43 protein-coding genes, 1 tRNA gene and 1 pseudogene (1 of these 45 running past the window's edge) are annotated in these 57,671 nt (G+C 61.7%); 37 read left to right on the top strand and 8 right to left on the bottom strand.

Features of this window, described 5'->3' with window-relative positions; all coding sequences use genetic code 11:
- The 3 genes in view from RX395_RS01890 to RX395_RS01880 are tightly spaced (at most 4 nt apart) and all read left to right on the top strand, a layout consistent with a single transcriptional unit that may run on beyond the window.
- A protein-coding gene (locus RX395_RS01890; protein ID WP_316365054.1) for an energy-coupling factor transporter transmembrane component T crosses the window boundary here: on the top strand, nt 1–307 show its 3' portion. Its footprint begins 581 nt before the window's first position; only the last 307 of its 888 coding nucleotides appear in the window; the start codon falls outside the window, past its left edge; its stop codon occupies nt 305–307.
- Nucleotides 307–1,950, top strand: coding sequence for an ABC transporter ATP-binding protein (locus RX395_RS01885; protein ID WP_316365052.1), 1,644 nt, complete (start codon nt 307–309; stop codon nt 1,948–1,950). Before RX395_RS01890 ends, RX395_RS01885 begins: the two co-directional genes overlap by 1 nt.
- 4 nt (nt 1,951–1,954) lie before the next feature.
- Nucleotides 1,955–2,668: a DUF6580 family putative transport protein gene (locus tag RX395_RS01880; RefSeq protein ID WP_316365051.1), complete on the top strand. Its 714-nt coding sequence runs from the start codon at nt 1,955–1,957 to the stop codon at nt 2,666–2,668.
- Between the two features lie 150 nt (nt 2,669–2,818).
- On the opposite strand, the gene RX395_RS01875 is transcribed toward RX395_RS01880, so the two are convergent.
- On the bottom strand, nt 2,819–3,637 hold the full coding sequence (locus tag RX395_RS01875) for an exodeoxyribonuclease III (RefSeq protein WP_316365050.1): 819 nt from the start codon (nt 3,635–3,637) through the stop codon (nt 2,819–2,821).
- A gap of 113 nt (nt 3,638–3,750) precedes the next feature.
- Between RX395_RS01875 and RX395_RS01870 the strand changes: the two genes are divergently transcribed.
- The 3 genes from RX395_RS01870 (at nt 3,751) to RX395_RS01860 (ending at nt 7,033) form a co-directional block, all read left to right on the top strand.
- The gene (locus tag RX395_RS01870) at nt 3,751–4,503 is read left to right on the top strand and encodes an NAD-dependent protein deacylase (RefSeq protein ID WP_316365048.1); all 753 of its coding nucleotides are present in this window, start codon (nt 3,751–3,753) and stop codon (nt 4,501–4,503) included.
- A gap of 94 nt (nt 4,504–4,597) precedes the next feature.
- Nucleotides 4,598–6,331 carry a dihydropteroate synthase gene (gene folP, locus RX395_RS01865; protein ID WP_316365046.1) on the top strand — a complete coding sequence of 578 codons (1,734 nt, stop codon included), beginning with the start codon at nt 4,598–4,600 and terminating at the stop codon, nt 6,329–6,331.
- A complete protein-coding gene (locus tag RX395_RS01860; RefSeq protein WP_260699067.1) occupies nt 6,332–7,033 on the top strand; it encodes a hypothetical protein in 702 nt (233 codons plus the stop codon). It begins immediately after the preceding gene.
- Nucleotides 7,034–7,178: 145 nt separating this feature from the next.
- Here RX395_RS01860 and RX395_RS01855 read toward each other — a convergent pair whose 3' ends face one another.
- Nucleotides 7,179–7,952: a type III pantothenate kinase gene (locus RX395_RS01855; RefSeq protein ID WP_316365044.1), complete on the bottom strand. Its 774-nt coding sequence runs from the start codon at nt 7,950–7,952 to the stop codon at nt 7,179–7,181.
- A gap of 197 nt (nt 7,953–8,149) precedes the next feature.
- On the opposite strand from RX395_RS01855, the gene RX395_RS01850 reads away from it, so the two are divergent.
- The 9 genes from RX395_RS01850 (at nt 8,150) to RX395_RS01810 (ending at nt 24,091) form a co-directional block, all read left to right on the top strand.
- Nucleotides 8,150–8,226: transfer RNA gene (locus RX395_RS01850), tRNA-Met, on the top strand.
- 284 nt (nt 8,227–8,510) lie between these two features.
- The gene (gene bilR, locus RX395_RS01845; RefSeq protein ID WP_233540044.1) at nt 8,511–10,541 is read left to right on the top strand and encodes a bilirubin reductase, long form; all 2,031 of its coding nucleotides are present in this window, start codon (nt 8,511–8,513) and stop codon (nt 10,539–10,541) included.
- Between the two features lie 449 nt (nt 10,542–10,990).
- Nucleotides 10,991–11,386, top strand: a complete 396-nt coding sequence (locus RX395_RS01840) for a helix-turn-helix domain-containing protein (protein ID WP_089573462.1) — start codon at nt 10,991–10,993, stop codon at nt 11,384–11,386.
- Between the two features lie 287 nt (nt 11,387–11,673).
- Nucleotides 11,674–14,556 (top strand): proton-conducting transporter transmembrane domain-containing protein, encoded by a 2,883-nt coding sequence (locus tag RX395_RS01835; RefSeq protein WP_316365041.1) that lies wholly within the window; start codon nt 11,674–11,676, stop codon nt 14,554–14,556.
- Nucleotides 14,557–14,568: 12 nt separating this feature from the next.
- Nucleotides 14,569–15,186: an NADH-quinone oxidoreductase subunit B family protein gene (locus tag RX395_RS01830; RefSeq protein ID WP_316365040.1), complete on the top strand. Its 618-nt coding sequence runs from the start codon at nt 14,569–14,571 to the stop codon at nt 15,184–15,186.
- Nucleotides 15,186–15,905 (top strand): NADH-quinone oxidoreductase subunit C, encoded by a 720-nt coding sequence (locus tag RX395_RS01825; protein ID WP_316365038.1) that lies wholly within the window; start codon nt 15,186–15,188, stop codon nt 15,903–15,905. Before RX395_RS01830 ends, RX395_RS01825 begins: the two co-directional genes overlap by 1 nt.
- A 5-nt stretch (nt 15,906–15,910) precedes the next feature.
- Nucleotides 15,911–16,999, top strand: coding sequence for a hydrogenase large subunit (locus RX395_RS01820; protein ID WP_316365036.1), 1,089 nt, complete (start codon nt 15,911–15,913; stop codon nt 16,997–16,999).
- 7 nt (nt 17,000–17,006) lie between these two features.
- Nucleotides 17,007–17,348, top strand: coding sequence for a 4Fe-4S dicluster domain-containing protein (locus RX395_RS01815; RefSeq protein ID WP_138113720.1), 342 nt, complete (start codon nt 17,007–17,009; stop codon nt 17,346–17,348).
- A 467-nt stretch (nt 17,349–17,815) separates the two neighbouring features.
- Entirely contained in the window at nt 17,816–24,091 is a 6,276-nt protein-coding gene (locus RX395_RS01810; RefSeq protein WP_316365033.1) for a Spy0128 family protein, read from the top strand.
- Between the two features lie 608 nt (nt 24,092–24,699).
- On the opposite strand, the gene RX395_RS01805 is transcribed toward RX395_RS01810, so the two are convergent.
- Both RX395_RS01805 and RX395_RS01800 read right to left on the bottom strand, forming a co-directional pair.
- A complete protein-coding gene (locus RX395_RS01805; RefSeq protein WP_117766276.1) occupies nt 24,700–25,329 on the bottom strand; it encodes a response regulator in 630 nt (209 codons plus the stop codon).
- On the bottom strand, nt 25,326–26,471 hold the full coding sequence (locus RX395_RS01800) for a sensor histidine kinase (protein ID WP_316365030.1): 1,146 nt from the start codon (nt 26,469–26,471) through the stop codon (nt 25,326–25,328). The genes RX395_RS01805 and RX395_RS01800 overlap by 4 nt, the downstream gene beginning before the upstream one ends.
- Before the next feature lie 210 nt (nt 26,472–26,681).
- Here RX395_RS01800 and RX395_RS01795 point away from each other — a divergent pair, with 210 nt between their 5' ends.
- The 7 genes from RX395_RS01795 to RX395_RS01765 all read left to right on the top strand — a co-directional run bounded on the left by RX395_RS01795 (nt 26,682) and on the right by RX395_RS01765 (nt 35,897).
- Nucleotides 26,682–27,620 carry an ABC transporter ATP-binding protein gene (locus tag RX395_RS01795; RefSeq protein WP_117773693.1) on the top strand — a complete coding sequence of 313 codons (939 nt, stop codon included), beginning with the start codon at nt 26,682–26,684 and terminating at the stop codon, nt 27,618–27,620.
- A 9-nt stretch (nt 27,621–27,629) separates the two neighbouring features.
- On the top strand, nt 27,630–28,817 hold the full coding sequence (locus tag RX395_RS01790) for an ABC transporter permease (RefSeq protein WP_316365028.1): 1,188 nt from the start codon (nt 27,630–27,632) through the stop codon (nt 28,815–28,817).
- Nucleotides 28,804–30,009, top strand: coding sequence for an ABC transporter permease (locus RX395_RS01785; protein WP_316365026.1), 1,206 nt, complete (start codon nt 28,804–28,806; stop codon nt 30,007–30,009). The genes RX395_RS01790 and RX395_RS01785 overlap by 14 nt, the downstream gene beginning before the upstream one ends.
- Before the next feature lie 240 nt (nt 30,010–30,249).
- Entirely contained in the window at nt 30,250–30,963 is a 714-nt protein-coding gene (locus RX395_RS01780) for an ABC transporter ATP-binding protein (RefSeq protein WP_117817772.1), read from the top strand.
- Nucleotides 30,964–30,971: 8 nt separating this feature from the next.
- Complete coding sequence (locus RX395_RS01775; protein ID WP_316365024.1) at nt 30,972–33,638, top strand: ABC transporter permease; 2,667 nt, start codon at nt 30,972–30,974, stop codon at nt 33,636–33,638.
- A gap of 8 nt (nt 33,639–33,646) precedes the next feature.
- Complete coding sequence (locus RX395_RS01770; RefSeq protein ID WP_316365023.1) at nt 33,647–34,291, top strand: class I SAM-dependent methyltransferase; 645 nt, start codon at nt 33,647–33,649, stop codon at nt 34,289–34,291.
- Nucleotides 34,292–34,691: 400 nt separating this feature from the next.
- The gene (locus RX395_RS01765; RefSeq protein WP_316365021.1) at nt 34,692–35,897 is read left to right on the top strand and encodes a DUF362 domain-containing protein; all 1,206 of its coding nucleotides are present in this window, start codon (nt 34,692–34,694) and stop codon (nt 35,895–35,897) included.
- Between the two features lie 132 nt (nt 35,898–36,029).
- Here RX395_RS01765 and RX395_RS01760 read toward each other — a convergent pair whose 3' ends face one another.
- The gene (locus RX395_RS01760) at nt 36,030–36,995 is read right to left on the bottom strand and encodes an alpha/beta hydrolase (protein WP_316365020.1); all 966 of its coding nucleotides are present in this window, start codon (nt 36,993–36,995) and stop codon (nt 36,030–36,032) included.
- Nucleotides 36,996–37,181: 186 nt separating this feature from the next.
- On the opposite strand from RX395_RS01760, the gene trhA reads away from it, so the two are divergent.
- From trhA to RX395_RS01720, 8 genes are all read left to right on the top strand, one after another.
- Entirely contained in the window at nt 37,182–37,865 is a 684-nt protein-coding gene (trhA, locus tag RX395_RS01755; RefSeq protein ID WP_316365018.1) for a PAQR family membrane homeostasis protein TrhA, read from the top strand.
- A 110-nt stretch (nt 37,866–37,975) separates the two neighbouring features.
- Nucleotides 37,976–39,349 (top strand): hemolysin family protein, encoded by a 1,374-nt coding sequence (locus RX395_RS01750; protein WP_006235739.1) that lies wholly within the window; start codon nt 37,976–37,978, stop codon nt 39,347–39,349.
- A 24-nt stretch (nt 39,350–39,373) separates the two neighbouring features.
- Nucleotides 39,374–40,213, top strand: coding sequence for a cyanophycin synthetase family protein (locus tag RX395_RS01745; RefSeq protein WP_316365014.1), 840 nt, complete (start codon nt 39,374–39,376; stop codon nt 40,211–40,213).
- Nucleotides 40,214–40,349: 136 nt separating this feature from the next.
- Nucleotides 40,350–40,739: a YtxH domain-containing protein gene (locus RX395_RS01740; RefSeq protein WP_035136593.1), complete on the top strand. Its 390-nt coding sequence runs from the start codon at nt 40,350–40,352 to the stop codon at nt 40,737–40,739.
- Nucleotides 40,739–41,494, top strand: a complete 756-nt coding sequence (locus RX395_RS01735) for a PRC-barrel domain-containing protein (protein ID WP_316365011.1) — start codon at nt 40,739–40,741, stop codon at nt 41,492–41,494. The genes RX395_RS01740 and RX395_RS01735 overlap by 1 nt, the downstream gene beginning before the upstream one ends.
- 72 nt (nt 41,495–41,566) lie before the next feature.
- Complete coding sequence (locus RX395_RS01730; RefSeq protein WP_316365010.1) at nt 41,567–42,973, top strand: polysaccharide deacetylase family protein; 1,407 nt, start codon at nt 41,567–41,569, stop codon at nt 42,971–42,973.
- Nucleotides 42,974–43,319: 346 nt separating this feature from the next.
- On the top strand, nt 43,320–45,146 hold the full coding sequence (locus RX395_RS01725; protein ID WP_457921681.1) for a magnesium transporter: 1,827 nt from the start codon (nt 43,320–43,322) through the stop codon (nt 45,144–45,146).
- Between the two features lie 74 nt (nt 45,147–45,220).
- The gene (locus RX395_RS01720; protein ID WP_138114439.1) at nt 45,221–46,417 is read left to right on the top strand and encodes an Nramp family divalent metal transporter; all 1,197 of its coding nucleotides are present in this window, start codon (nt 45,221–45,223) and stop codon (nt 46,415–46,417) included.
- A gap of 110 nt (nt 46,418–46,527) precedes the next feature.
- Here RX395_RS01720 and RX395_RS01715 read toward each other — a convergent pair whose 3' ends face one another.
- Complete coding sequence (locus RX395_RS01715) at nt 46,528–48,744, bottom strand: acyltransferase family protein (protein ID WP_316365005.1); 2,217 nt, start codon at nt 48,742–48,744, stop codon at nt 46,528–46,530.
- 186 nt (nt 48,745–48,930) lie between these two features.
- Here RX395_RS01715 and RX395_RS01710 point away from each other — a divergent pair, with 186 nt between their 5' ends.
- The 7 genes from RX395_RS01710 to RX395_RS01680 all read left to right on the top strand — a co-directional run bounded on the left by RX395_RS01710 (nt 48,931) and on the right by RX395_RS01680 (nt 56,445).
- Nucleotides 48,931–49,893, top strand: a complete 963-nt coding sequence (locus tag RX395_RS01710) for a ribokinase (RefSeq protein WP_316365004.1) — start codon at nt 48,931–48,933, stop codon at nt 49,891–49,893.
- Between the two features lie 30 nt (nt 49,894–49,923).
- Nucleotides 49,924–50,898, top strand: a complete 975-nt coding sequence (locus tag RX395_RS01705) for a nucleoside hydrolase (protein ID WP_082437856.1) — start codon at nt 49,924–49,926, stop codon at nt 50,896–50,898.
- Nucleotides 50,899–51,000: 102 nt separating this feature from the next.
- Nucleotides 51,001–51,489: an S-ribosylhomocysteine lyase gene (locus tag RX395_RS01700; protein ID WP_195521906.1), complete on the top strand. Its 489-nt coding sequence runs from the start codon at nt 51,001–51,003 to the stop codon at nt 51,487–51,489.
- Between the two features lie 144 nt (nt 51,490–51,633).
- Nucleotides 51,634–52,278 (top strand): DUF4867 family protein, encoded by a 645-nt coding sequence (locus tag RX395_RS01695; RefSeq protein WP_316365001.1) that lies wholly within the window; start codon nt 51,634–51,636, stop codon nt 52,276–52,278.
- 254 nt (nt 52,279–52,532) lie between these two features.
- On the top strand, nt 52,533–54,332 hold the full coding sequence (locus RX395_RS01690) for a histidine kinase N-terminal 7TM domain-containing protein (protein WP_316365000.1): 1,800 nt from the start codon (nt 52,533–52,535) through the stop codon (nt 54,330–54,332).
- A complete protein-coding gene (locus RX395_RS01685) occupies nt 54,329–55,828 on the top strand; it encodes a sensor histidine kinase (RefSeq protein WP_316364998.1) in 1,500 nt (499 codons plus the stop codon). The genes RX395_RS01690 and RX395_RS01685 overlap by 4 nt, the downstream gene beginning before the upstream one ends.
- Nucleotides 55,825–56,445, top strand: coding sequence for a response regulator transcription factor (locus RX395_RS01680; RefSeq protein ID WP_161115214.1), 621 nt, complete (start codon nt 55,825–55,827; stop codon nt 56,443–56,445). Before RX395_RS01685 ends, RX395_RS01680 begins: the two co-directional genes overlap by 4 nt.
- A 111-nt stretch (nt 56,446–56,556) precedes the next feature.
- On the opposite strand, the gene RX395_RS01675 is transcribed toward RX395_RS01680, so the two are convergent.
- Both RX395_RS01675 and RX395_RS01670 read right to left on the bottom strand, forming a co-directional pair.
- Nucleotides 56,557–57,399 carry a hypothetical protein gene (locus tag RX395_RS01675; RefSeq protein ID WP_316364995.1) on the bottom strand — a complete coding sequence of 281 codons (843 nt, stop codon included), beginning with the start codon at nt 57,397–57,399 and terminating at the stop codon, nt 56,557–56,559.
- 80 nt (nt 57,400–57,479) lie between these two features.
- Nucleotides 57,480–57,671: pseudogene (locus RX395_RS01670) on the bottom strand (SPFH domain-containing protein); the annotation flags it as partial.

The following is a 57,671-nucleotide window of genomic DNA, read 5'->3' as shown; positions in this document are numbered from 1 at the left end:
GTTGATGGGCTGGGACATGGAAGATTCGCTGGAGCGCGCGGACGCGATGCGCTCGCGCGGGTGGGGTGCCGCGACGCGTCGTACGACGTATGCGCGGTATCGGCTGGGGCGCAGTGACGTTGCCGCGCTGGCCGGGCTCGTACTGTTTGGCGCTGCCGCGGTGGCGGTGGCGTGGACCGCGACGACGCAGTATTCGTTTTATCCGCAGCTCTCGGTGCCGGCGCCGTGGCCAGGCTATGTCGTGTACGCCGCCTGGATGGTGTTGCCTTGCGCGTTGCACGCGATTGATGAGAAGAGGTTTGGCTGATGGCTCGGTTTGATAGGAGCTCGGCGGCGGGTGTGGCATATGGCTCGGCCGCGCCGGCGATTGAGGTGCGAGGCCTTAGTTTTGCCTATCCCGGGGTCAAGGCACCGGTGCTCGAGGGGCTTGATTGGCATGTTTCCCAAGGTGCGTTTGCACTGCTTGTTGGCGGTACCGGTTCGGGCAAGTCGACGCTGCTGTCGCTGCTCAAGCCCGAGATCGCTCCAGCGGGCGAGCGCACTGGCGAACTGCGCGTGCTGGGCGAGAACGTTGCCGACATGGACGTGCGGGCATCGGCAGAGCGCGTGGGTTATGTGTTTCAGGATCCCGAGAACCAGATTGTGTGCGAGACCGTGTGGCACGAGATGGCGTTTGGCCTAGAGAATCTGGGTGTGTCGCGCGACGAGATGCGCCGCCGTGTTGCCGAGACCAGCTATTTCTTTGGTCTGGAGGACTGGCTTCATCGTGATACCGATACGCTTTCGGGTGGCCGCAAGCAGCTGCTGTCGTTGGCGGCCGTTCTGGCGCTGCGCCCGCACGTGCTGCTGCTCGACGAGCCCACGTCTCAGCTCGATCCCGTTGCCGAGAAGAATTTCCTGCACGCGCTGTTTCGTGTAAATCGCGAGCTGGGCTGCACGGTTGTTGTGGCGACGCATCAGCCGCGCCCAATGCTCGAATACGCGACGTGTGCGTACCGGATTGAGGATGGCCGCGTGCACGAGGCGGCGGATATGGCTTCTTTGGTACGCCGAGAATCGCTGTTTTCCGATGACACGTTGGGGTGGGGTGCCATCCGATGTGCAAAAAACGGAGTATTCAGCAGGCGTGAGGACAATTTGGGCTCTCTGGAGCCGCCCGGGGGCGTATCGAGCGCGAAAAAAAGTTTGGAATTGGACAAATCGTCCGAATTTGTGGCGCAAACGTCGCTCGAGAACGGCTTGGAAGCCTTCTCGCGCACGGATGGAAGCAGAATACTCCAAAAAATGCACGCTGGGTCGGCTACCACCCTGTCGGAAGGTTGGTTTCGCTACGATCGAGCGTCCGGCTGGGTGTTGCGTGGGCTCGATGCGTCGTTTTCGGCCGGTGCGGTGCATGCGATCGTGGGCGGAAACGGATGCGGTAAGTCGACGATGCTCTCGGTGCTGGCGAAGACCGCCAAGCTGCAGCGCGGCCGCATGGTGCGCGGAGCGGCCTCGGCGGCGCTGCTGCCTCAGAATCCCAAAGCATTGCTGGTTGCCGAGACGGTGTGCGACGAGCTGATGGAATGGGCTTCAGCCTGCGGATATGACGAGACCGTGGCGCGGGAGCGCGCGGCGAGCTTGGGGCTGGACGGCCTGGAGACGCGCCACCCCTACGACCTCTCGGGCGGACAGCGCCAGCTGCTCGCACTGGCAAAGCTGCTGCTGATCGGCCCCGAGCTGCTGCTGCTTGACGAGCCCACGAAGGGCTTGGACCTGGAGAGCCGCCGCATCATCGCCCGCGCCCTGCGTGACCATGCGAAGGTTGGCGGCACCGTCATCATGGCCACGCACGATCTGGATTTTGCCGAGCAGGTTGCCGATGACGTTGCCATGATGTTTGACGGTGAGATTGCCTGCATGGAGTCCCCGGCCGACTTCTTTGCCGACAACGTGTTCTATAGGGCGTGATGGGATGGCGGATTTTCGCGCCTCGCGCCTACTCACAAAACTTGAGATTCCGCTGTTGTTGGCGGTGCCGGCGGTAATGACCGCAGCATTGCTGGCAGGCATTGAGCAGGCAGCGCTTGCCATGCTGGTTGTGGTGGCGCTCGTGCTCGCGCTGTTCTTTGCGGGTTACGAGGCATCTCGTCCGGGTTTGCGCCAGATTATGCCCACGTTGGTGCTGGCGGCGCTGGCGGCGGCGGGGCGCATCCTGTTTGGGCCCATTCCCGATTTTAAGCCGGTGAGCGCCATCGCCATTATCGCGGGGGCGACGCTTGGTCGCCGCAATGGTTTTATGGTTGGCGCGCTGGCGGCGCTGACCAGCAATTTCTTTTTTGGACAGGGCATGTGGACGCCATGGCAGATGTATGCCTGGGGCCTGGTTGGTTATGTTGGCGGCGCGCTGGCGCATGCGGGTGCGTTCGACCGTGCGGATGGAACCGTGCGTATGCCGGCGCTGCTGACCTACGGCTTTGCGTCGGGCCTGCTCTATGGCGTCGTGATCAACGCGTATGACATCATTGGATTTGTACAGCCGCTTACTTGGGCGGGTGCCGTGGCGCGTCTTGCCACGGCAGTGCCGTTCGATATCACACACGGCCTCGCGACCTGCGTGTTCTTGGCCGCCTTGTACAAGCCTTGGTGCCGTCGCATTAACCGTGTCGTCGTGAAATACGGGCTGTAAGGCATTTCGCGTTCCCACACGAACTTGCGGTGGAATAGTTCTCGTTTTTGGCTATTTGCTGCCCAAACAGGAACTATTCCACCGCAACTTATAGGGGGAGAGGGGTCACATGATCTGTTTTCCTCTGTCCCCTAGAGGAATTACTTGGGGCTAGAGCTCTAGCGTGAGGGTAACGGGGCAGTGGTCGCTGCCAAAGATGTCGCCGCGGATGCCGGTGTCGCGAACGTTGGCGGCGATCGAATCGCTTACCAGAAAGTAATCGATGCGCCAGCCTGCGTTGTTCTTACGGGCATTAAAGCGGTAGCTCCACCAGCTGTAGACGCCCTCGACGTCGGGATTTGCCGCGCGCCAGGTATCGGTAAAGCCGGCGTCGAGCAGTTCGGTAAACTTGCCGCGCTCCTCGTCCGAAAAGCCGGCGTTGCCGCGGTTGGACTTGGGGTTCTTAAGGTCGATCTCCTCGTGCGCCACGTTAAAGTCGCCGCAGGTTACGACGGGCTTGCCGGTTTCGCGCTCAAGCGCGCTCAAAAAGCCGCGATAGGCATCGTCCCAGGCCATGCGCACGTCGATGCGGGCGAGTTCGTTTTGGGCGTTGGGCGTGTAGACGTCGACAAACCAAAACTTGTCGAACTCGAGCGCACAGACGCGGCCCTCGGTTGCGGCTTGGGCGACGAGCTCGGCCGCCTCGCCCTCGCCGGCGTGGGGCAGCAGCGCATCGGCGCGCAGCACGCGCAGCGGTTCCTGGCGGCTAAAGACCGCGGTGCCCGAGTAGCCCTTGCGCTCGGCGTAGCTCCAGGTTTGGTGGTAGCCGGGCAGATCGATATCGACCTGGCCTTCTTGCAGCTTGGTCTCCTGCAGCGCCAGGATATCGACGTCGAGTTCTTGCGCGATCTGGATAAAGCTCGGGTCCTTTTTGAGCACGGCGCGCAGGCCGTTGACGTTCCACGAGGCGAAAGTGTAAGTCTGAGGCATGGTGTCCTTTCGACGGGGTTGGCAGGCTTAAGATTAACGCAACAAGAGCGGGGCGGAGTCCGCGAGTGATAGTGCGAACGCCGCCGTCCCTAAGACACGGACGGAGGACATATATGACGCAGGCGATATCGGACCCCAAACAGGCCTCCGCCGCGCTGGCGGAGCTGTTCGAAACTCATAGCAACGTGGTCTTCTTTGGCGGCGCGGGCGTTTCCACGGCGAGTGGCATCCCCGATTTCCGCAGCGTGGATGGTCTGTATCACCAGCGGTTTTCCTATCCGCCCGAGACTATGCTCTCGCACAGCTTCTACGAGGCGCATCCGGCGGAGTTTTTCGACTTCTACCGGACCAAGATGATCGCCCTTAACGCCAAGCCCAACCACTGCCACGCCAAGCTGGCGGAGCTGGAGCGCGCCGGCAAGCTCGACGCCGTGGTGACGCAAAATATCGACGGCCTGCACCAGATGGCCGGCTCGCAGCGCGTGTTCGAGCTGCACGGATCAGTCCATCGCAATATCTGCCAGACGTGCGGCGCGGTCTACAGCGCCGAATGGATTTGCGCGCGCGAGCACGAGGATGCCGCGGGCGTGCCCATGTGTCCTGCGTGCGGCGGTCGCATCAAGCCCGATGTGGTCCTCTACGAAGAACCGCTCGATGAGCGTGTGCTTACCGGCGCCGTTGCTGCCATCGCCGCAGCCGACGCCCTCATTGTGGGCGGAACCTCGCTCGTGGTGTATCCGGCGGCGGGCCTTACGCGATACTTTACCGGCGATACGCTGGCCATTTGCAATTTGGCGCCCACCGATCAGGATGCAAATGCCGACCTGCTGATTTCTTGCGACATCGCGGCCGCGTTTGCGTTCTAGCCCGCGCGCGCGGATACAATAGAAAGACTGATTGCAAAGCGACCCCGCCGCCAGCGCCCGAGCGCGGCGGCGTGGGCATTTTAGGAGGATGTTCATGGCGAACGACAGCAAGACATGGCGGTGCGGAAAGTACGAGCTCAGCTTTGACCGTCCGCGCATCATGGGCGTCCTCAACGTGACGCCCGATTCGTTTAGCGACGGCGGTGAGCACTTTGACCAAGATGCCGCTATCGAGTACGGCCTGGCGATGCTCGATGCCGGCGCCGACATCATCGACGTGGGCGGCGAGTCCACGCGCCCCGGCTTTACCCCGGTCAACCCCGACGAGGAGGCGCGTCGCGTGCTGCCCGTCGTGCGCGCGCTTGCCAAAGAGGGCGCCATCGTCTCGATCGATACGCGTCATGTGGCGGTTGCCAAGGCGGCTGTGCGCTGCGGTGCTTCGATTGTCAACGACGTGACGGGCTTCACCGATCCCAAGATGGTTGAGTTCGTTAAGACGAGCACCTGCGGCGTCATCGTAATGCACGCCGGCGAGGTCGCCGCACCCGCCCGCACGCACGCGACGGTGCAGCTCGATACCTCGGCTGCGGCGTTTGTTGCCGAGAAGGCGCGCGAAGCGGCTGCCGAGGCCGCGCGTGAGGCCGAGAAGCCGGCCCGTCGCCGTCGCGGCAAGTTGCTGGGCGAGCCCAAGGCTGAGGCCAAGCTTCCGGGCGGTGTGGTACAGCCCTCGCTGCCGTTTGGCGAACCGGAGCCCGCGCCCGAGTCCGAGCCAGAGACGCCGGCTGCCGAGCAGACCGCTCCTGCCGCCGAGACTGCAGAGCCCGAGACCGTGCCCGCAGCTACCGAAGCCGCACCAGAGCCCAGCGACCACCTGGCCGCCATGATGCGCCGCAGCGCCCGCCGCGAGGAAGCCTACGTGCCCACCTCGCAGCTCCGCCGCTTCACCCTGCCCGATTCGGCGCCCATCATGCGCCGCGTCATGGGCTTTCTGTCCGACCAGGCCCGCACGCTCATCCATGCCGGCGTGTCGCGCGACCGCATCTGCATCGATCCTGGCCCGGGCTTTGGTAAGTCGGCTAACGAGGACATCGTCATCCAGCGCGAGACTGCCAAGATGGCGTCACTGGGCTATCCGCTCATGTGCGCCGTGTCGCGCAAGCGCTTTGTGGGCGCCGTCTCGGGCGTGACCGAGGCCGCCGAGCGCGATGCCGCTACGTTTGGCGTGTGCCTGGGCGCCATCCAGGCCGGTGCCAACATCGTGCGCGTGCACGACGCCGCGGGTTTTGCGCAGTTCCTAAACGGCTACTGGGCGGTTGCCAAGCCGCAGCCGCGCCGCGCGTTTGTGGCCGTGGGCTCCAACCTGGGGCATCGCTGCGACAACATCCGCGCTGCACGCGAGATGATCGCCGAGATTCCACTCACCTGCGTGTCCAACTCCTCCAAGATTTACGAGAGCGAGCCGGCCTACGAGACGCGCCAGGACGCGTTTGCCAACGCCGTCATCGAGATCAAGACCGAGCTGGCGCCGCTGGTGCTGCTCGATGAGCTTATGAAGATCGAGGCCGAGCTGGGGCGTGACCGCTCCAAGAAAGCCAAGGTCAACGGCCCGCGCACCATCGACCTGGATCTGCTGTGGATGGACGGCGAGACCCACGGCGGCAAAAAGCTGCGCCTGCCGCATCCGCTGATCGGCGAGCGCGATTTTGTGCTGGTGCCGCTCGAGGACCTGATGCACGACCCGGCGCGGTTCTTCCGCTACAACGGCGTCGAGGTCAAGGAACCCGAGGATCGCGTGGGCCATATCGTGGGTGAATTGGGGCGTATGTAGATGATCGAGATGAATGCTGTTGCCGCCGGCACCGAGCTCGACGCGGCGCGTGACGCAGGCCGCGAGGGCGTGTCCGCGGGCTGGTGCGCGTGGAGCGCGGGCGATGCTTCGCTGGCGTTTTCGCTGGTTGTGCGTCCGGACGTGAACATGCATGCCTTCCACGGCCTGCCGTTTGTGGCGGCGATGGGCATGATGGATGCGCTTGTGGGCACGGCTTCGACGCCGGGGTTGGGCCTTGCCGGTAAGGTGGGTATCCAGTGGCCGAGCGATATCGTGTGCGGTGCGCCTGCGTTTGAGGCGCCGCTCGCGCGTGTTGCCGTGAACGGCGGTGCCGGTGCTGCGGGCATGTTCGGTGTCGTGACGGTGGATATTGAGCGTTCGGCGTTGAGCGAGCTCGGTGTGGATGTGGCTGACGAAGCACTGGTCGAGGCGCTGGCCGCCGCCGTGCTGGCCCGCGTGGACGCCTGGGCGGTTGTTGCCAACACGTCGCAGGGCGCCGCAGGCCCGCTGGCCCCCGTGCTGGGCGAGTACTTCGACATGGTGCCGCTGCTGGGCCGCCAAGTTGCGGCGGTGTCGCCCAACGGCTTGCCGCTTGCGGTCGGTGTGTTTGCGGGCCTGGACATCTGGGGCCGCGCGACCATCAAGACCGATGCCGGCGAGCAAGAGTTTCCGCCCGAGGCCGTGCGCATTCGCGGACTGTAACGCGAGGCACTTGCGCTCAAAGATGACGATGACAACAAGACCCTCCTCGGCCTGTGCCGGGGAGGGTTTCGCCTGTCTGGGGAATGGGCTTGGCGAACGTTTGCGGGGACTGTGGCATCGGGCGTGCTTGACTTAAGCCCCTGCTCTATCCCAGCTCCTGCATGCGGCGGTAGATTTCGCAGATGCCTTTGATGGTGAGTTGTCCGTCGACCACGTCGAAGGCATCGGTCGAATCGGCGACGATGCCGGCGAGACCGCCCGTGGCGATAACGGTGGCGTCCTCACGACCCAGCTCGCGCTTCATGCGTGTGACCAGGCCCTCGGCCATGGCGGCAGCGCCCACCACGGCGCCGACCTTGATGCATTCCTCGGTGTCACGGCCGATGGCGTGCTCGGGCGCCTCGAGCGGCACGCTGGCGAGCTTGGCGGCACGGGCGGCAAGCGCGTCCATGGAGATGCGAATGCCCGGCGCGATCGCTCCGCCAATGTAATAACCGTCCTCATCGATGACGTCGATATTGGTCGCGGTGCCAAAGTCCACCACGATTGCCGGCGCGCCGTAGAAAGTCTCGGCCGCAACGGCGTTGGCGACGCGATCGGCACCTACGGCCTGGGGGCGCGCCGCGCGCAGCTTGGTCACCGCGGCCGTCTGCGGCCCGATGACGATGGCGTCCGCGGCAATGCGGTCGGCCACGGCGTGCCACTCGCGCGAGAGCTGCGGCACCACGCCCGCAAAGGCGATTGCGTCGACCGCATCGAGCGAAAGGCCGTACATCTTAAAGAAACCCATCAGGCGCACGTGGATCTCGTCGGCGGTATAGGAGCGGTCGGTGGGCATACGCCACGACTGCACCAGCTCGTCTCCGTCAAACAGGCCCATGGCCGTCTGCGTGTTTCCCATATCGATAGCGAGCAGCATGTCTACTCCCAGTGTTGGCATAAAAGGACGCGCACCATTGTATACGCGCCGCCGACGGCGCTCGGCTGCGATTCGTTTACGGTGATAGGGGCTGAGGGGTTTTAAATATGAAGGAATTATGCTCTACGAGATTTTCCTTGCCGCTTACCGAACTCCCGCGTAATATTCTTTCTTGCGCACATGAAGCGCCCAGACATTGCGGGGTGGAGCAGTCTGGTAGCTCGCCGGGCTCATAACCCGGAGGTCGTAGGTTCAAATCCTGCCCCCGCGACCAAGAACTTGCAGCTCGTCGGCCTAGCCGGCGAGCTTTTTTTGTTCTGGGACCGTGTTTTCGGTCCAATTCTCGGCCTCTCAAACAAAATCTCGACCTGTAACATCTAGACCCGATTTGGGTGGCTAGGTGTTACAGATTGAGACAAACCGACGCCCCGCCCCGCCCCATCCACCTGCCGCTACCTGCTGTCTGCCGATTTCCGTTGCGCCACTGTGCTCCCATGCCATATCCTCTAGACAACTACGCGGCACCATCGCCGCCGCGCCTACAAGAGAGGAATGTCCATGACCGCACCCGCATCCAAACTGCTCCAGCCCATTACGGTTGGCCCCCTTGAGCTTAAAAACCGCATTATGTTCCCGCCGCTGACCACCGGCTACGAGGAGCGCGACGGTTCCATTGGCGAGCGCAGCCTGGCTTTTTACGAGCGCCTGGCCCGTGGCGGCGTGAGCTACATCGTCATCGGCGACGTTGCTCCTGTTATGACCGCAAGCCCCACGCCCAAGTTAGCGACCGACGCCCAGATCCCCACGTTTAAGGCGCTGGCCGACGCCGTTCACAAGCACGGCGCCAAGGTCGCGCTGCAGCTGTTCCACCCCGAGTACGACGTGCCCGGCGTCGGCCGCATGGTCATGGGTTCCATGGCCGCCGCCAAGGCTGCGCAGGAGGCCAAGGCCGCCGGCGACGAGGAGACCTTTGCCGCCAAGATGGCCGAGTCCAACGAGATCCGCAAGCAGGCCTACGCCAAGCTGCACCACGACATGCAGCACTTTGTGAACGAGGCGAGCGTAGAGCAGCTCACCCAGATCAAGGAGGCCATCGCTGCCTCGGCCGCCCGCGCGCAGCAGGCCGGCATCGACGCCATCGAGGTTCACGGCGACCGTCTGGTGGGTTCGCTGTGCTCGGCCATCCTCAACCAGCGCACCGACGAGTACGGTGGCTCGTTCGAGAACCGCGTTCGCTATGCGCTCGAGGTTGTCGCCGCCATTAAGGAAGCCGCGCCGCAGCTGATGGTGGAGTACAAGCTCCCCGTGATCATGGAGAACCCCGACGGCACGCCGCGCGGCAAGGGCGGCCTGCAGCCCGATGAGGCCTGCGAGTTTGCCAAGCTGCTCGAGGGCGCCGGCATCGACATGATCCAGGTTGCACAGGCCAACCATACCGGCAACATGGGCGACACCATTCCGCCCATGGGCGCCATGCCCTACAACTGGACGCTGCCCGTGGCCGAGCGCGTCAAGGCCCTGGTCTCCGTGCCGGTGGCCACTGTCGGCCGTGTTGTTTCGGTCGAGGCCGGCGAGAAGATTCTGGAAGACGGTTCGGCCGATATCATCGCGTACGGCCGCTCGCTCATGTGCGACCCCGACATTGCGCTGAAGGCCGCCACGGGTGAGCCCATTCGCGAGTGCCTCAATTGCAACAAGGGCTGCGTCGACGCGATTCAAAACCGCAAGTACATCTCGTGCGTGCTCAATGCCGAGAACGGCGACGAGGCGACCATCGCCATCAAGCCGGGCGAGGGCGACAAGAAGGTCGCCGTGGTGGGCGGCGGTATTGCCGGCTTGGAGGCCGCGCGCGTGGCGGCCAAGCGCGGCTACGACGTGACCGTCTATGAGGCGAGCGATCACTTGGGCGGCCAGATTGTGCTGGCAGCCGCGCCTCCGCGCAAGGACGAGATCATGCGCTCGGTCGAGTACTACGAGAAGATTCTGCCCGGCCTGGGCGTGAAGGTCGAGCTCAACCATGCCGCTACGGCCGAGGATCTCAACGCCGCCGACGCCGCGATTGTGGCCGTGGGCGCACACGACGTGGTCATCCCCGTTCCGGGTGCCGACTCGGACAAGGTCGTCTCGAGCTGGGACGTGCTGGCCGGCAAGGTGGAGCTCAGCGGGCGCGTCGCCGTCATTGGCGGTGGCCTGGTGGGCACCGAGACTGCCGAGTACCTGCTGCAGCACGGCTGCGAGGTGGCGATCGTCGAGATGCTCGACAAGATTGCCGCGGGCGAGTCCGAGACCATTCTGCCGCTGATCATGAGCGACTTCGCCGCCCACAACGTGGAACAGCACGTTAAGACCCGCCTGACCGCCGTTACCGACGAGGGCGTGGAGGCCGTGCACACCACCGAGGACGGCCCCGAGGAGCCGGTGAAGATCGCCTGCGATTACGTGGTGATGGCCGTGGGCTCCAAGGCCAACGCGTTTGACCTGGATGGCGTGACGGTGCCCGTGACCTGCGTGGGCGACTGCTCGGGCGAGCGCACCGCCGACATTGCGAGCGCCATTCGCACGGCGTATCACGCGGCCAACGAGCTGTAGTTGAACATCGCGGCCAGGCGGGGCGGTAGCACGGATCCGCCTCGCCCGGCTGTGTCCCGTCGGGTGTCAACCGGTGCGGGGCCTGCAAGCGCAGCAGGCCCCGCCCTTTTTGTTTTGCTTCGGTGGATGGCAATGCGCGGTAATCATGAGGAGTAAGGACGTCTACTGCCTTGCCGATTACTCAAAATTATTGGGGGAGGGGTTAATAACTATATCCTCTATGCCAAAGGACATAAAGAGGTGTCAATTTTGTTGACAGGCGAATGACGATTGGCTGCGAGTCAGCTACCAGCGTAAATAATCGATAAAGAAATGTCGTAAATTGGTGCCAAATGCCCAGATAACGCCGCGTCTATTTTAATTAACTGCTTTGAGCAAACAGTAAAATGCTACTATCTAACTTGCACGTAAGAAAGCAGATTAACGGTTAAGGCTAAGAAGTGGCAGGTATGTCGGAAGCAACTAGGACTCGCACGCATGCGCCCGAGGTTAGGCAGCGCGCCGTCGAGATCCTCCAAGAGGGGGTCGGTCATCGCGCCCTCGCCGCGGAGCTTGGCATTCCCCAGGCCACGGCTCGTCAGTGGGCCCGCGCGTATGCCGTAGGCGGTGCCGACGCCGTTCTCAACGCCGGTTCGCATCATCACACCTATTCGTACGAAGTTAAGCTCGCCGTGGTCAAGGACCGCTTGGAAAACGGCTTAACGGTTCGCGAGGCCATGATCAAGCACAAGATTCCCAGTGAGTCTTCGGTCAAGGCTTGGTGCCGCCAGTATCGCGAGAGCGGTGAGTCCGCGCTGGTTGATAAGCCGCGCGGTCGCAAGCCGCGCGTTAAAAAGGCGGAATAGCGAACGGGATGGTGCGCCCACAGGGGCGCATTTTTCTTGCCGCGCCAACTTTTTGGACCGTCGTGAGCCTACTGGAACATCCTCCAAAGTGGTTAATAAACCGCGCGCAGTGGCCCGTGCGCCCGCCGCCGCGATAGGGGGAGCGTCGCCTCTCTGCTCCAAAGCGGACAGACTCGTTACCCCGTACGCCTAAAACTCCCCAGTTGACCGAAAACCCGCCGCCGCTACTCCTCAACTGAGCTATAACGTTAAACAATTGCAGCGTTTTTGCATGGGGGAGTGATGGTATGACGCTACTGTATTTCCTTACCCTGTTTCCGCTGGTACCGGCGCTGGGCATGCTGCTCGCGCGCGGTGACCGCGCCCGCGATGCGGTAGGGCTTGTAGGCTCTGGCATCATTATGGCGGTGACGGTTGTAGTCGCCGTCATGTTTTTTGGCACGGGCCCGCAGAGCTTCGAGGTTGCCCCCGGCACCTCGCATGTGCTCTCGATCATCAGCTCCGTCATCGACGTGATCCCGTGCGCCGTCATCCTGTACAACGCGCGTAAATATAAGAGCACGCTCACCACGGTGCTCGGCGTGGTGCAGCTGGTGGGTTCGGTTGCCTTCGCTGCCATGACGCTGCCCGCGGCCGAGGTTGTCACCGCCACGCCGCTCTACCTGGATTACATGAGTGTGATCATGGTGCTTGCCGTCGGCATTGTCGGCAGCCTTATCTGCGTGTACGCCCTGAGCTACATGAAGGACTTCCAGGCCCACGACGAGCACGAGGCAGCGCTGCGCGGGCAGGCGGCGCCCGACCGACGCCCGCAGTTCCTGGCGCTTATGTTCCTGTTCCTCTCGGCCATGTTCGTCATCGTGACAAGCGACAACCTTGAGTGGCTGTTCTGTGGCTGGGAAATCACCACCGTGTGCTCGTTCCTCATGATTGGCTATACGCGTACGCCCGAGGCCATCAAGAACGCCTTTACCCAAATCATCCTCAACATGCTGGGCGGCATCGCGTTTTTGGCCGGACTTATGTATCTGCACGTTAACGGCATGCCGCTGACCATCTCGGGCATGATCGAGCTTTCCAGCGCCGGAACCGCGCAATCCGCGCTGCTGGTGATGCCGGTCCTGTTGCTGTCGCTTGCCGCGCTCACCAAGGCCGCACAGATGCCGTTCCACACTTGGCTATTGGGTGCCATGGTTGCCCCCACGCCCACGAGTGCCCTGCTGCACTCGTCAACCATGGTCAAAGCCGGCGTGTTCCTGATGGTCAAGCTCAGCCCGCTCTATGCCATCTATCCCGTGACCGGCTTTATGGTCACGAGCGTGGGTGCCATCACGTTTTTGCTCGCTGCCCTCATGGCCATCTCGCAGAGCAACGCCAAACGCGTCCTCGCGTACTCCACCATTTCCAACTTGGGCCTCATCAGTGCCTGCTTGGGTGTCGGCGCGCCCGAGGCCGTATGGGCGGCCATCTTCCTGATCCTGTTCCACACGGTGGCCAAGTCATTGCTGTTCCTGTGCGTGGGCACGGCCGAGCATCATATCGGCAGCCGCAATATCGAGGACATGGACGGTATGTTCAGCCGCATGCCGCACCTGACGCGTCTGATGATGCTTGGCACCATGGGCATGTTTGTGGCGCCGTTTGGCATGCTCGTGTCCAAGTGGGGCGCCCTGGTGGCGTTCGCGCAGACCGGCAACGTGCTCATGATCATGGTGCTGGCCTTTGGCTCGGCCGCGACGTTCTTCTTCTGGGGCAAGTGGCTTGCCAAGCTTTCGGGCGTCGACCCCACGGCTCAAAACGTTGAGGTCAATGTCCATAAGACCGAATGGATGGCGCTCAACACCATCGCCGCGCTGCTGATTCTGTGCTGCGTGGCGTTCCCGGTTATCTCGAGCGGTCTGGTGTCGCCTTACTTGGCCATGGTGTTTGGCCGCGTGCCGTACGTTATTGGCAAGGACGCCATGTATCTGATGGTGGTTATCGTGGCGTTTATCGCCGTGGTGCTGCTGACTTCATTCCGCGTGAGCAACAAACCGCACGTAAACGTATATCTTTCAGGCGTGGGAACCGACAATTACCGCCATTTCCGCGGCTCGATGGGACACGAGGTGAAGGCCGAAAAGCGCAATTGGTACTCGGAGGACGCCCTTGGCGAGAAGCGTATTGGCCCCGTGGGTAGCGTCGTGTGCTGCAGCATTATCTTGTTTGCGCTGCTGTGTTGCTCGTGGATTGGGCCCGAGCGGCTTGCCATGAGCGCGCCCTCGGTGCTGCGCGGCAAGTATTTCGAAGGCTCGGGCGTCGTGGGCATTTTTATTGGCACCGTGGCGTTTGCTTTGCTGGCGCCTTTGGTTGGTGGCCTGATTGACGGCATCGATCGCAAGCTGTCCGCCCGTATGCAGGGCCGCGTGGGCCCGCGCCTGCTGCAGCCCTTCTACGACGTTGCCAAGCTGCTGCGCAAGGCCCCCGCCAGCGTAAATACCATGGACGATACCTATATGGCGTGCGCGCTCATCTTTACCGTCGTGGGCGGCGGCATCTTTGTGTCGGGCTCCAACACGCTGCTGTGCGCCTTTATGGTGACGCTCGCCGCGATCTTTGTGGTGCTGGCGTCCGCCTCGACGCAAAGCCCGTTTGCCCAGGTCGGCGCCGACCGCGAGCTGCTGCAGGTTATGAGTTACGAGCCTGCCGTTCTGCTGATGAGCGTGGGCCTGTACCTTGCCACCGACAGCTTCGATTCCATCGCCGTGACGGGGCAGTCGGCCCCCATCATCGTGTACAGCGCGCCCATTTTCCTCGCGCTGCTCGCGGTGCTTACCATCAAGTTGCGCAAGTCGCCGTTTGACCTTTCGTACTCGCATCACGCGCATCAGGAGATCGTCCAGGGCGTCGCCACCGAGATGAGCGGCGGCACGCTGGCCAAGATGACCCTTATGCACTGGTGCGAGACCGTGCTGTTTTTGATGTGGGTGGGCATGTTCTTTGTTTGGGACAACCCGGTGAGCTGGGTGGTCGCCCTGGTCGTGATGGCCGCGACGTACTTTGTCGAGGTCCTGATCGACAACACCTTCGCGCGCAGCACCTGGCGCAGCTGCTTTAAGCTCGGATGGGGCGTGGCGCTGGTGTTTGGCCTGCTCAACCTTATGCCCATCCTCGTCGACGTGTTTATTTAGGAGGCGGCATCCATGGATCATAAAATGTCGCGCTCGCCGTGGGTTATTCATTACGACGGCTCGAGCTGCAACGGATGCGATATTGAGGTGCTGGCCTCGCTCACGCCGCTGTTCGATGCGGAGCGCTTTGGCGTGGTCAATACCGGCAACCCCAAGCATGCGGATATCTTTTTGGTGACGGGTTCGGTCAACGCGCAGAACCTGCCCGTCGTGCGCCAGATCTACAACCAGATGCTCGAGCCCAAGTGCGTGGTGGCGTGCGGAATTTGCGCGTGTTCGGGCGGCGTATTCCGCGATGCCTATAACGTGATCGGCGGCGTGGACCGCGCGATTCCCGTGGACGTGTACGCGCCCGGGTGCGCCATTCGCCCCGAGACCGTAATCGATGCCATTGTGGAGGCGTGCGGCATCCTGGACCAGAAGGAGGCCGTGATGCGTGCTGGCGGTGACCCGCTCACCGTGGGCAGTGCCGCAACCTGGGACGGTGGCGTTGAGCTGGGCGAGGACGGGTTTGTGGCTGCGGGGGCCGGGGCTGACGGTGCCGGTGACGCGCCTGCCGAGAAGCCCGCCGCGCCCGCCGCTGGCGACGCACCTGCTGAGACGCCCGTCGCTGCAAAGGAGGCCGAGTAATGCAAAAGGCAATCTATACCACCGTCGGGATCGACGAGCTCCTGTCGCATGTCCAGGCGCTCAAGGGCGTCGGCGCGCGCTTTGTGCAAATGCACGCCGAGCGCTGTGTGGACGACGGATCGTATCGCCTGGTCTATACGTTTATCAACGTTCGTGCTGCTCAGGAGCGGATCGCTCAGGACGGCAGCTATGCGATTGAGAACCTGGTGGTTGAGGGCATCGACCAGTGCCAGGAGATTCCGTCCATCAGCTCGTATTACCCCGCGGTGTTCCCGTTTGAAAATGAGGCCCACGACCTATTTGGACTTGCCATCACCGACATGCAGCTCGACTTTAAGGGCTTTTTCTACCAGGTCTCGACCGCTGAGCCCATGAGCGTCATCACGCCCGAGGTGAAGGCCGCGCGCGAGAAGGCCATGAAGGTCCGTGCCGCCGCCGAGGCCAAGGCGCGCAAAGCCGCGGCCGAGAAGGCTGCTACTGCCATGGCCGCTGCGGGGGAGGGCACTGCGGGCGTTGTCGATGCTGCGGGCGCTGCCGTCGCTCAGCCCGCTGCGGCTGCCGACTCCGATGCTCAGCACGATGAAACTGCTGCGAAGGCCGCGCTCAAGGCTGCCGAGATGGAGGCAAAGCTCGTCGCCATGGATCCCGAGAAAGCGGCCAAGGTCCGCGCGGCGCTTGCCGCCAAGGCCGCCCGCGACAAGCAGAAAAAGGAGGCGTAAGGTCCATGGCACATCGCTCCGTTATTCCGTTTGGCCCGCAGCACCCGGTGCTGCCCGAGCCGCTTCATCTGGATCTGGTGATCGAGGACGACCGCGTCATCGAGGCAATTCCGCAGATCGGCTTTGTGCACCGCGGACTCGAGAAGCTCACCGAAAAGCGTGATATGCACCAGTTTGGCTACATCGCCGAGCGCATCTGCGGCATTTGCGCCGTGGGCCACAGCTGCGGCTATGCCAGCGCCTGCGAGCGCATGCTCGACATCGAGGTGCCCGGCCGCGTGCAGTATATCCGCACCATTTTGCACGAGCTTTCGCGCATTCACTCGCACCTGCTGTGGCTGGGCCTGCTTGCCGACGCCTTTGGTTTCGAGGCGTTGTTCTATCGTTCGTGGACCCTGCGCGAGCAGATTCTCAAGATCTTCGAGAGCACTTGCGGCGGTCGCGTGATCCTTTCGATTAACGAGATCGGCGGCCTTAAGCACGACATTGAGGACTCCGAGCTGGCCGGCATTGTCCAGATGCTTGACGCCATGCGCCCCGACTACGAGGCCCTGGTGCATACGTTTTTGGACGACGACAGCTGCGGCGAGCGCTTGCATGGCGTGGGCGTGATCAGCAAGAAGGATGCGCTGGAGCTTTCGATGGTCGGCCCGTTCGGTCGCGCCTCGGGCGTGGACTACGACGTGCGCATGTTTGGCGACGGTGCCTATGCGGACCTGGTTGCGTTTGAGCCCATCGTTGCCACCGATGGAGACTGCTATGCTCGCTGCCAGGTGCGTTGTGCCGAGGTCACGCAGGCCATGGACATCATCAAGGAGCTTGTGGGCAAGATTCCGCACGACGGTATCGGCGGGCGCACCAAGCTTACGCCGGCCGACGGCGCACGCGGCGAGGTTGTGATTGAGCAGCCGCGCGGCGAGGCGTATTACTATGTGCGCGGTAACGGCACCAAGAACCTGGACCGCTTCCGCGTGCGCACGCCGACGTCGCAGAACCTGGCGGGTCTGACGCATGCGCTGCAGGGCGTGCTCCTTGCCAACGTGCCCATGATTATCCTGACCATCGACCCCTGCATTAGCTGCACGGAAAGGTAGGCGCGGCATGAGTTTACTGACATTTGCCAAGACGGCCTTGGGCTCTATGGTCAAGCAACCGGTCACGGTGCGCTATCCGCAGGAGAAGCTGACGGCACCCGAGCGCTTGCGCGGGCATATCGTCAACGACATGGACGTGTGCATCTGCTGCGGCATGTGCGCGCGCCGCTGCCCGGCGGGCGCGCTCGCGGTCGATCGCAAGGGCGGAACGTGGTCGATTGACCCGTATGCTTGTGTGGTGTGTGGCGAGTGCATCGAGAGCTGCCCCAAGCACTGCCTGACTATGGACACCGCCCGTACTCCAGTTGCGGCGGATAAGACTCCCACGGTAGAAACCAAGCCGGAATAGCGCTGGAATAGGGCCGGTGGGGCAAAAATGCCCCATCGGCCCCGCGCTTAAACGCGCGGTTGGGCCGCCACGAACAAAACTATGCCGGATTACGGGGCTGGATAGCGAATCTCCGACCATACAGAAAATCGCAAAAACAAAACCGCAGGTAGATAGCCTGCCGTTTTTCAAAAAATGAGGGTATGGATGAGGGCCCCAACTTTTGCCCCGTAATCCGGCATAGTTTTGAAATGGCACCATACCCGTAACAGCTCCTGATCCCCCAAGGACGGAGGAAAGTGGGTCATTTTTGCCTGATGGCTCCGAGTCGCACCCGTTTTCCTGCGAAAACGCCGTGTCTCAACTTTGGTGAGACATTTGTCTCACGCTCAAAACCGAATCTGGAACATGTGTCACCTGCCCTAATTGTGTCTCATTCCGTAACTTTAGGCTGATGCAAGGTCTGAGACCGCGAGAAGGGAGACACGATGGGTAAGTACACGAGGGGTCTCTTGGCGGTGATACTGGCCGTAGTGCTGGTGTTGCCAGCCGCAGCATTCGCCATGCTGCCCGAGGCCAACGCCAGGTCCAGCACAGGAATGGACGGACCGATAATGACCGGAAAGGTCGCCGACTCCGACACCAGCGGTCGCTGGGAAATCTGGGCGGCAGGCCACGGTGGCAATAAGGTAACGACCCAAAACGTCGGTCGAATCTGGACCGACAAGACGGTCAAGGCAACCGAGGAAAACGAAGAGTCGGACTTTTTGACCACGCTTTCGGCGATGTCCTCGACGTCTAATTCAACCGTGACGGTCACCACGCCGCTTGACATCGTGATGGTGCTGGATGCCTCTGGCTCGATGGATGATCCTATGGGTGGCGGAGATTCCACCAAGCGTATCGATGCACTGAAGAGCGCTGCGAACAGCTTTATCAATACCATTGCCAAGCAAAACGAGGGTATCGAGGGTGTCGATAGGCAGCACAGGGTTGCCATTGTTAAGTTTGCGGGTGATAAGACCAATAAGGTCGGCAATGACCAGTACAAGAAAGGGCAATTTTGGTACAACAACTCGCAGGTGATGAAGGGTTTGACCGATTGCTCTGGCGGCAACGTGAAAGTTCTTGAGGATACAGTTGCTGGAATCAAACCAAGCGGTGCCACGCGTGCCGACTATGGTCTGGAACTGGCCGGGGATATCACTTCTGGCCGCGCAGATGCCAAGAAGATCGTTGTGTTCTTTACCGACGGCAAGCCAACGAGCTTCAGCGAGTTTGATTCTGACGTCGCCAAGGGTGCCGTGACGGCTGCCAAGAAGATGAAGGATGGTAAAGCCACCGTTTATACCATCGGCATCTTTAGTGGAGCGGACCCCGCTGACGATCCCTCGAAAGAGGGGACAAGCGACGTCAACAAGTTTATGCACGCCGTGTCGAGTAATTATCCCGATGCCACGTCGTATGCGAGCGACAAGCTTGGCACACGCGCGGAAAACTCCGACTACTACAAGTCGGCGACCAACGCCGAAGAGCTCAAGAAGGTCTTCGACGACATCTCACAGGCCATCACATCGGAGGCGCCTTATCCGACCGAAATCCATAAGGGCTACGACGAGACCAAGTCCGGCTACATTACGTTTACCGACGAGCTGGGCGACTTTATGCAGGTCGACGGATTTACCGAAGTCGTCATCAACGGCACGCCGTTTACCGAGGCGAGCAAGACGTTCAACAAAGAAACCAATACCGACACATACGAGTTCACCGGCAAGGCAAAAGACCTGCTCATCACCGTGCAGCGTGCTGGCGCTGACAATCCCCAGAAGGGCGATATCGTAACGGTTAACATTCCTGCGTCGTTGATTCCGCTGAGCCACTTTAAGACCGTAGACGGCAAGCTTTCGGTCGACAACGTTAAGCCCATTCAGGTGAAGTATGCCTCGAGCGTGAAGAGTGCCGCACTTGACAACCTGTTTACGCCCGAGAAGGTCACGGGGCTCAAGGACTACATCGAGCATAATACGACTGTCGTTGACGGCACCAAGACCGTGAGCTTCTACGCGAACAAGTGGAGCGGTGGTGCGTTGGGTGATACGGTTGCGACCTTTGAGCCGGCCGACACCAACCGCTACTACTACTTCCAGAAGCAGACTCCCATTTACACGGACAAGGACTGCACACAGCCCGCAAAGAATTCACTGGCAGATACCGGCACCTATTACTACAAGGATGAGTTTGAGGAGCAGGGCGAGAACGGCGAGGCCAAGCCCGCCACCACCGTCATCGAGTTTATCGGCGGCGACGCTGCGAAGTTTGACGGCGCTATTGTTGCCGACGAGGGCGGCAACCTTTCGTTTAGCGTGGGAACCGCGCGCCTAGCCTTTATCGACGAGCTCCACACCACCAAGGAGAGTGTGGGCGACAACAACACTGGCACCGCGACCGACGTTCTCAACCCCAAGTGGAACAACATGTCCGCCAAGGCGGCCGCGACGCATGTCAATTCCTACCTGGGCAACAACGGCAAGATCAGCTTTGCGTATGACATGACGCCGGCAATGGTGAACACCAAAGCCAGCTTTGGTCTAACCAAGGTGCTCGAGGGCCGCGACTGGAGGGATACTGACGCGTTTGAGTTTGGCCTGACGTCCGAGAACGGCGCCCCGATGCCTGCGACTACGACTGCGATCGTGCGCAAGGCTGACCTGGACGACAAGGGCAAGGCTGTCATCGACTTCGGCACGGTCGAATACACCGAACCTGGCACGTACGTCTACAAGGTCAGTGAAAAGCACGCCGGGACCACGATTGACGGCATCGCCTACAGCGGTAACGTCGCGGAGATCACCGTGACGGTGAAGCCCAATAAGAAGGGCGAACTGAGCGCTGACGTGAAGGCGACCTCGGGTGAGACCGAGTTCAAGAACGCCTACGCTACGAATCCTGTTGAGTCCAGCGTAACCAGTCAGATTGCCGTGACCAAGTCTCTGACCGGGCGCGACCTTACGGTCGGTGAGTTCAGCTTTGAGCTGCGCGAGATTAAGGATGAGGACTCTGGGCTTATCGAGACCGTTAAGAACGCTGCCGACGGCAAGGTGACGTTCAGTGCCATCAAGTACACCGAGATCGGCCAGCACACCTACAAGCTGCATGAGGTTAAGGGCAACTCCGGCGGTATTGACTACGATGACGCGGTCTACACCATCGTGACGACCATCGCCGATAACGGCAAGGGCCAGCTGGTTGCCACGCACGAGCTGAAGGACGCCAAGGACGTCAAGAGCATCGAGTTCAAGAACGCCTACACCACGAATGCTACCGAGGCATCGCTTGCGGGTATCAAGAATCTGCAGGTTGACGACGCTCTGACCCCGGCTGATATCACCGGCAAGTTCACCTTTACCGTGACCGGTGAAGAGGGCGCACCTATGCCTGCGAGCACGAGCGTGCACAACGACGTTGACGGCAAGGTCGACTTTGGCAAGATTACCTTTACGCTCGACGACCTTAACAAGGCTGTGGGTGAGAAGCCCGAGAAGCGCGAGCACACCTTTACCTACACCGTGACCGAGTCCGGTGAGGTCGCTGGCGTGACCAACGACGCTAAGCCGTCGCGCGAGGTTTCCTTCACCGTGACCGATGACGGCAAGGGGAATCTGCGCGTATCCCGCAAGCCGGACGGTGATGCGGCCTTCACGTTCACCAATACCTATAACGTGACGCCTGTCGAGACGAGCGTCACCGACCAGATCACCGCGAACAAGGTCCTGACCGGGCGTGAGCTCAAGGAAGGCGAGTTCTCCTTCGAGCTCGTCGAGGGCGATAAGGTTGTCGCTACCGGCACTAACGCTGCCGACGGCGCGATCACGATGGGCGAGGTCGCATACGACAAGCCCGGCAAGCACGCCTACACGCTGCGCGAGATCAAGGGCGGAACCACCAGCAAGGGCATCACCCACAGTGACGCCAAGTACACCATCGAGACCACCATCACGGACAACGGCGACGGCACCCTCAAGGCCGAGCATGTCCTGAAGGACGCCACGGCTGCGACTTTCAAGAACACCTACAGCGTGGCCCCGCTCGATGCGGAGCTCGACTTTGACCTGAGCAAGGTCATCAGCGGCCGCGACTGGACGGATGGGGACGAGTTCAGCTTTACCATCACCGCCCCCGAAGACGCCCCACTGCCCGATCCCGCAACCGTAACCGTGAGCAAGAAGGACGCGAAGGACGGCATTGCCGCCATCAAGTTCGGCAAGATTCACTACGCTGCCGCCGGAACCTATAAGTACGAGATTCGCGAGAACGCGGGCAGCACGGTCGGCATGACGTATGACGCGCATGTCGCAACCGCCGAAGTGACCGTGACCGAGAACGGCGATGGCAGCCTGACCGCCAACGTCACCAAGAAGGAAAACGGACGCTTTACCAACACGTACCGCACTGAGCTTAACTACACCGCTGCCGGCGGTCTGTGGCTCAGCAAGTATCTGGATGGCCGCCCCATGACCGAGGGTCAGTTCACCTTTACCGTGACACCTGCTGACGACGCTTCGGCTCGCGCGCTCGGTCTGCTGCCCGGGGCTAATAGCTTCAAGTCCCCCGCAGCGGCAGAGGCAACGGTCGGACTGATCGACATTCTGGCTGGTCATGAGGTTATATTTACGCAGGCTGACGCCGGCAAGACCTTTACGTACACCGTGGCCGAGAAGAACGACGGCCAGCCCGGTTACACCTACGACGACGCCGTGCGTACGGTGACGATCGCCATCGCCGACGACACCGCCGGCACGCTCACTGCTACGACGACCGTTTCCGGCGGTCCCGAGGGCACGCATGAGACGGTCCACAAGAGTGGCGAGAACAAGGTCGAGAAGGCCCTGGTGCCGTTCCACAACAGTTACAGCGCTACGACCAACACGCCTGGCGGCACCGCCGCTCAGGTCGTTGCCACCAAGACTCTGACCGGCCGCCCGATGGCCGACGGCGAGTTCTGGTTCGGCATCGCCTATCAGGGTGAGCTTGTGGCATACGAAAACCTCAAGCCCAATATCGGCGGGCACGTGAGCTTTGATACGCTGCACTACGACACTAAGATGCTTGCTAATCTTGAGGCTGCTGGGCTTGCTTATCGTACCGATAAGGACGGTAAGCTCGCCTGGACCATTAACTACACGGCCTACGAAGATTTATTCGGGCTGCCGAATGGCGTTTCCGCTACAACGTGGAGCTTTGGCTTTAAGGTTATCGTCGTCGACAACGGTGACGGTACCCTGACGGCAACGGTCGACTACGGCGGCGTCGAGCCCGTGTTCGAGAACGTCTACGGCACCGATGCCGCTGATGCCGTGCTCGCTGGCACCAAGAAGCTCCAGGCAGCCGAGGGCCTGACCCCGGCCGACATCACGGGTAAGTTCACCTTTACCGTGACCGCCGACGAGGCTGGTGCCCCGATGCCCGAGCGCACGACCGCAACCAACGACGCGGCCGGCAACGTGGACTTTGGCAAGATCCACTTTACGCTCGAGGACCTCAACCGCGCCCTGGGCGTGGCGGACGATGCGACCGATAAGGCCGAGGCGGACGAAGCTGACGAGGCCGAGGCTGAAGAGGCCGACGCCGACGCTGATGCCAACGTCGACGAGCCCAGCGACGAGTCCGAGCCCGCAGATCCCGCTGCCCCGCGCTCGCACACCTTTACCTACACGGTGGCCGAGTCCGGTAGCGCCCCTGGCGTGACCAACGACACCAACGCCACGCGCAAGGTTTCCTACACCGTGACTGATGACGGTGCTGGACATCTGATCGTCAAGCGCGACGGCGATGACGGTGCGGCCTTCACGTTTACCAACACCTACGGCGTGGCGCCCACCGATTCTTCCGTGACCGATCAGGTCAAGACGGTTAAGCGTCTGACCGGACGCGACCTTGCAGCAGGCGAGTTCACGTTTGAGCTGCTCGAGGACGACGTGGTTGTCGCTAACGGCACCAACGACGCTAACGGCACCGTGACGCTGAGCCCGATCCGCTACGAGGCACCCGGCACGCACACGTACATGCTGCGCGAGGCTTGCCCCAACGCGCTCGGCCTGTACAAGGGCGTCACCTATGACGGCACGACCTACACCGTCGTGACCGCCGTCTCCGACAACGGCGACGGCACGCTGACCGCGACGCACAAGCTCGAGGGAACCACCGAGTCGGCTGGCTTTACCAACAAGTATCACGCCATGCCTACGCAGGTTTCCATCGGCGCGGTCAAGGTGCTCGAGGGACGCGAGCTCAAGAAGGACGAGTTTAGCTTTAAGCTCGTTGGCGAGGACATCGAGTCTACGGTTACCAACGATGCCGACGGCAAGATCAACTTTGACAAGTTTGAGTACGACGAGCCCGGTACGCACGCCTACACCATCAGCGAGGTCAAGGGCGACGAGGTCGGTATGACCTACGACAAGTCCGTCTTTACCGTGACCGTCAACGTGGTCGATGACGGCGAGGGCAACCTCAAGGCGAACGCCGCCTTTACCAAGGGCGACAAGAGCGTCGAGGGTATCGTGTTCAACAACACGTACAAGAAGCCCGAGACGCCCGTGCCGACACCCGATCCCGGCACGCCCAAGACCGTGACGAACATCGTCAAGACGGTCAAGGGTTTCCTGCCCACCACGGGTGACCAGCAGGCCGCCGCATTGCTCATGGCATTCGTCATTGCCATGGCCGGCGTCGGAGCCCTGGTCTGGGGTATCCGTAAGCGCTAGGCACGCTGGCAGCGCCCGGGGCCAAAAGGCCCCGGGCGGCCGGCGGGGAGCCAGAACATAGCCCCCACCCCCACCCCCAGCCGCCACGGAGGTATCTCCCTCCTCCGTGGCGGCGCTTTTGTGCGTAGGCGAGAAGGGTTCGCCACGAAACCGGCCCATCTACTACGTTTAGTCCCTTACCCCCAACCATGCTAAAAAAACGCGAAAACAAAACCGCAGGTAGTACGCCTGCGGTTTTGTTCAAAATGAAGGTATGGTCAGGGGTACCGAGTCAAACGTAGTAGATGGGCAGGTTTCGTGGCGAGCGGTTCCAGCTGATCCCTTGGGAACGGAGGAAAACGGATCATTTTGGTCTCGCGAGGCTTGCGGAGGCGCTCGTGCAGGGCCGCCCGAACAAAACTATGCCGGTTTACTACGATGAACTCGACATTCCCGACCATGACTGCATTTTTCTAAATATCGCAAGCGTTCTACCTGCGGTTTTGGAAGCGCGCAATTTGCCGTGGTCGAAGGTGGGCGATTCATCGTAGTAAACCGACATAGTTTTGAAATGGCATTAAATCGATAGCAGCCATTTTGCTATGCCGGGGTGGTCGGTTGTTGGGTAATTACCCTCGCAGGTAGGCGATGGCGATCTGCGTGCGGTTGCGTAGGCCCATTTTGGCAAGGATCGAGCTGATGTGGTTGCGCACCGTGCCTTCGCCCATGTAAGCGGCGGCGGCAATCTCCTTGTTATCGAGGCCGCGGGCGATGAGCTCGGCGACTTCGAACTCACGGTCGGTCAGGCTGGCAAAGGCGGCGGGTCGGCGAGGCGTGCTGGCATCGGCGCCTGTCCCGTCAAAATCGATGTCCTCGATCGCCTTGCCCTCGAGCACGCGTTTGCCGTCCATGACCTGCGCCAACGCCGGTGGAATAGCGGCGACATCGGTTTTGATCAGGTAGCCGCGGGCGCCCAGCTTGAGCGCCGACACAATGTACTCGTCATCCGAGAATGTTGTCAGAAACACCACGCGCGCCGCAGGGTCGCGCTCGAGGATCTCGCGCGCCGCCGATAGGCCGTCGCGTCCCGGCATCTGAATGTCGAGCAGTGCAATATCGGGTGCGTGTTCGGCATAGAGCGAAACCGCGTCGTTGCCGTTGGCGCCGGTGCCCACTACCTCGATCTGCGGCTGGGCGCCCAGGATAATCTTGAGCGAATCGACCACTAGGCGGTCGTCGTCGACAACAATGAGCCTCATCGGGCCTCATCTCCTTGCTGTTTGGGGACGGTGGCAAACACGCGCCAGCCGCCGACGCCGGCGCGCGGGCCGGCGGTGAAGGTGCCGCCAAGCGCCTCGACGCGCTCGCGCATGGAGCCGAGCCCCATGCCCTCGGCGGCGCCGCGACCGCCCGTCTGGGTCCCGCCCATGCCATCGTCGGTAACGATGAGCTGGTAAAACGATGGATGCTCCATGCATCGCACAGCAACGTTTTGCGCGCGGGCGTGGCGCATGGTGTTGGATAGCGCCTCGCGCAGGACCGCCGCAAAGCAGTTGGCGACGTTTGCGGGCGCATGTTCGGTCATAACTTCAAGCTCAATCTGCGGGCCGCCGTCCGAGCGTGCGCCTTCAACAATGCGTTCGAGCTGCACGGAAAGATCGACGGCGTTGTCGTTGAGCGCGTGGACGCTGGTGCGCACAAGCTGGAGCGCCTCGTCAACGGTGTGCTTGACGTCGGCGAAATCGGCGGCGACGCCGGGTTCATCGGCGTGGACTATGCACAGGGCCTCGGTCTGCAGCGAGGTACGCGTGAGCTGGTGCCCGACGTTATCGTGGATCTCGCGCGCGATGCGGGCGCGTTCGGCGAGCGTCGCGAGCTCGACTTCGTAGTCCTGGCGATCGGCAAGATCGCGGTTGCGCGCTTCGAGCGCGAGGGCTCGTTCCTGCAGCTCGTCGCGGGTGCGGCGCATGCGCTGCTGCTCGCGTTCCAACTGGGCGGTGCGCAGCGATAGCAAGGTAGCGGCAACCGAAAGGATGGCAGTCAGCAGGAGCGTTCGGGCGATGAGCGCGTCGGTGCGAAGGTCCGCGACAAGCGCAAAGACAAAGGTGGCGCCAATGCCCAGCGCGGCCCAGGCGTGCTCACGGCGCACCCGCCGCGCGATGTCATAGAGGGCGAGAGGCGCAAACGGCACAAACGGCGGCACGAAGACAGCCGCGATGATGTAAGCGCAGCTCGCGGTCTCGCTCGCGCGCCGGGCGCTTTTCCCCTGCGCGAGCTCAGCCAGCGAGGTGGCAATAACGCCAAGGTAAAACGCCGCGACCAGGCGAGCGTCCACAGCAAGGCCCAGAGCGGCTGCGATACAGCACGCCAGCACAATCGATTTGTCGAAAAGCCTGTTCATACGGGTATTGTACGCGAAGCCGCGCGTGGTGGAGGGGCCGCCCGGGGCAACCGTGACATTCCTCCCGCGCGGCAAATCGGCGTCGATCGCTCGCGCGAGCGGGGGTTTCGCCTCCGCCCCCCTCACTCGTGACAAAGCTCACTGGTGCGCGCCGCCCGCTCCTGCGATGATGAAATCGTACCGGGCCACGACCAACAGAAGGGCCGCCTCATGACAGACATCGTCCATGTCGAAAACCTCGTCAAGCGCTATGACGATCTTATTGCGCTCGACCACTTTAACCTGAGCATCGCCCCCGGCGAGATCTTTGGCCTGCTGGGCCCCAACGGCTCGGGCAAGACCACGTCCATCAACTGTATCCTGCAGCTGCTCGCCTACGACAAAGGCACCATCGAGCTGTTCGGCGAGCCCATGACGCCCGCCCGCTACGACCTCAAGCGCCGCATCGGCGTGGTGCCGCAGCAGGTGGCGGTGTTTGACGAGCTCACGGTGCGCGAGAACATCGACTATTTCTGCAGCCTCTACGTTAACGACCGCAAGCGCCGCCGCGCGCTGGTGGACGAGGCGATCGACTTTGTCGGGCTGGGCGACTTTACCAAGTTTCGTCCCGGCAAGCTTTCGGGCGGACTGGCGCGCCGCCTCAACATTGCCTGCGGCATCGCACACAAGCCCGAGCTCATCTTCTTTGACGAGCCCACGGTGGCGGTCGACCCCCAGAGCCGCAACGCCATCCTGGAGGGCATCTGCCGCCTGCGCGACGAGGGCGCTACGGTGGTGTATACCAGCCATTACATGGAGGAGGTCGAGCAGATCTGCAGCCGCATCATGATCATGGACGGCGGCCGCGTGCTGGCGCAGGGCACCAACGACGAGCTTAAGCGCATGATCCAGATGGGCGAGCGCGTGACTGTTGAGGTCGGTGCCGTCGAGGCCGCCACGGTCGAGCGACTGCGCGCCCTCGAGCACGTGCTTTCGGTCGAGCTGTCCGGCGGCGAGCTCGTCTGCACCTGCGAGGCGAGCCCGCACAATCTGGTCGACATCCTCGACACGCTGCGTGCTGCCGACGTGGCGCTCGGCCGCGTGTGGAGCGAGCCGCCGACTCTCAACGACGTGTTCCTCGAGATCACCGGCCGCGAGCTGCGCGACTAGGGGGCGGCCATGTTCAACACCATCATCACCACGGTCAAGACGCTGCTGCGCCGGCCGAGCACGTGGGTCTGGGGCGCTCTCTTTCCTATTGCGCTTTCCACGATGTTCATGTTTATGTTTGCGAACCTCAGCTCCGACGGCACGGTCGACCCGGTGCCGGTTGCCGTCGTGGCGGACGAGGCCTGGGATGCCTCGACCTTTAAGGACGTGGCAGCTTCGCTTGCCAAGGCAAGCGACGATCAGCTGCTCGATGTGAGCGAGTACGAAGACTTGGCTGCCGCGCGCAAAGCGCTCAAGGCCGGCGAGGTCGCGGGCATCTATACGGTTGATGCCGCGGGCACGCCCAGGCTCACGCTGCTATCGAGTTACGACAGCTCGCGCGCCTCGTCGGTGCTTACCGACCGCAGCATCCTTGAAACGGTGGCAAGCTCGTATACGCAAAATGCCGAGCTCATGGCCCAGATTGCTCAAGATGACCCGGCGGCGCTCGCCGGCCCGGAGGCGGTTGCGCGCGCTCTGTCGCTCGAGGGCGGAACCCGCCGCGTGAGCCTGACTCGTGCCACGCCCGATGGCACGGTCATCTACTATTACGCGCTTTTTGGCCTGGTCGCGATGATGTCTGCCGAGTTTGCCGCCTTGAGCGTCGTCGATTTGCAGCCCAATCTGTCCGGCCTCGGCGCGCGCCGCTGCGTGGGCGGTCTTTCCAAGACGGCGTCGCTGGCCGGCATTTTTGTCGGCTCGTGGCTGGTTTCCTTTGCATCGATGGCGGTTGCGATCGGCTACGTGCGCCTGGTCGTGGGCGTCGACTTTGGCGGGCGCGAGGGGTTGTGCCTGCTGGGCGGGGCTGCATCCGCGCTTGCCGCCACGGGCCTGGGGCTTTTTGTGGGCACGCTTCCCGTTAAGGGCGGCAAGGCATCCAAGTCGGGCATCCTCACGGGCTTTGCCACCACGTGCGCCCTGTTCGCCGGCCTCTACGGCGAGCCGGCGATGGCGCTTGCCGACGACGTCGCCCGCGCTTGTCCGGTCGAGTGCTGGCTCAACCCCGTCAAGCTCATCTGCGACATGTTCAATCGCCTGTATTTCTTTGAGGACCTGGGGCCCTTCGCTGTTCGCGCCGGCGCGCTCGTCCTGATGGCCCTGGTGTTTGTCGCCGCCGCTACGCTGATCTTTGGAAGGAGCCGCTATGAGCACCTTTAAGACCGCGCTTCGCATGGCACTCGCGCACCCGTTCTACCTGCTCATCTATACGGTGTTCATTTCGCTCATGGGCGTATTCATCGCGGCTTCGGTGAGCTGGAACTCGTCGCAGCTCACCGAGTACAAGCCCTACGACACCAACGTGATCGTGGTCGACCGCGACAATAGCGACCTTTCGCGGGCGCTTACCAAGCACCTGGGCTCACGCTTTGACCTGGTCACGGGCATCGGCGACGACGCGTACGACCTTGCGGACGCGCTCGCCAAGAGCAACAGCGCCAAGGGCAGTGCCGATTGCGTGTTCTTTATCCCGGAGGGGTTTGAGGACGATCTTGTTGCAGCCGCCCGTGCGGGGGAGGCCCTGCCCAAGCTCGACGTGACCTACGGTTCCGGCACCATGGCGGCGGCGCTCTCGTCTGCCGAGGCCTCGCGCTGGATTTCGCTTGCGGGCGCTGCGGCGGCGCTTGAACCCGCTGCCTCTAACGGTGACGTCGCCAAGGCGGCCGAGCATGCCGCCGCAAAACGCGCGGAGGTCCAGATCGAGCAGGTTAAGGTTTACTCGACTGCCGCCGCCACTCTCGAGTCGTACTTCAACTTTGGCGCGTACGCGATTATCTCGTCGGTCATCGTGTCGGTGGGGCTGGTGTTCTCGGGCATGAACGAGCCCGAGCGCGTGCGCCGCATGGATGCTAGCCCGGTCTCTGAGCGCCAGCGCTCGCTCGCTGTGTTCGCGGCCGCCGCCGTGCTCACCGTCTGCATCTGGCTCGTGTCGAGCATGATGGGCGTCGTGGGCTTTGCCAGCGCGGTTGCCGAGGTCGGCGTGGGTCGCGTGTGCCTAGCGCTGGCGGCAACGTTTGCCCTGGCGTGCACGCCGCTGGCTGTTGGCTTTATGCTGTCGAGCCTGGGTGCGCGCGAGGAGCTGCTCAACGGTGTGGGCAACTTACTCGGCATGCTCATGACGTTTTTGGGTGGCGCCTGGATGCCGCTGTCGCTGATGGGTTCGGCCGTGCAGACGGTGGCGCACTTTGTGCCGACGTATTGGGTGAACGACGCGATCGGCAAGGCGCTTACCTCTGACCTGACGTCTGCCGCGCTGGACGACATCGCCTGCGACCTGGGCGTCACGGTGCTCTTCGCCGCCGCCATCGCCGCCGTAGGCCTAGCCCTCGCCCACAGCAAATCCAGCGTCTAGCCACCTAGTCATTGGGGACAATCTTTGCCGATCCGCCGGCAGGGCTGGCAGGGACTGTCCCAATATGTCGGCACTTGGGGACCACTCATTGGGGACAGACTTAAATGAGCGATTTCACTCATTTAAGTCTGTCCCCAATGAGTAGGTTGGAAAATAGTTCGCGCACGTCGCTTAAAAATAGTTCACCTGGGTTTACTATTACCTTAGAAAAGTAGCAGAAGGCTAACAACGGGGGATAGCATGGCGACAAAGCGTGCCTACGTCCAGGTCAACGGACTCAAGAAACACTATGGCGACGGTGATGCACGCCTGACGGTGCTCGACGGCATCGACACGTCCATCAACCGCGGCGAGATCTGCGTCATGCTGGGGCCCTCGGGCTCGGGCAAGTCGACCTTTCTCAACCTGATCGGCGGCCTGGAGGATGCCGACGGCGGCTCCATCATGGTGGACGGCTGCGATCTCACGGCGCTCAAGCCCGCCGATCTGGGCGAGTACCGACGCCGCGAGCTGGGCTTTGTCTTCCAGTTCTACAACCTGGTGCCCGACCTTACCATCAAGGAAAACATCGAGGTCACGGCGCACCTGTCCAAAAACCCGCTCAATGTCGACGATCTGCTGCGCTCGCTGGGCCTCTACGAGCACCGCAACAAGTTTCCGCGCCAGGTCTCGGGCGGCCAGCAGCAGCGCTGCGCCATCGGCCGTGCGCTCGTCAAAAATCCGGGCCTGCTGCTGTGCGATGAGCCCACGGGCGCGCTCGACTACAAGACATCCAAGGAAATCTTGCGGCTCATGGAGGATGTCAACCGCACCTACGGCTGCACCATCATCATTGTCACCCACAATGCGGCCATCGCGCACATGGCCAATCGCGTGCTGCGCCTGCGCGACGGGCGCATCGTCGAGGATGAGCTCAACGAGTCACCCGTCGCGGCCGCCGAGCTCGATTGGTAGGCGGCGCCATGACACCTCTCGCAAAACGTCTCCCGCGCGAGCTGCGCCGCAATATCGGCAAGTACCTGGGCATCTTTTTGCTTATGTGCGGAAGCATCGCCCTCACGTCGGGCTTTTTGCTCGCGGCGCATTCCATCGGCTGCCTCATTGACGACATGCGCGATGCATACACGATCGAGGACGGCCGTGTGACTACCTCCTTCGAGGCCACCAAAGATCAGCTCAGGGCTGCCGAAGACGCGGCTGAGGACGTCGGCGGCGTTACGTTCTACAAGAACTTCTCTATCGACGCCATCATCAAAAAGACTGCCGGCGACGACGGCACCAAGCGGACCCTGCGCACCTATGCGCACCGCGCTAAGGTGGACATTGCGTCCTACTGTGAGGGCAAGGAACCCAAGGCGGACGACGAGGTGGCCATCGACCGCGTCTTTGCCACCAATAACGACCTCGCCATCGGCGATAAGGTCGAGCTTGAGGGCCGCACCTACACCATCTGCGGCATCATGACCCAGCCCGATAGCCAGGCGTTGTTCCTCGACAATTCGGACTTTACGGTGAACACCATCACGTACGGCGTGGCCGAGGTCACCGACGCCGGCTTTGCCGCGCTCGAGGATGCCGGTGGCGCGCCTGCCTACACCTACTCCTTCACCTTTGCCGATCGCGACCTCCCCACCGCGGATCGCATTGATGCCGAGCAGGATATGGTCGAGGCGCTGACCGACGCCGATGCGCGCGTCGACGATCTTGTCGATGCCGATTCCAACCAGGGCATTGGCTATGCGCGCGACGACGTGGACGGCGACTCCATGATGTGGATGACGTTGCTCGACATCATCATCGTGATCATGGCATTTGTCTTTGTGGTGCTCACCGACGCCACCATCGAGGAGGAGAGCGCCATCATCGGCACGCTGCTCGCCAGCGGCTATCGCCGCCGCGAGATTGTGCTGCACTACCTCGCGCTTCCCGCCATCGTGGGCGTGCTCGCGGCGCTTTTGGGTACCGCGCTCGGCGTTGCGTTCTTTACCGAGCCCATGCGCGGCCTCTATTACGGTTCGTATAGCCTGCCTCCCTTCCAGGTGTACTGGAGCTGGGAGATCTTCGTGAAGTGCGCCGTGGTTCCCGCCGCCGCGCTCATCCTCATTACGCTGGTGGGCCTGCTCCGCAAGATGGGCAAGACGCCGTTGCAGTTCCTTCGTCACGAGGCGAGCGGTAAGTCGGGTACCAAGCGCGGTCTGCAGCTGCCGGAACGCATGGGCTTTGTCTCCCGCTTCCGTCTGCGCGTTTTCCTGCGCAACCTGGGCAACTTCGCCACGCTCTTCGTGGGCATTGCGTTTGCGTCGCTGCTACTGCTCTTTGGCCTGGCGATTCTGCCCACGATGACGCACTATGCGGACAACCTGGAGACGAGCCTGGTCGCCGAGCACCAGTACACACTCAAGGCTCCGCTAGAGCTCGAGGGCACTGCCGAGGAGCGCGAGCAATGGTCGGCACTCGAGCGCTTGCAGTCGGTTGACGGCGCGCTGCTTTCTGCCGCTCAGGATGCCGATGACGAGCTTGACGACGCGGCCGATGCCGCGCAGACGGCAGCCGATGCCGCGACCGCATCTCCGTCTGCCGAGAGCCTGACTGCAGCGCAGGATGCGCTTGCTAAGGTCAAGGACAAGAAGGATGCGCTCTACGCACGCCTCGACGATCTTGCCGATGCCCTCGGCTGCGACCGCGATGAGGCTATCGACCTGATCGACAAGGCCTCTAAGATCGACACTGACAACGACGATATCCACCCGGTCAATACGACCGACAACGGCGCGGGCGCAATCGCGCAGGCCGAGAAATACGCCGTTTACCAGCTGCAATACGACCGTGGCGATGGTAATGGCGAGGAGACGATTTCCGTCTACGGCATTTCATCCGATTCGCGTTATTGGAAAGACCTCGACGTCGGCGATGGGCGCGTCGTCTTTGGCGGCGGTCTGCTCGATAAGTTTGGCTGGAGCGAGGGTCAGAAGGTCACGCTCAGCGACAAGTACGAGGGCGAGCATTATTCCCTTGAGTACGCGGGCAAGGACTGTGCCTGGGGCTCCAAGTCGGACATGAATATCTATATGAGTATCGACGACTTTAACGAGCTGTTCGACAACGACGCCGCCTACTTTAACGGCTATGTGAGCGACGAGAAGCTCGACCTCGATGCTCGTTACTTTGCCGGCGACACCACGCCCGACGACATGCGCGCCGTGGGCGACCAGTTCATCGGCATGATGAGCAAAATGATCGGAATGATGATCGGGCTCGCGGTGTTTATCTTCCTGCTGTTTATGTACCTGCTGACCAAAGCGGTGATCGACCACAGCGCCCGTTCGATCAGCTACATGAAAGTCTTTGGCTATCGCGATAGTGAGATCTCGCATCTGTACATCCGCTCGATCACGCTGTGCGTGGCGGCGTCGCTCGTGCTGAGCCTGCCGGTCATTATTGGCTCGCTCACGGCCATCTTCCGCTCGATGCTGCTCGCCTACAACGGCAATATCGAGATCTACGTGCCCGCTTGGTCCATGGCTGCATGCGTCGGCATTGGCTTTGCGACCTACCTGGTCGTGGCGCTGCTACACACGCGCTCTATCAAGCGCGTCGGCCTGGCCGAGGCGCTGAAGGTCCAGGAATAGGAGGGCTCATGGCAAGATCGGCAGAGGAGCTCAAGCAGCTCTCCATCAAGGAGTTCACCGAGGCGGCAAAGGTCTACGAATCCGGCCATGCCGGCATTTACGAGATGTGCAAGGACGACTATCCGCAAATGCTCGAGGAGCTTGAGCTCGAACCGTTCGAGGACGCGCTCGACGTGGGCTGTGGAACCGGAGCCGTCCTAGAACTGCTCCACGCCCGGTACCCCAGCAAGCACTTGACTGGACTCGACCTCACACCCGGGATGATCGACGTCGCCCGGGCAAAGCAGCTCGATAACGTCAGCTTTGTCGTCGGAGACGCGGAGGCACTGCCCTTCGAGCCCCGGAGCTTCGACGCCGTGCTCTGCTCCAACAGCTTCCACCACTACCCGCATCCGGAGAGGTTTTTCGCCGAGGTGGCACGCGTCCTTCGGCCCGGCGGGCGACTGGTCCTTCGCGACTACACCTCGAACGATGTCGCGGTCTGGCTCATGAACAACATCGAGCTACCGCTGGCACGCCTCTTGGGCCATGGCGACGTGCGCATCCTCAAGCTGTCCGAGCTACGCGCGCTCGTCGAGGAATCCGGGCTCACTCCGCTCAAGCTCGAGGCACAGAAGGGATTCCGCGCGCATCTGGTCGCGCAAAAGGGCTAGCGGTCCGCGCCAGGACGCTCCGTCACGCCAGGGCACGCCGTCAACGCCGCCACACCAGGGCACGCCATCAAACCAGATTGTGGCCACGCCAGAACGCGCCGCAAAACCAAGGCGCGCCGCCACAAACGTGACGGCGCGTCCCTCTTACCAGATGCCGATGATTCGCCGGTCTGCCGGTCGGGTTGGCAAGGACTGTCCCTATATGCCGGCCTTCGGGGACGTTCCTTTCCTGCCGGCACTTGGGGACTGTCCCCAACTGCCGGGTGGCGAAAGAGTGTCCCTTGCGACTACTCATTTAAGAACGTCTCCAATGACTAGGTGCCGTACTTGACTTTAACTCTGCTTTAACTGGTACCATCCTCTATGTCTGTAACGCCATATAGACAGAGGGGATATATCTATGACCGCAACTGCACCCGCAGCACCCGCCAAGGTGTACTTCACCAACTTGCGCACGCATGCTCGCGAGAGCCAGCTCGACAAGCTCAAACGCCTTATTCGCCGCGCCGGAATTGAGCAGATCGACTTTGAGAACAAGTTCGTCGCCATCAAGATTCACTTTGGTGAGCTGGGCAACCTGAGCTTTTTGCGCCCCAACTACGCCCGCGCCGTCGCGGACGTGGTGAAGGAGCTGGGCGGCAAGCCCTTCCTCACTGACTGCAATACGCTCTATGTCGGTAGCCGCAAAAACGCGCTCGAGCACATCGACACCGCCTACCAGAACGGCTTTACCCCGTATGCCACGGGTTGCCAGATCATCATCGCCGACGGCCTCAAGGGCACCGACGAGGCGCTCGTCCCGGTCGAGGGCGGCGAGTACGTGCACGAGGCCAAGATCGGTCAGGCGCTCATGGATGCCGATATCGTGATCAGCCTCACCCACTTTAAGGGTCATGAGCAGGCCGGCTTTGGCGGCGCCATGAAGAACCTGGGTATGGGTGGCGGCAGCCGCGCCGGCAAGATGGAGCAGCATGCCGCCGGCAAGCCGAACGTCGCGACCGAGCACTGCATTGGCTGCCGTGCCTGCGAAAAGATCTGTGCACACAGCGCTATCTCGTTTGACGACACCCGCGAGCGCGAGCTTGCCAACGGCAACACCCGCACGGTCCACGTGGCCGCCATCGACCACGATCGCTGCGTGGGCTGCGGCCGCTGCATTGCGGCATGCAACCAGGACTGTATCAAGCCCGGCTATGACGCTGCGGCCGACGTGCTCAACTGCAAGATCGCCGAGTACACCAAGGCCGTCGTCGACGGCCGCCCGAGCTTCCATATTTCGCTGGCTATGGATATCAGCCCCAATTGCGACTGCCACCCCGAAAACGACACGCCTATCGTCAACGACATCGGCATGTTCGCGAGCTTCGACCCGGTCGCCATCGATCAGGCCTGCGCCGATGCCGTCATGGCATCCGAGCCGCTGCCCAACACCGAGCTCACCGATAGCGCGGCCAAGATGGAGCACAACCACGAGCATCTGGAGGGCGAGCAGGCCAAGGATCCCTTCTGCATCACGCATCCCGACACCGACTGGCGCGTGTGCATCGCGCATGCCGAGAAGATCGGCCTGGGCACGAGCAAGTACGAGCTCATCGAGGTCAAGTAGCGTCTAGCTATTGGACAAATCAAGCGTTTTTGTAGCGCAGCGTTAGCAAAAGCCGCCCGTGAGCACAGTGCCCGCGGGCGGCTTTTTGGAAGTGCTAAGGGGTCAGATAGACTGGTAAACCGTCCTATTTGCCTAAAAATACTCGTCGAGGAAGTCGTCGACCGTATTCCAGTAGAGCTCGGGGTCAACTTGCGCACTCTTGGCGTGGGTGGCGCCATGGATAGTGAGCTTTTGCTTGACCTTGCTGGCGCACGCGTCGTAGTTTTGGTCGAGCATGCTGTACGGTACAAAGGTGTCCTGGTCGCCGTGGATAAACAGCATGGGAACCGTCGCGTGTTTGAGTTGCTCCACACTGCTCGCCTTATGAAAGTCGTAGCCCGCGCGCACGTTGCACACCAAGTTTGCTACATCGAGCAAGGGAAAGCTGGGCAGGCCGAACACGTCCTTGAGCTGCAGGGAAAACTCGTCCCAAACACTCGTATAACCGCAGTCCTCGATAATGCATTTTACGTTTGCAGGCAGAGATTCCCCCGCGACGTTCATAGCGGTTGCTGCACCCATCGATTCGCCAAAGACCAGGATGCGCGCCTGGGGGTCAGCCTGAACGATTTGCTCGATCCATGCGACGATGTCGAGGCGCTCGGGCCAGCCCATGCCGATATAGTCGCCGCCGGAGCGCTCGTGAGCGCGGGCGGCGGGTGCGAGTACGTTCATGCCGCGGTCGTGGAATCGCTTGACGTATCGGGCCATACCGATGGGCTCGTTGGTATATCCATGCAGGCAGACGGCGTAGTCGTGCGTGCTCTCCGACGCAGCAAAATACCAGGCGGCAAGCTCGGTCCCGTCGTCCGCGGTGAGGCTGCTGCTCTCGCGGTTCTCTTTAAACCACGCCCGCGCCTCGCCCTCCTCGGCGTCCATCTGCTCGCCCTTTTCGGCGTCCTTGCTGTCCTGCATCATCTTCATGGTGTAGGGCGCTTGGGGATTCAGGGCAAAGTCGAACAAGAAGTTGCCGGCAAACCCCAGCAGCGCGACAACGAGCACCAGCGCAACGACGCCAGCTATCTTGAGCTTTCGATGGGAACGTGCGTTTTGAGACATAAGAAGCTTTCCTATAAGATGTTAATACATCAACATTTAATGCAAGCGCATTATGGACGTTCGCCGTTGATGCGTCAACAGACAAAGAATGGGTAAACAAAGGGTCACGTATGGTGCAAATTTCGCACGTACCTAGACGCTTTGATATAGTGTTGAGAACTCTTTACGTTGGAGGATGTAACCGGCATGTCCGATTCGAGCGACAGTTCTAAGCCGCGACCCAAGACCGCGGCCGTTCCACACTACACGGTGGGCGAGGAGATCATGAACTCCGTCACCCATGGTGTCGGCTGCCTGCTGGGTATCGCGGGCCTGGTGCTCCTGATCGTATTCGCCGCCCTGCGCGGCGGAGGCCCGGCCCACATGGCCGCGGCGATTGTCTATGGCGTCAGCATTATCCTCGAATACCTAGCCTCCACGCTCTACCACGCGATTCAGCCCGCGCGCGCCAAGCGCGTGTTTCGCATCATCGACCACAGCTGCATCTACCTGCTCATAGCCGGCAGCTATACGCCGTTTTGCCTCATCACGCTCGCAAACAACGGCGGCGCTGTGCTGTTCTTTGCCGTATGGGCCATCGCCATTATCGGCATCGCCCTCGAGTGCTTTATGCGCGAGCGTCAACCGCACTGGGTAAGCGGCCTGGTCTACCTGCTGATGGGCTGGCTCGTTGTCTTTAAGCTGCCCGAACTTGTGGCGCTGCTCAACCCCGTGGCACTTGCCCTGCTCGCCGTCGGCGGCGTGTGCTACACCGCGGGCGTGCCGTTCTATATCGCCAAAAACGTGCGCTATCTTCACAGTGTGTTTCACCTGTGGGTACTCGCCGGCAGCATCTTCCAGTTCATGGCGGTGATCCTCTTCGTAATCTAGCGACCACGCCTGCGCGCCCGCGTCCTTGTTTGGGCGCCGGTGCAATTGCCGTATCCGCCGTCAACGTTTTAATCCGACGTCCCGAATCTTGGAGGTTCGAGAAACTCCCGATGGACATAACCATCTCCCTTATCACCACCCTCGTTTTGACCCTCATCAACGGCTACTTCTCTATGTCCGAGATGGCGCTCACCACGGCCAAGCGCGCCGTGCTGGAGCACGAGGCCGAGGAAGGCGACAAACGCGCCGAGCGTGCCATTAAGCTAGCTGCCGACTCCGACCAGCTGCTCGCCACTATCCAGGTCGCCATCACGCTCGTGGGCTTCGCCTCGTCCGCCGTCGCCTCGACGAGTCTGTCCGACCCGCTCGCCACGTGGCTCATGAGCTTTGGCATCGCGCCGCTCTCCGCCATCGCGCGCGGCCTGGCGCCGGTCATCATCACCGTCGCGGTCGCCTTCGTGTCCATCGTGATTGGCGAGCTTGTGCCCAAGCGCATCGGCCTGGCCAATGCCGAGGGCGTATCCAAGCAGGTCGTGGGACCGTTGTCATTTTTCCAAAAGATCGCCCGTCCGCTTGTGTGGCTGACTGGCGCTTGCTCCGATGGCCTGGCCCGCATCCTGCGCATCAAGAGCGCCGACGACCGCCAGAACGTCTCGGAGGAGGAGATCAAGTACATGGTCTCGGAGCAGGACGACCTGCTCGACGAGGAAAAGCGCATGATCCACGAGATCTTCGACCTGGGCGACACCGTGGCTCGCGAGGTCATGGTGCCGCGCGTGGACACCACCATGTGCGAGGACGACGAGACGGTCGCCGACGTGCTGTCCACCATGCGCCAGACCGGCTTCAGCCGCATCCCCGTCTATCACGAGGATCCCGACAACGTCGCGGGCATCGCGCACATTAAGGACCTGATTCAGCCCGCGCTCGACGGCAAGGGCGACCAGCCCATCGCCGGCTTTTTGCGCGACGCCACCTTTGTGCCCGATACCAAGGACATCCTGCCGCTGCTGTCCGAGATGCAGACCTCGCACGACCAGATCGTAGTGGTCGTGGACGAGTACGGCGGCACGGCCGGCATCATCACCATCGAAGATATCGTCGAGGAGATCGTCGGCGAGATCGAGGACGAGTTCGACCCCGACAACAAGTACCTCACGCGCCTCTCGCGCCGTGAGTGGCTCGTTGATGGGCGTTTTTCGTGCGATGACGCGATTGAGCTTGGTTGGCCGCTCGAGGAAAGCGATGATTATGAGACCATCGCCGGCTGGATTTTGGAGCTTTGCGACTCGGTGCCCGACATCGGAGAGGTGTTTGAGGTCGCGGGGTACAAGTTCAAGGTGCAGTCGATGCGTGGCCAGCGCATCTCGCTCATTCGCGTGATTGCTCCGGCCGAAACCGATAAGAAGGATTCCGAGTCTTCGGCAGAGAAGCCGGCGGCGTCGGGTGCGGGCTCTGTGGATCCGCACGATGGCGACGAGTAGGGCAAGGAAGAGTAGGGGAGAGTTATGGCAGGCCTGTTCAACATCCTTAAGGTCACCGTCAGCGAGGACAAGATCTGCGCGCATGTGCTGGTGAACCCCGGCATGCCGCTCATGACCTCGGAGGATATCGAGGCCACGGCGCGCGTGTATTACCTGGTGCCGGCGATTGCCAAGCACCTGTGCTTGGGTGATTCCGGTCGCGAGTTCCAGGACTGCATGGGCCAGACCGAGCTTTGCCATCTGCTTGAGCATGTGACGGTCGAGCTCATGAACGAGACCGGGCTTGCCGGCAGCATCTCGTGCGGCCGCACGCGCGTAAGCGAGCACGACGAGCGCGTTTTTGAGGTTGAGCTTTCGTGCCCCGACGACGCGCTGGCCATCGGCGCGCTGTCTTCGGCCACCTTTATGATGGACTGGGCGTACCTGCACGCCGACCAGCCTGTCCCCGACGTGGAAGGCACGGTCGCGGGCCTGCGCAACCTGGTACTGGGCATGCGCGCCGAGGCCGAGGGCAAGGATCCTCACGAGGCCGTCGCCGCTGCGAACGGCGAGGACGTGGCCGAGGATGCGCCCGAGGGCGACGCTCCTGCCGACGCCGACGCCGACGTCGAGCCCGTTGCCGATGCGACCGCCGAGCCCGTTCCCACCGAGTCCCAGGGCGTCCCCAACTTTGACGACGAGCCCCAGGTGGCGATTGATACCGAGGGCGCGGTTGCCGAGAACCACGAGGCCTCCGCTGCCGTCTTTGGCGGTGCGGCGACGGTTCCGGCAGGACCTGCGCATGAGGGCGGTCTGCCGCTCGTGGACGGCGCCGGCGAGGACCCGGGTGCCACGGTGACCATGCCGGCTATGCCTCAGGAGTAGGCCTACGCGTTTATCACCATCACGTACCTGCGCCTTTGCCGTACGCAGATGAGCGGAGCGGCAAGTGATGCGCTGCGGGTATAATGGACAGCATTCAAACGGTGGGCACCGACGTGCCCGCAGGAGAGGAATGATCATGGGTAAGACTTTCAGCTTTGTCTCCGGCGCACTTTTTGGTGCCGCTGCCGGCGCTATTGTCGGCGTTGCTCTGGCCCCGCGCTCGGGCGCCGAGACCCGCGCCATGGCTGCCGATATCGCCAACGACGCCTGGGACAATATGCGCGACACCTACGAGCACAGCGCCGAGGAGGCCCGTGCTGCGGTGAATGACTTTGGCCCGATGGTCGACGCCAAGACCGATGACCTGCGCGCCAAGGTCGATCTGGCCCGCGAGCGCATGGACCAGCTGCGCGAGCAGCTCAACGATGCCATCTCGGGTGGCAACGTGACGCCCGCCGCCGACGTCGTGGTCGAGAACGCCGTCGAGGCTGATACCGAGGCTGCGGAGCCCTCGACCGAGGCATAATGCGCGCCGGGGATTTTGTCGGCGCCAAGATCTATCGCAAGCCTACCGAGGACAAGCGCATCAAAAAGGACGGCACGCCGCGCAGCCCTAAAAAGCTCGGAAAGATTCACTTTCCGGTCTTTACCCCGGGCGGTACGCGCGTGGTCGGCTTTATGGTCCGCCAGTCTGATATCGCGGGCATGATCGAGCGCCCCGACCGATTCGTAGCGCTCGACGCCATTGGTGTCTACGAGGGCGCCATTGCGGTCGATGACGTCAAGGACACGTACGATGCCGCCGCTGCCAAGCGCCTCGACATCAACCTGGACGATTGCATCATCTGGGTCGGTATGGACGTGCGCACGGAATCGGGCGACATCGTGGGCTATTGCTCGGACGTTGAGTTCAAGCCACGCTCGGGCATCGTGCAGACATTCTATGTGACCGCCGGTGCTGCTTCGAGTGTTTTGGTTGGTGACACGCAGGTGCCGCCGACGATGCTGCGCGGCTATGCGGACGGCGCGATGATTGTTTCGGACGAGGTCAAGTCGCTCGGGTATTCGGGCGGTGCGGCTGCCAAGGCCGCCGAGGCCAGCGTCGTGGTGGGCGACAAGGTCAAAAAGGGCGCCAAGGTGCTCGACGACAAGGGATCGGTTGCCGTGGACAAGGGCAGTCGCGCACTGGGCAAGCAGCTCGGCAAGACGCGCGGCATGTTCAAGGCGTTTAAGGACGAATACCAAAAGGCGAGCGGAGGCTCGTCAAAAGCTACAAAATAGCGACGTACCAAATGATGGGAGGCAAGCCGGAGACCTGTTGCTCCGGCTTGCTGTGTTTATGGGGGAGGGCACATGCGCCAAAACGGATCCAACTTAAACGGGCGTTCGGGTGCGCGTCCGACGGCGCGCCGCGACCTGGGGCAGCTGCCCAGCGGTCAGCGCAAGCGTCACCGTAAGCCCGGCGCGATGTATCTCAACCATAGCCGCGGCTTTAGCGACCGCAGCGCTCGCATCGGCAACAGCCGTACACCCCGTCGTTCGTCTCGCCTGCCCTATGCGCTCATTGCCGTGGGCTGTGCGCTCGTGCTGTTTATCGCTGCCGTCGTGGGCTACGTCAACCGCAGTGTGGACGTGGAACTTAACGGCCAGAAGACCGCGGTGCGCGTGGGCTCTACGCTGCAGAATCTCATCGACGACCAGGAGTTGACTGACACCTACGACGCAGGCGACCTGCTGGCCGTCGATGACAGCGTGCTCAAGCGCCATGGGGGCGAAAAGCTGTCGGTGAAGGTCGACGGCAAGCGCGTGAAGCAGGGCAAATGGGATAGCCGCGAGCTTGAGGGCGGCGAGAAGGTGACGGTCAAGGATGGCCGTAACACCTACGAGAAGCACGAGGTTCAGGCTACGGTTATCGAGCCCAAGCTCAAGGTCGAGGGTACGGGCGCTATCAAGTATGTGCAGACGTGGGGTGTCCAGGGCCGCTCCGAGGTGTGGGTTGGTGAGCAGTCGGGCAAGACGCAAGACCGCGGCGAGGTTGTGCCCGCCACCGATTGCGTCGTTGCGTGCGCCAGCGTGGCGCCCAAGGGCAACGAAAAGTACGTGGCGCTGACGTTTGACGAGGGTCCGAGCGGCGCCACCAAACAGATCTTGCGGGTGCTCAAGGAAAAGGGCGTCACCGCGACGTTCTTCCTTTCGGGCGATGCGGCCGAGGCCTCGCCTGCCACGGCCAAGGCGATTGTCGACGCCGGGTGCGAGATCGGATCCAACAGCTACAGCGACGATTCGCTCAAGGGTCAGGACCGTGAGGCGGTACGCGAACAGATCACGAAAGGCACCGATGCGATTAAGTCGGCGACCGGCGTGAAGACGATGCTGCTTCGTGCTCCCTACGCTGCCTTTGACGAGCAAAACTGGATTGATGCGATGGACCTGGTCTCCGCCGTGGTCTCGTGGAATATTGACTCGGGCGACTGGCTGCTCAACGGTGCCGACGAGCAGGTCTCGACGGTGCTCGATTCGGTGACGCCGGGCAATATCGTGCTGCTCACCGATAGAGACGAATGCGCCGAGCAGACGCTCGAGGCGCTGCCGCAGATTATCGACGGCCTCATTGCCGACGGCTACAAGATCGTGACGCTCAGCGACCTGGTCAAGACGGACACGGCATTGAGCAAAAAGCTCACCTCACTGACGAAGGCCACCATGCCCAAGGGCGCCGTGTTCCCCCAACTTGCCGAGGACGAAGATACCACAGAGTAGTCATTGGGTAGTCATTTAAGAACGTCCCCAATGACTATGTCACGGATGCGTCAGCGTTTGGTATGCCTGCAATGTGCAGCGCATAAATTCGATGCCGCAGGGCGATGCTGATGCTATAGTTACTGCGGTTAATGAGGGTCAAGAGAAAGGTTACAGGTGAAATCCAAACCTCGACCATACAGTCGATGACCCCATGCAGGTGCTTTTTGCGCATGCACGGGGTGTAAGCGTCGAGCGGCGTGCCGCCCGCGCATGCGTATACATATCCAGAAGCCCCCGGACGTCGCACATGCGGCCGCGTCCGGAGGAATAATGATGGGGAGCACCATTGAATTATCTGAGTGAGATGCTCAAATTGCCGGTCTTGGACGTCGATGGAGAAAAGCTCGGCGTGGTGAACGATTTTGGTATTGCTACCGGCGAAGTTTTTCCGCACGTGACGTCGCTCGCGTTCCGCGGTCCCGGCAAGACGCCGTTTATGATCAGCTGGCGCAAATGGGTCGACCGTATCGACGAGACGGGTGTACACCTTAAGACATCGGCCACCGAAATCCGTTTTTCGTACCTGCAGCCGACCGAACTCTTACTCGCCCGCGACGTGCTTAACAAGCAAATTGTCGACACGCAGGGCATGAAGGTCGTGCGCGTAAACGACATCAAGTTTTCCATGTCGGGCGAAAATCAGCTGCGCCTACTGGGTGCCGAAGTTGGCGCCCGCGGTCTGCTGCGCGCGATCAGCCCCACACTCGAGCATGTCGTCGAGGGCTTTATGAAGCACCTGGGCAAGCCGCTCAGCGAGGACATTATTGCCTGGTCTTACATGGACCTGCTCGATCGCTCGACTAAGAACATCCAGCTCTCGGTGTCGCACAAGACGCTTGGTGAGCTGCACCCTGCCGACATTGCCGACATCATCGAGCAGCTCGACCCGCGCCTACGTGCGCAGGTGTTTGCGCAGCTCGATACTGCCCAGGCCGCCGAGGCCATCTCGGAGTTCGATGACGACGAGCTTATGACCGAGATGCTCGAGGGCCTGTCCGACACGGACGCATCGTCGATGCTGGCCATGATGGACCCGGACGATGCAGCTGACCTGATCGACGAGCTCGATTACGAGAAGGCCGAGAAGCTCCTGCGCCTGATGGGCGTCAAGGAGGAGAAGGCGATTCGTAACCTGCTGGGTTATGAGGACAACACCGCCGGCCGCATCATGACCTCGGAGTTTGTCTCCCTGCCCGCCACGGCGACGGTCGGCGATGCCATCGAGGCGATTCGCAAACTCGATGAGGACTTCGAGAGTGTCTATTACGTCTATACCGAGGATCCGAGCGGCATGCTCACCGGCGTGCTCTCGCTGCGCACGTTGATCGTGACCGACCGCGATGCCACGCTGGGCCAGCTCGCCTATCGCGACCTGGTCTACGTGTCGCCCGACGAGGACCAGGAAGACGTGACGGACGAGATGACCAAGTACGACCTGGTTGCCATCCCTGTCTGCGACGAGAACCGTCATATCCTGGGCATCGTGACCTTCGACGACGCCATGGACGTTATCGCCGAGGAGCATCAGGAGGACCTGCAGATCGCCGGTGTCGGCTCGGGCGATAGCGCGTCGGACGACTCGACGAACGTGCTCAGCTGGTTCGTGCATCGCCAGTACTGGGTTGTCGTGTGGGGCATTGCCTCGTGCATCATGGCAACGGTGCTGGGGACGGCGCTCGGCTCCGCGCATCTGGTGGTGTTCCCCATGTGCGCCATGCCGCTCGTGCTGCTTGCTGCCTCGCGCATGGTGTCGTTCGTCAAGAACTACTTCTTGGAGTATGACGGTCACGACGACGAGCCCAAGCCATATCTGGGGTTCTTCTTCCAGAGCACGGGCATGGGCCTGATTCTGTCACTCGTGACCTATCTGTGCGCCCAGCTGGTGCGCACCGCCGCGTTTCCCGATGCGCCCATGTTTGAGGAGCAGCTCTTTACCGGCTGCTTTAATATCGCTGCCATCATTTGCCTGGTTGGCAACATGAGCGCCGTGATTTACCTGATGGTGCTGTTCTGGCGTGACGAGCATGACCTCAACACGTCGGGCACCGCCATGAACGTTATTGCCGTCATGATCTCGTGCGTAGCGTACTGCGCCGCTGCGGTGCTGCTCACCATGTCGGTCATTGGTTAGGTGGTCGCGTGCAAAATACCAAGCAAAAGTCGGGCACCAAGCAAAAGTTGACCATCGCGGCCATCTTTGGCGCTATGGGTCCCGGTCTGCTGGCGGCGCTTTCGGGCAATGACGCCGGCGGCATTGCAACGTATTCCAGCGCGGGCGCCAGCTATGGCTACAAGATGCTCTGGATGCTTCCCGTCATGACTGTGCTGCTCATCGTGACGCAGGAGACCGCGGCGCGCTGCGGCTGCGTCACGGGCAAGGGCCTGGCATCGCTCATTCGCGAGCGCTTTGGCGTGCGCAAGAGTGTACTTGCTATGGCGGCGCTGTTGATCGCCAACACGGCTGTGACCATTTCGGAGTTTGCGGGCATCGCCAGCGGCCTTGCTCTCTTTGGCGTGCCGGCGAGCATCTCGGTGCCGTTGGTAGCGCTGCTGGTGTGGATGCTTACCATGTCGGGTAGTTTCCAGCGCATCGAGAAGATTCTGCTGCTGGTAAGCTGCGTCTTCGTGACCTATATTGTCGCCGCGTTTATGGCTGGCCCCAACTGGGGTGAGGTCGCGGTCGACCTGGTCGTGCCTAACATTCAAAATGACCCCAGCTACGTGTCGCTCGTGGTCGCAACGATCGGTACCACCATCGCGCCGTGGATGATTTTCTTGGCGCAGAACAACGTGGTCGATAAGAACGCGGGCGAGGACGATATCGTGCTGCAGCGCATCGATACTGTGAGCGGCTCGCTTGCCGCCGATATCATTGCCGGCTTTATTATCATCACGACCGGTACGGTGTTGTTCCCGGCGGGTATTCAGATTAGCGATGCCGCCGATGCTGCCCGCGCGCTGGAGCCTATTGCGGGTCAGTGGTCCACGGTACTGTTTGCCTCGGGCCTGGTCGCGGCGAGCTTCTTGGCCGCCTGCGTGCTACCGGGCGTTACGTCGAGCGCTATCTGCGAGGCATTTGGCTGGGAGCGCGGTGCCGACCGCAGCTGGGACGAGGCCCCGGTTTACCGCGGCATCATTACGGCCATCATCGGTATCTCTGCCGTGCTGGTGCTTATGCCCGGCGTTGATCTGTTCCAGATTATGATGACCTCGCAGGTCATCAATGGCGTGCTGCTGCCTGTAGTCTTGGTATTCCAGGTGGTTATCGCGGCGGATCGCCACATTATGGGTGCCAACCGCAACGGCCGTGTGTGGAACGTGCTCACTTGGGCGACTATCGCCGTGATTACGGTGCTGACAGTCGTCATGTTTGTGCTGCAAGCGATGGGCTACAGCGCTTAGCGCCCACTTTTGCTTCCGAACAGGCCGCAGCGATGGGCTGCGGCCTGTTTTTTGCCCGCGACCTCTTGGGGCCGGCTCGAAAAGAGTGATTTTGGGTTGTTTGCTGCGGGCTATTTGTCGGTGCCCAGCTTGTGCGGCTTGAAGGCAAGCGCATTGACGAGTGCGTCGGTGGCAGACTTGACGGCTGCCGGCTGCGGATCGTTGACGTGATCCTCGGGATGCACGGGCAGGTCCTTCTTGACGGCATCGTGGATCAAGTTGAGGTACTCAGTCACGCCAGTGGTCGATAGGTGCGTGCCATCGCCATCGAACAGGTCGTTGCGGTTGGCGCTGTATCCGTACCAGTCGATAACGCGCACGTTCTTGTAGCGCGTAGCGGCGTTAGCGATGGCCTGGTTGGTAGAGCCAACCCACGGCTGCGGGCTGCGCGTGTTCACAAACACCACAATACGCTTATCTCCTGCATCGTCCATGATGGCGTCGATCTGGTCGTCGGTTACCAAGCCGTTGGTGCCCAGTGCAAAGACCACGATCTTGCCGGCAAGGTTCTGCTGGATATAGCCCTCAAATGTCGCGCGGCCCGCATCAAACTGGCGGCCCTTTTCGGCATCGATATGGCTGTGCGGGAACACACCGTCAAAGGTGTCTACGGCACGCAGCGACACGGAGTCGCCGATCATAAGCAGATCGTAGGAGCCATCGGGGAAGCCGTCGTTGTCCTTGTCGGTGTCGTCGGCCGCCTGCTGGTCGGTGGGCGCGGTGTTCTTGGCTTCCTTGTTGAGGACTTCGGCGCCCTCGCCGCTCAGCGCAGACGTCTCGGGCACAAAGATCAGGCCGCCCAGTGCAACGACCAATACGACAGCGCAGGCTGCGCAGACGGGGACGTGCGTGCGTGCCCAGTTGGCGGGCGTGGTGGTGCCATCGCGGAATTCGGCAACGGTGCGCCCAAAGGCGCCCTTCCTAAACGGCGTCTCGATAAAGCGATATGAGCATTCGGCCACGGCGACCACCAACAGCACCTGCAAAATGTACTGCCACCACGGTGTATCGTTGATGTTGGCGACCGGGTTCATGAGCAACAGCAGGGGATAGTGCCACAGGTAGATGCTGTACGAGCGCTTGCCAACCCACACGAGCGGCTCGGCGGACAGCGCGCGGGCAACCATTCCCTGGGGCTGCACGCAGGCCGCGATGACCATGAGCGTGAGGATGGAGCATAACAGCGTGCCGCCGCGATACTGGAACGCGGTGTAGCCGTTGGTGAGCGCGACCATGGCGGCAAGGCCAACCAGACCCACGACGCCCAATACATCGATGGATGCGGGCGAGGACCAAAAGCGCACGGGGGCGCTCGGCTGTGCCGGGGCGGTCTCGGCTGATTCGTCGGCCTTTTCGCCAGGCTTGCCCTCGGCGTTCTTGCCGTGCTTGGCGGCGCCAGCCAGGCGATTGAGCCCCAAACGATGGGCGAGACGAACCGGCGCCAGGTCGCGATCGGGGATAAAGGCCATCCAGGCACCCAGCAGCAGCGAGAACACGCGGGTGTCGGTGCCGTAGTACACGCGGCTGGGGTCGGCGGCAGGGTTGTAAAGCACCATCATGGCAAGGGCAGATACCGCGGCAAGGCCTAGAACCACGCGGCGCGTGTTGGGTTTGCTCACATGCATGGATACCATGGCAAACAGCAGCGGCGGCCAAATCAGGTAGAACTGTTCCTCGATGGCAAGCGACCAAAAGTGCGTGAGCGGCGAGGGGTCGCCCAGAGCATTGAAGTACGAGACGTTTTGGGCAATCTGCCACCAGTTGTTAAAGAACAGCAGTGACGGCAGAATGTCGGGGCGCATCTTGGTGAGCATCACGTGGTTGAAGACGGTGCACAGCGCACAGGTCACCACCACGACGGTTACCACGGCGGGGACCAGGCGACGGATGCGGCGGATCCAGAAGCTCTTGAGGTCGATGCGGCCGGTCTTAGCGACTTCGTTGAGTAGCAGGCGTGTGATCAGATAGCCCGAAAGCACAAAGAAGATCGTGACGCCGAGCAGACCGCCCTGCGCCCACGTGAGGTTGAGGTGATAGAGCACCACCGCGACGACGGCAAGCGTGCGCAGGCCGTCAAGGGCAGGGATGTAGCGGGACTTGGGGCGAGCAGGCGTCTGCTCCGCGGCGGGAGTGTTGGCGCGGCCCGCGTTGTTGGTAGAAGCGCGATGGGGGCTCGTGGTGCGTCGCGGCTCGTTGGCACGGCGTTCGCTCTTCACGCGTTCGTGCGGCGCCGGCTCGTTGCCCGTGCGGCGTCGACCGCGCGAGCCCGATTGCGAGAATTGTTCCATAAAACATCATCCAATGACGAGAATAATCAGCACGTATTCATTGTAGCTGCCTGCTCCTGTGAATGCTTGCTGCTGGCGCAACCTCAAGGGTGCGTTCACATCAAAGTGAACTAAAGTTATAGAGGTGCGAAGGCGCGCAATCGACGGTCGACGGTGGGTGCAAAGCCCGCAGATGAGGAGGTTTCCATGGCAGATCGCGGCATCGTTGCGGTGTTCGGCAGCATGAACATGGACCTTTCGGTGGCGTGCGAGCGCATACCGCGTGCGGGCGAGACCGTCGGCGGCAGCGGGTTTATCACCAACGCCGGCGGCAAGGGCGCCAATCAGGCCGTAGCTGCCGCGCGTATGGGCGCGTGCACGCACATGATCGGCGCGGTCGGTCGCGATGCGTTCGGTGCGTCGCTCGTGGCGGGGCTCCAAGGCGCCGGCGTGGACTGTGACTTTGTAGTGCATCGCGATGACGTGGAGACGGGAACGGCGACCATCATTCGCTGCGAGGGCGACAACCGCATCATACTGTCACCGGGCGCCAACCATGCGCTTGCGGGCGCGGACGTTGCCTGCGCGCTGAGGCGTCTGGTGGCCCATGAGCTCGACGGCGGCGCCAGCGAGATTGCCCCGGCTGCCGGAAGCGTCTTTATCGCCCAGGGCGAATGCGACCTTGCGGCGACGGCCGAGGCGCTTGTTTGCGCTCACGAGCTGGGGTTCTATACGGTCTTTAATCCAGCGCCCGCCTGCGAGCTGCCTGCGGAGGTCTGGCCTGCGGTCGACCTGGTCTGTCCCAACGAGACCGAGTGCCAGGTGCTGACGGGCATTCTGCCCACGGATGACGCGAGTTGCGTCACCGCGCTCAATGCGCTGCTCGACAAGGGTGCCGGGGCTGCGGTCATCACGTTGGGCGGTGCCGGCTCGGTTTCGCTCGGCGATGGCGGTGAGCTGCTGCGCATGCCGGCACTTTCGAGTACGGTAGTCGATACCACGGCCGCCGGCGATACGTTTATCGGCGCGTTGGCGGCGGCTCGCCTAGAGGGCTTGCCGCTCTTTGAGTGCATGGCCGCGGGTGCTCGCGCCTCGGCAGTGACGGTGTCGCGCCTGGGCGCTCAGCAATCGATTCCCATGCGCACCGAAGTTGAACATTGGTTTGGTTAAACGATAAAGACGGAGAAGCGGAGTAGAACAATGGCAATCAAGAAGCTGATCCTTGATCTGGATATGGGTGTGGACGATGCGATGGCGCTGGCCTATGCCATCGCGAGCCCCGAGGTGGAGCTCGTGGGCATCACCACGTGCTTTGGTAACGTGCGCGTCGAGCAATCGGCGCACAATTGCCTGGCGGTGCTCGATCTGCTGGGTCGTCCCGAGGTGCCGGTGTACCTGGGCGCCGACCGTCCTCTGCAGGCGACTGAGCCCTATACGCCGCCGGCGTCCACCGCGCTCATTCACGGCAAGAACGGCATCGGCGGCGCGAGCGTGCCCGCGTCGCCCTACGAGCCGGTGGGGGCGACCTCGGCCGACGGCAACGCCGCGGTCGATTATCTGATCGATGCCGCGCGCACCTATGGTCCCGATCTGGTCTACGTGGCGACTGGCCCGCTCTCCAACCTGGCGCTCGCCCTGGAGCGCGATGCGGCAGCGATGATGTCCATCGGCCGCGTGGTCGTGATGGGCGGCGCCCTTACCGTGCCCGGCAACGTGAGCGCGGGCGCCGAGGCCAATATGGCGAGCGACCCCGAGGCAGCCGACGCGGTGCTGCGCTCGGGCCGTAAGCTCACCATGGTGGGTCTGGACGTGACGCATCGCGTGGTGCTCACACGCCGCGACATTGCCGGCTGGACGGGCTCGGGCACCATGGCGGGCTGCGCATTTGCGAGCATGGTCGAGCACTACATTGGCTCGTACGAGATGAACGCACCCTACCTGGGTGGTTGTGCGCTGCACGATCCGCTGGCCGTTGCCGTGGCGATCGACCCCACGCTCGTAGGTGCGCTCGGCTGCAACCTGCGTGTTGATCTGCTGGGCGAGTACCGCGGTCGCACCATCTGCGATGAGCGCCGCCTGTCCGATCCGGACAAGAGCACGCTTGTGGCACTGACCGTGGATGCTCCGCGCTTCCTGTCCGAGTTCAAGACGCGTATGGCCCGCGTCCTGGGCTAAGTTGTCTTTTTGGGACGGGGCTTTTTTGACTGTTATGATTGGTGCGACCATTCGAACCAGCTAAAAGAGCCCGTCCCAAATTGACTACCGAGAGGATCTGCCATGGAGCGCATTGCGAGCTTTTCCGTTGACCATCTGTTGCTTGAGCCCGGCGTGTATGTGAGCCGCATCGACCGCGATCCGGCGACCGGGGCCGCCGTCACCACCTTTGACCTGCGCCTGACCACGCCCAACAAGGAGCCGGTCATGAACACGGCCGAGTGCCACACCATCGAGCACCTGGGCGCGACGTTCCTTCGCAATCATGCCGAGTGGTCGGGCCGCATTGTCTACTTTGGCCCCATGGGCTGCCGCACGGGCTTTTACCTCGTCGTATTTGGCGAGGTGACGAGCGAGGAGATCCTGCCGCTCGTGCGTGAGCTGTTCGAGTTTGTCGCCGACTTTGAGGGCGATGTCCCCGGTGCCGCTCCCGAGGAGTGCGGCAACTACCTGGACCAGAACCTTCCCATGGCTAACTGGCTCGCGCGCCGCTACCTCGACCGCGACCTGGCCGATATCGACGAGAAGCACCTGCACTATCAGCAGGCATAAGGGCTTTATCGTCCAAAACGCGCGCATTGGGCGCCTTCGCTTATGCGGGGGCGCCTTTTTGTTGATTGGTCGGGGCGAGCGTTCAAAATCGCTCATGTTTGTTCTAGAATGTTCGTATAGTCACATTTACGAACAGGAGTGAACATGCATATCTACTCTGTCAACGATCCCGAGTTCAAGTCCTATGGCAACGTTTGGGATAACGTTCCGTCCGAGCTTACGTCGCCCGTGCTCGAGGCGCTCTCTGCCACGCCCATTCCCGAGGGCAGCAAGTACGTTGCAAGTGCGCCGGAGCTCGAGGACGTCAAGGATGCCGATAAACTGGGCTTTCTCATGTTTGGCGGCCGTCCCTTCCAACTGGGCTGGTGCAACGGCCACAACACGCAGCTCAACTGCCTGGAGTATCACCGCGCCAGCGAGTTTAACCTGGGCGCCCGCGATTTTATTCTGCTCGTGGCACATCGCTGGGAGATCGAGGATGGCAAGCTCGACACCGCATGCGTCAAGGCGTTCCGCGTGCCGGCGGGTACGGTCGTCGAAGTCTTCAACACCACGCTCCACTACACGCCGTGCATGGTCGACGACGGTGGCTTCCAGGTGATGGTGGCGCTGCCCGCCGGCACCAACGGCCCGCGCCCCGAGGTCGCGGCCGATATGCCTGCTGCCGGCGACAGCTACTGCTACTGGAAGGCCGACAAGTGGGTCCTCTGCCACGCCGACAGCCCCAAGGCAGCCGAAGGCGGCTACGTAGGCCTCATCGGCAAAAATCTCGACATCACCGTGGACTAGCGCATCGCCCCAAACCACCACAAAGGTGCCTGTCTCCTTTGCGGTGGTTTGGGGCGGGCAGATATCGGGAAGTGCCAGACGGGGGAGGCTGCCGGGCGCCTTGCCCGTCTGCGGATTTTGGGACATGCGGCCCGCTTTTTCGACCCATCTGTCGGTACACTAAAAGCACTATGGGTACCCGCGAGCGACATATCGGCCACGCGGCCGCCCGGACCGCACCGGCTGCGGATCCCAGGGACGGCAGGCTCTTCGCCATGCCGCGATTCCTTGTTGGCATAACACATCAGGTGTACCGCCACCGCGTCTTTGCTATCGCCGGTGTCATCACCGCGATGTTCCTCATGCTTTTGGCAGTCTTGCCGGCGCTGTTCGCCTTCGACCCCAAACTTTCTAACGCCGTGCCCGCCTATAGCGAGGTGTCCGAAGAGGTCGTGGATGCGCTCGTCCATTCGAGCTCTCTGCCGTTGCTTGTTGCCGCAATTGCATTTTCGATCTGGGGCGTATCGGTCTATCTGCGCTGTTTGGACTATGTGTTGCGCCGCCGTCTTGTTGCCATCGCCACCATCTGCGCCCTGTGGATGATCGAAGTCATTCTCAAGTACAAGTCGTTCACGCCGTTCTATGCCACCGTGCTGTGGTACCTGTACTACGTGCCCATGACGCTCATTCCGCTGCTCTACCAGTTGTGCGGTCTGCGCCTTGCGGGCCTGGAGCAACACCGCCTGGGTCGCCGCTACTGCGCTGCGCTGTGGATTATGGCTATCCTGCTTATCGGATTTGTGCTCACCAACGATTTTCACCAGCAGGTCTTCCACTTTGACCGTACAAGCGACACCTGGAGCAACGATTACACGTACGGCTGGGGTTATTTCGCCGTCCTCGTGTGGACGGCCTTTAACTTTGTGGCCTTTTTTATCCTGGTGGGCCGGTCCTCGTCCTTTCGCATCCAACGTTTCTCGGGCACGGCGGCGCTCGTGCTGCTGGGCGGCGCGTTCTTTGCCATCTCATATGCGTTGCGCGTGCCCTGGGCATGGAGGCTCAACTTCTCGCTCGTCTATTGCGTCTTGTGCGTGGTGGCGATGGAAATCTGTCTCGATTGCGGTGTCGTTCCGTCATATCACGACATCGCCGGCATTTTCGACACCTTGCCGCTTGACCTCAAAGTTCTAACGCGCGACCTGCAGGAAGTCTATGCCACGCCAGTGTCAAAGCCAATGCCGGTAGGCGTGCGCGAGGAGTTGCGGACCCAGGCGCACAGCCGCGCCCATGCCTTTGCCGTGGCGTCCGATCCCGATGTGATGTACCGTGCCTTTCCACTGCTGGGCGGATCGGCCCTGCTTGCCCAAGACGTGTCGGATCTCAACGAGCTTAATCGTGAACTGGCACATCGTCGTATGGAGCTGCAGCGTCAAAATGAGCTGCTCGCCGCCGACTACGACCTTAAGACGCACCTGGCAGACCAAGAGGCCGAGACCTTGCTGGTCCAAGACGTGGACCAGGCGCTTGCCCGCGCGCTCGAAGGGATGTACGACCTGCTGAGCTCGCTGCCGCCGTTGACCGATGAATCGTCTTCGCACGAGCGTTACCGCATGCTGCAGCGCGCCAAGATGCTCGTCGCCTATTGCAAGCGCAAGGGGTCGCTCACGTTGGCACAGCACGGGGAGAGCGGTTTTGATCGCGACCGCATTCAGCTCATTGCCAACGAGCTCGCAAGCGACCTGCGCACCATCGATATCGATTGCGCCTCGATTATCGCCATACGGCGCCCGTTGCACGCCAGTACGGTAAGCGCCCTGTACGACTGCGTGTATGACTTTGCGTTTTTTGCCTACACCACCGACCATCCGGCGCTTATGTATCACTTGGGCGACCATGACCGATGCAGTGTCGAGCTACGCGCCACGCTTTTTTCCAACGATGATGCAGATCTTTCGCAGACGCCCGCTGCGCAAGAGCTCGAAAGCGCTTTGCAAGGGCGTAACGTGGCATATCGTCTTGAGGGCGAGCCCGGCCAGCTGCGCATGATCGTGTTGATGCCGCGGGCGGGTGAGTGACGATGCAGATTTCGCTCATCCTTCCCCAAATCGTTGCGCTCGATGTTGTCTTTGCCCTGGCTGCGTGTCTGCAGACGATCCACGTCCCGCTCATCGCATCGCGCCGCTCGTCCTATAACCGTAAGGTGATTTGTGCCTACGAGGCGAGCCTTGTGCTTCACCTGATGATTTCGGCGCTCATCTTATTCGCGTCATCTGGCTCGTATCTGGTGGCGCCGCTTGACGTTTGCGCCAAGGCAATGGGCGGAGCGTTGTGGCTCAATGCCGCAATCTTTGCCTATGGCGTGGTACTTATGGTGCACTATCGTCGCCCCGTCATGCTGGCCGAACTGTTGCTCGTTGTCGCCGTCACACCACCGGTGGTTTTTGCCATGGGCTCGGCGTGGACCGTTGTCCTTATCGCAGAAGGAGCGTTCTTCCTGTTCCGTTCCATCGCGGCGCTCTTGATGGACGTCCGTAACCGCCAGGAGGATATCACCGCGTTCTCGACGATCGAAACCATCAACGTGATTCCCGTGGGCATCCTGTATCTGGACCCGAGGGGCCGTCCGCTGCTCATGAACCGCTGCATGCGCAAAAACCTGGTGGAACTTCATATGCCCACCGATCTAGGTGACATGAGCGGCACATGGAACGACCTGCGCAAACTTAGCATGCAAATGCCCGAAAGCAGCCAGAACCGCGTGCGGATTAACTTGGACCGTTTTGGTGAGGCTCGCGCGGTGATCGAGATTTCTCCCGCCGAGATTCGCCTATTTGTGCACGACGAGGTTATGGTTTCGGGCCGCCTCTTTGAGCGCATTATCGGACTGGACGTGACGGAATACGCACACGCCTACGACCGCTTGGCGCAAGCAAACCACCTGCTTGAGCTTGCGGGCCAAGAGCTCCAGTCCCAGATCGAAGAAGTTAAAAAGGTTGCCGACAATGCGGCCTACCTACGTATGCGAGCCCGCGTTCACGATGTGATCGGGCAGCGCCTGTCCATTCTTCATCGCTATTTGGAGGAGGGGCGTCTGGACGATGAGTCGCTCGAGCAGATCGACCCGTTGCTACGCTCAATTGCCGCCGATTTGCGTAGTGGTGGTGCCAGCGAGCCTGCAGAGCAGCTGGGTGATATCGTCCATGCTTTTGGCCTGGTGAGTGTGCAGATCGATGTTGAGGGGGCGCTGCCTGAGGACGCGCGTGTCGCTGCAGCCTTTCTGCAGATTATCCGCGAAGCCTCGACCAATGCCACCAAGCATGCACAGGCCCATCGGGTCCATGTGCGCCTGTGGCGGGAGACGTCGGAAGACAGCGCTGTTGCGCGGATGACCGTTTCTAACGACGGCGCGCCTGCACCCGTATCGTATCGCGAGGGAACGGGTATCCCAGGTATGAGGCATGTCGCGCAAGATCTGGGTGGCAGCCTAGAGGTCCATGCCGCCCCGCTCTTTACGCTTGCGGTGTCCATCCCGCTCAACGCCAGCGCCACAGCTCAAAGGAGAAGCTCATGATCCGCGTCCTTATAGTCGAAGACCAGGCCATCCTGCGCGAGAGCCTGGCGCGTTCCGTTGGCGACCAGCCCGATATGACCGTTGTTTCCGCCATTGCCGATGCTTCCGAGGCCTTGGGTGTCGCGCTCAAGGAGCGCCCGGACATGATACTGATGGACGTATGCACCGAGCATGATTCCAACGGCATCGTGGCGGCGGCGCGCATTAAAGAACAACTGCCCGAGTGCCGCGTCATTATCATGACCGGCATGCCCGAGATCACCTTTGTCGATCAGGCCCGCGAGGCGGGCGTCGATAGCTTTGTGTACAAGAACGTCGGTATCGACGAGCTGTTCGCCGTGATGCGCTCCACGCTGGCGGGCTATTGCACGTTTCCCAAGCCGCCCGAGAGTATTTTTTCGGGTACGGCGGCACTCGACGATGTTGAGCTATCGATTTTGCGCCTTGCCTGCGAGGGCAAGAGCCGTCGCGAGATCGCGGCCGAGCTGTTTATGAGTGAGGGCACCATCAAGCGTCGCATCTCGGAGATCCTGAGCAAGACCGGCTACGACAACATCATGCGTTTGGCCGTGCGCGCAGTAACGGAGGGCAGCATCGTTCCCAATATGGAGCGCTAGCGCTCGTTACGCATCGGCACAAAAACGACGGGGCCGCAGGATCAACTCCTGCGGCCCCGCCTGACATGTGCGCGGATGTATCCGCCAATCCGCGGCCGTCGATGTCTGCCGCTACGCGATGGTTGCGCTGTAGGAGGCGACGTCCTCGTAGGAATCGGTCAGGTAGGCGTCGATGCCGATGGTCGTATTGACCAGGTCGTCAAGGCTGTCAAGCTCGCCGCTCGAGAACGTGAATTCCTCGGTGGCGCTGGTGCCGGGCATCAGGTGAGCCGAGAACCAGGGTTCCTTCATGGTGCCGTTGACGTTGGTCTTGCCGGAAGGAGCGTAGAAGGTCAGGTCCTTGTCGCTCTTGTTGGTGATGTTGACGACAAAGCCGATGTCGCCCCAGTCGTCCTTGAACTTCTCGGTGATGGTGATGGTGCACAGATCGTCATCGGCGACGGTGACGGCGGGGGAGATTTCGACACTCTGGACATCGTCGTCTTCGACGGCCTCATCGATCTCCTCTTCCTTCTCGGCGTTCTCGCGATCCTTCTTCACCGTACCGGACAGATCCTTGTCGGACTTCGTAAAGATAAGCTTGTCGCCTTCCACCTCGAGGACGAGCTTGTCGTCCTTGAGCTTCAGGTCGTGCGATTCATCTTCGGCGGTAATCGTTACGGTGGTGGCGTCCTTGGCCTCCCATTTCAGGTCGGCGACCTCAAGGAACATGTCGAGGACGCCCGTGCCGTCTTCGTCGAGGATCAGGATACAGTTGAGGCCCCACTCCTTGAGCATATCCATGTACTCATCGGTGAGCTCTTCGCCGTCCAAGGTTCCACCCGAGTACTGCCAGCTGCCGACGAAGTTGGCCTTGGGGTCTTTGCCGCCGCCGCTGCAGCCCGTCAGGGCAAAGGCGAGCGCCAGGACGCATGTCAGAAATGCGAGTACGGACTTTTTGAACGTTGTCTTCATGGTGTCCTCCTTCATCGAACGAAACCCATAGAAGCAAATGCGGGGGTGGCGGATCTCCCGCTCATTACCAGTTAGGGGCGCTAGGGCCTGGACGTTCCGCAGTTGCTGCAGAACTTGCCGCCGTTTTCGCTACCGCAGTTGGGGCAGAACCACTTGGCCGGTGCGGGGGCGGGCGCGGGACTGCCGCACTCGGAGCAGAACTTGCCGGTGTTGGTGGCACCGCAGCTGCAGGTCCACGTGCCGGCCGCGGGTGCGGCGGCGGGGGCCGGTGC

Origin of the sequence: Collinsella aerofaciens, assembly GCF_032584215.1 — a bacterium.
Taxonomy (GTDB): domain Bacteria; phylum Actinomycetota; class Coriobacteriia; order Coriobacteriales; family Coriobacteriaceae; genus Collinsella.
This window is presented reverse-complemented; position numbering and strand designations above follow the sequence as displayed.

What these genes read in the sequence shown, in the direction of transcription:
- RX395_RS01795 (WP_117773693.1), top strand. Translation starts at nt 26,682, where the DNA reads ATGACAGACATCGTCCATGTCGAAAACCTCGTCAAGCGCTATGACGAT.
- RX395_RS01870 (WP_316365048.1), top strand. Translation starts at nt 3,751, where the DNA reads ATGACGCAGGCGATATCGGACCCCAAACAGGCCTCCGCCGCGCTGGCG.
- RX395_RS01750 (WP_006235739.1), top strand. Translation starts at nt 37,976, where the DNA reads ATGGACATAACCATCTCCCTTATCACCACCCTCGTTTTGACCCTCATC.
- RX395_RS01765 (WP_316365021.1), top strand. Translation starts at nt 34,692, where the DNA reads ATGACCGCAACTGCACCCGCAGCACCCGCCAAGGTGTACTTCACCAAC.
- RX395_RS01785 (WP_316365026.1), top strand. Translation starts at nt 28,804, where the DNA reads ATGAGCACCTTTAAGACCGCGCTTCGCATGGCACTCGCGCACCCGTTC.
- RX395_RS01835 (WP_316365041.1), top strand. Translation starts at nt 11,674, where the DNA reads ATGACGCTACTGTATTTCCTTACCCTGTTTCCGCTGGTACCGGCGCTG.
- RX395_RS01825 (WP_316365038.1), top strand. Translation starts at nt 15,186, where the DNA reads ATGCAAAAGGCAATCTATACCACCGTCGGGATCGACGAGCTCCTGTCG.
- RX395_RS01720 (WP_138114439.1), top strand. Translation starts at nt 45,221, where the DNA reads ATGGGTCCCGGTCTGCTGGCGGCGCTTTCGGGCAATGACGCCGGCGGC.
- RX395_RS01695 (WP_316365001.1), top strand. Translation starts at nt 51,634, where the DNA reads ATGCATATCTACTCTGTCAACGATCCCGAGTTCAAGTCCTATGGCAAC.
- RX395_RS01760 (WP_316365020.1), bottom strand. Translation starts at nt 36,995, where the DNA reads ATGTCTCAAAACGCACGTTCCCATCGAAAGCTCAAGATAGCTGGCGTC.
- RX395_RS01820 (WP_316365036.1), top strand. Translation starts at nt 15,911, where the DNA reads ATGGCACATCGCTCCGTTATTCCGTTTGGCCCGCAGCACCCGGTGCTG.
- RX395_RS01770 (WP_316365023.1), top strand. Translation starts at nt 33,647, where the DNA reads ATGGCAAGATCGGCAGAGGAGCTCAAGCAGCTCTCCATCAAGGAGTTC.
- RX395_RS01830 (WP_316365040.1), top strand. Translation starts at nt 14,569, where the DNA reads ATGGATCATAAAATGTCGCGCTCGCCGTGGGTTATTCATTACGACGGC.
- folP (WP_316365046.1), top strand. Translation starts at nt 4,598, where the DNA reads ATGGCGAACGACAGCAAGACATGGCGGTGCGGAAAGTACGAGCTCAGC.
- RX395_RS01705 (WP_082437856.1), top strand. Translation starts at nt 49,924, where the DNA reads ATGGCAATCAAGAAGCTGATCCTTGATCTGGATATGGGTGTGGACGAT.
- RX395_RS01730 (WP_316365010.1), top strand. Translation starts at nt 41,567, where the DNA reads ATGCGCCAAAACGGATCCAACTTAAACGGGCGTTCGGGTGCGCGTCCG.
- RX395_RS01790 (WP_316365028.1), top strand. Translation starts at nt 27,630, where the DNA reads ATGTTCAACACCATCATCACCACGGTCAAGACGCTGCTGCGCCGGCCG.
- RX395_RS01690 (WP_316365000.1), top strand. Translation starts at nt 52,533, where the DNA reads ATGCCGCGATTCCTTGTTGGCATAACACATCAGGTGTACCGCCACCGC.
- bilR (WP_233540044.1), top strand. Translation starts at nt 8,511, where the DNA reads ATGACCGCACCCGCATCCAAACTGCTCCAGCCCATTACGGTTGGCCCC.
- RX395_RS01805 (WP_117766276.1), bottom strand. Translation starts at nt 25,329, where the DNA reads ATGAGGCTCATTGTTGTCGACGACGACCGCCTAGTGGTCGATTCGCTC.
- RX395_RS01885 (WP_316365052.1), top strand. Translation starts at nt 307, where the DNA reads ATGGCTCGGTTTGATAGGAGCTCGGCGGCGGGTGTGGCATATGGCTCG.
- RX395_RS01700 (WP_195521906.1), top strand. Translation starts at nt 51,001, where the DNA reads ATGGAGCGCATTGCGAGCTTTTCCGTTGACCATCTGTTGCTTGAGCCC.
- RX395_RS01860 (WP_260699067.1), top strand. Translation starts at nt 6,332, where the DNA reads ATGATCGAGATGAATGCTGTTGCCGCCGGCACCGAGCTCGACGCGGCG.
- RX395_RS01745 (WP_316365014.1), top strand. Translation starts at nt 39,374, where the DNA reads ATGGCAGGCCTGTTCAACATCCTTAAGGTCACCGTCAGCGAGGACAAG.
- RX395_RS01815 (WP_138113720.1), top strand. Translation starts at nt 17,007, where the DNA reads ATGAGTTTACTGACATTTGCCAAGACGGCCTTGGGCTCTATGGTCAAG.
- RX395_RS01855 (WP_316365044.1), bottom strand. Translation starts at nt 7,952, where the DNA reads ATGCTGCTCGCTATCGATATGGGAAACACGCAGACGGCCATGGGCCTG.
- RX395_RS01840 (WP_089573462.1), top strand. Translation starts at nt 10,991, where the DNA reads ATGTCGGAAGCAACTAGGACTCGCACGCATGCGCCCGAGGTTAGGCAG.
- RX395_RS01725 (WP_457921681.1), top strand. Translation starts at nt 43,320, where the DNA reads ATGCTCAAATTGCCGGTCTTGGACGTCGATGGAGAAAAGCTCGGCGTG.
- RX395_RS01775 (WP_316365024.1), top strand. Translation starts at nt 30,972, where the DNA reads ATGACACCTCTCGCAAAACGTCTCCCGCGCGAGCTGCGCCGCAATATC.
- RX395_RS01710 (WP_316365004.1), top strand. Translation starts at nt 48,931, where the DNA reads ATGGCAGATCGCGGCATCGTTGCGGTGTTCGGCAGCATGAACATGGAC.
- trhA (WP_316365018.1), top strand. Translation starts at nt 37,182, where the DNA reads ATGTCCGATTCGAGCGACAGTTCTAAGCCGCGACCCAAGACCGCGGCC.
- RX395_RS01735 (WP_316365011.1), top strand. Translation starts at nt 40,739, where the DNA reads ATGCGCGCCGGGGATTTTGTCGGCGCCAAGATCTATCGCAAGCCTACC.
- RX395_RS01675 (WP_316364995.1), bottom strand. Translation starts at nt 57,399, where the DNA reads ATGAAGACAACGTTCAAAAAGTCCGTACTCGCATTTCTGACATGCGTC.
- RX395_RS01740 (WP_035136593.1), top strand. Translation starts at nt 40,350, where the DNA reads ATGGGTAAGACTTTCAGCTTTGTCTCCGGCGCACTTTTTGGTGCCGCT.
- RX395_RS01680 (WP_161115214.1), top strand. Translation starts at nt 55,825, where the DNA reads ATGATCCGCGTCCTTATAGTCGAAGACCAGGCCATCCTGCGCGAGAGC.
- RX395_RS01780 (WP_117817772.1), top strand. Translation starts at nt 30,250, where the DNA reads ATGGCGACAAAGCGTGCCTACGTCCAGGTCAACGGACTCAAGAAACAC.
- RX395_RS01800 (WP_316365030.1), bottom strand. Translation starts at nt 26,471, where the DNA reads ATGAACAGGCTTTTCGACAAATCGATTGTGCTGGCGTGCTGTATCGCA.
- RX395_RS01715 (WP_316365005.1), bottom strand. Translation starts at nt 48,744, where the DNA reads ATGGAACAATTCTCGCAATCGGGCTCGCGCGGTCGACGCCGCACGGGC.
- RX395_RS01880 (WP_316365051.1), top strand. Translation starts at nt 1,955, where the DNA reads ATGGCGGATTTTCGCGCCTCGCGCCTACTCACAAAACTTGAGATTCCG.
- RX395_RS01810 (WP_316365033.1), top strand. Translation starts at nt 17,816, where the DNA reads ATGGGTAAGTACACGAGGGGTCTCTTGGCGGTGATACTGGCCGTAGTG.
- RX395_RS01875 (WP_316365050.1), bottom strand. Translation starts at nt 3,637, where the DNA reads ATGCCTCAGACTTACACTTTCGCCTCGTGGAACGTCAACGGCCTGCGC.